Annotated in this window: 54 protein-coding genes and 1 tRNA gene (1 of these 55 only partly in view); 21 read left to right on the plus strand and 34 right to left on the minus strand. The window is 68.9% G+C overall.

Annotated elements, in window-relative coordinates; translation table 11 throughout:
• A partial coding sequence (locus FFS10_RS23185) for a hypothetical protein (RefSeq protein WP_212744128.1) occupies window positions 1-217 on the minus strand: 217 nt, incomplete at its 3' end.
• Here FFS10_RS23185 and FFS10_RS12595 point away from each other — a divergent pair.
• Complete coding sequence (locus FFS10_RS12595; protein WP_137894823.1) at window positions 216-1,364, plus strand: alpha-hydroxy acid oxidase; 1,149 nt, start codon at window positions 216-218, stop codon at window positions 1,362-1,364. The two genes, FFS10_RS23185 and FFS10_RS12595, sit on opposite strands and share 2 nt — an antisense overlap.
• Before the next feature lie 14 nt (window positions 1,365-1,378).
• On the opposite strand, the gene FFS10_RS12600 is transcribed toward FFS10_RS12595, so the two are convergent.
• A complete protein-coding gene (locus FFS10_RS12600) occupies window positions 1,379-1,975 on the minus strand; it encodes a putative pterin-binding protein (protein WP_137894824.1) in 597 nt (198 codons plus the stop codon).
• Between the two features lie 161 nt (window positions 1,976-2,136).
• Between FFS10_RS12600 and dinB the strand changes: the two genes are divergently transcribed.
• Complete coding sequence (dinB, locus tag FFS10_RS12605) at window positions 2,137-3,351, plus strand: DNA polymerase IV (protein ID WP_137894882.1); 1,215 nt, start codon at window positions 2,137-2,139, stop codon at window positions 3,349-3,351.
• 16 nt (window positions 3,352-3,367) lie between these two features.
• Here dinB and FFS10_RS12610 read toward each other — a convergent pair whose 3' ends face one another.
• Window positions 3,368-4,570 (minus strand): DUF4382 domain-containing protein, encoded by a 1,203-nt coding sequence (locus FFS10_RS12610; RefSeq protein WP_249931276.1) that lies wholly within the window; start codon window positions 4,568-4,570, stop codon window positions 3,368-3,370.
• A gap of 272 nt (window positions 4,571-4,842) precedes the next feature.
• On the opposite strand from FFS10_RS12610, the gene FFS10_RS12615 reads away from it, so the two are divergent.
• A complete protein-coding gene (locus FFS10_RS12615) occupies window positions 4,843-5,130 on the plus strand; it encodes a hypothetical protein (RefSeq protein WP_137894825.1) in 288 nt (95 codons plus the stop codon).
• A 12-nt stretch (window positions 5,131-5,142) separates the two neighbouring features.
• Here FFS10_RS12615 and queF read toward each other — a convergent pair whose 3' ends face one another.
• From queF to yaaA, 3 genes are read right to left on the minus strand one after another with little or no spacing between them, the layout of a single operon-like run.
• Window positions 5,143-5,988, minus strand: a complete 846-nt coding sequence (gene queF / locus FFS10_RS12620; RefSeq protein WP_137894826.1) for an NADPH-dependent 7-cyano-7-deazaguanine reductase QueF — start codon at window positions 5,986-5,988, stop codon at window positions 5,143-5,145.
• 28 nt (window positions 5,989-6,016) lie between these two features.
• Window positions 6,017-6,865: a 2OG-Fe(II) oxygenase gene (locus FFS10_RS12625; RefSeq protein WP_137894827.1), complete on the minus strand. Its 849-nt coding sequence runs from the start codon at window positions 6,863-6,865 to the stop codon at window positions 6,017-6,019.
• A gap of 20 nt (window positions 6,866-6,885) precedes the next feature.
• A complete protein-coding gene (yaaA, locus tag FFS10_RS12630; RefSeq protein ID WP_137894828.1) occupies window positions 6,886-7,662 on the minus strand; it encodes a peroxide stress protein YaaA in 777 nt (258 codons plus the stop codon).
• Between yaaA and FFS10_RS12635 the strand changes: the two genes are divergently transcribed.
• Window positions 7,661-8,383: a pseudouridine synthase gene (locus FFS10_RS12635; protein WP_137894829.1), complete on the plus strand. Its 723-nt coding sequence runs from the start codon at window positions 7,661-7,663 to the stop codon at window positions 8,381-8,383. The genes yaaA and FFS10_RS12635 overlap by 2 nt on opposite strands.
• Here FFS10_RS12635 and FFS10_RS12640 read toward each other — a convergent pair.
• The 3 genes from FFS10_RS12640 to FFS10_RS12650 form a co-directional block, all read right to left on the minus strand.
• Window positions 8,376-8,966 (minus strand): DUF3501 family protein, encoded by a 591-nt coding sequence (locus FFS10_RS12640; protein WP_137894830.1) that lies wholly within the window; start codon window positions 8,964-8,966, stop codon window positions 8,376-8,378. The genes FFS10_RS12635 and FFS10_RS12640 overlap by 8 nt on opposite strands.
• An 8-nt stretch (window positions 8,967-8,974) precedes the next feature.
• The gene (locus tag FFS10_RS12645) at window positions 8,975-10,324 is read right to left on the minus strand and encodes a (Fe-S)-binding protein (RefSeq protein WP_137894831.1); all 1,350 of its coding nucleotides are present in this window, start codon (window positions 10,322-10,324) and stop codon (window positions 8,975-8,977) included.
• Window positions 10,325-10,408: 84 nt separating this feature from the next.
• Complete coding sequence (locus FFS10_RS12650; RefSeq protein ID WP_137894832.1) at window positions 10,409-10,831, minus strand: rubrerythrin family protein; 423 nt, start codon at window positions 10,829-10,831, stop codon at window positions 10,409-10,411.
• A 264-nt stretch (window positions 10,832-11,095) separates the two neighbouring features.
• On the opposite strand from FFS10_RS12650, the gene FFS10_RS12655 reads away from it, so the two are divergent.
• The 3 genes from FFS10_RS12655 to FFS10_RS12665 all read left to right on the plus strand — a co-directional run bounded on the left by FFS10_RS12655 (window position 11,096) and on the right by FFS10_RS12665 (window position 13,943).
• The gene (locus FFS10_RS12655) at window positions 11,096-11,713 is read left to right on the plus strand and encodes a VOC family protein (RefSeq protein ID WP_137894833.1); all 618 of its coding nucleotides are present in this window, start codon (window positions 11,096-11,098) and stop codon (window positions 11,711-11,713) included.
• Window positions 11,714-12,003: 290 nt separating this feature from the next.
• Window positions 12,004-13,725 carry an FAD-dependent oxidoreductase gene (locus FFS10_RS12660; protein ID WP_137894834.1) on the plus strand — a complete coding sequence of 574 codons (1,722 nt, stop codon included), beginning with the start codon at window positions 12,004-12,006 and terminating at the stop codon, window positions 13,723-13,725.
• A gap of 20 nt (window positions 13,726-13,745) precedes the next feature.
• A complete protein-coding gene (locus FFS10_RS12665) occupies window positions 13,746-13,943 on the plus strand; it encodes a DUF2783 domain-containing protein (RefSeq protein WP_137894835.1) in 198 nt (65 codons plus the stop codon).
• A 388-nt stretch (window positions 13,944-14,331) separates the two neighbouring features.
• Here the strand turns inward: FFS10_RS12665 and FFS10_RS12670 are convergent, their stop codons facing one another.
• The 14 genes from FFS10_RS12670 to FFS10_RS12735 all read right to left on the minus strand — a co-directional run bounded on the left by FFS10_RS12670 (window position 14,332) and on the right by FFS10_RS12735 (window position 30,146).
• Window positions 14,332-14,859: a MarR family winged helix-turn-helix transcriptional regulator gene (locus FFS10_RS12670; protein ID WP_137894884.1), complete on the minus strand. Its 528-nt coding sequence runs from the start codon at window positions 14,857-14,859 to the stop codon at window positions 14,332-14,334.
• Window positions 14,860-14,904: 45 nt separating this feature from the next.
• Window positions 14,905-15,891: a Bug family tripartite tricarboxylate transporter substrate binding protein gene (locus FFS10_RS12675; RefSeq protein ID WP_249931277.1), complete on the minus strand. Its 987-nt coding sequence runs from the start codon at window positions 15,889-15,891 to the stop codon at window positions 14,905-14,907.
• 36 nt (window positions 15,892-15,927) lie between these two features.
• A complete protein-coding gene (locus tag FFS10_RS12680) occupies window positions 15,928-16,665 on the minus strand; it encodes an SDR family oxidoreductase (RefSeq protein WP_137894836.1) in 738 nt (245 codons plus the stop codon).
• Complete coding sequence (locus FFS10_RS12685; protein ID WP_137894837.1) at window positions 16,662-17,465, minus strand: cyclase family protein; 804 nt, start codon at window positions 17,463-17,465, stop codon at window positions 16,662-16,664. The genes FFS10_RS12680 and FFS10_RS12685 overlap by 4 nt, the downstream gene beginning before the upstream one ends.
• Before the next feature lies 1 nt (window position 17,466).
• Complete coding sequence (locus FFS10_RS12690) at window positions 17,467-18,720, minus strand: SDR family NAD(P)-dependent oxidoreductase (RefSeq protein WP_137894838.1); 1,254 nt, start codon at window positions 18,718-18,720, stop codon at window positions 17,467-17,469.
• The gene (locus FFS10_RS12695) at window positions 18,717-19,895 is read right to left on the minus strand and encodes a thiolase family protein (RefSeq protein WP_137894839.1); all 1,179 of its coding nucleotides are present in this window, start codon (window positions 19,893-19,895) and stop codon (window positions 18,717-18,719) included. Before FFS10_RS12695 ends, FFS10_RS12690 begins: the two co-directional genes overlap by 4 nt.
• A 15-nt stretch (window positions 19,896-19,910) precedes the next feature.
• Window positions 19,911-20,876, minus strand: coding sequence for a Bug family tripartite tricarboxylate transporter substrate binding protein (locus tag FFS10_RS12700; protein ID WP_137894840.1), 966 nt, complete (start codon window positions 20,874-20,876; stop codon window positions 19,911-19,913).
• A 40-nt stretch (window positions 20,877-20,916) separates the two neighbouring features.
• Window positions 20,917-22,530, minus strand: coding sequence for an ATP-dependent acyl-CoA ligase (locus FFS10_RS12705; protein WP_502702867.1), 1,614 nt, complete (start codon window positions 22,528-22,530; stop codon window positions 20,917-20,919).
• Between the two features lie 40 nt (window positions 22,531-22,570).
• A complete protein-coding gene (locus FFS10_RS12710; protein ID WP_137894841.1) occupies window positions 22,571-23,053 on the minus strand; it encodes an aromatic-ring-hydroxylating dioxygenase subunit beta in 483 nt (160 codons plus the stop codon).
• Window positions 23,050-24,381 carry an aromatic ring-hydroxylating dioxygenase subunit alpha gene (locus FFS10_RS12715; protein WP_137894842.1) on the minus strand — a complete coding sequence of 444 codons (1,332 nt, stop codon included), beginning with the start codon at window positions 24,379-24,381 and terminating at the stop codon, window positions 23,050-23,052. Before FFS10_RS12715 ends, FFS10_RS12710 begins: the two co-directional genes overlap by 4 nt.
• Window positions 24,382-24,387: 6 nt before the next feature.
• Window positions 24,388-25,350, minus strand: coding sequence for a Bug family tripartite tricarboxylate transporter substrate binding protein (locus FFS10_RS12720; RefSeq protein WP_137894843.1), 963 nt, complete (start codon window positions 25,348-25,350; stop codon window positions 24,388-24,390).
• Window positions 25,351-25,391: 41 nt separating this feature from the next.
• The gene (locus FFS10_RS12725) at window positions 25,392-26,369 is read right to left on the minus strand and encodes a PDR/VanB family oxidoreductase (RefSeq protein ID WP_137894844.1); all 978 of its coding nucleotides are present in this window, start codon (window positions 26,367-26,369) and stop codon (window positions 25,392-25,394) included.
• Window positions 26,370-26,379: 10 nt separating this feature from the next.
• A complete protein-coding gene (locus tag FFS10_RS12730; protein WP_171016156.1) occupies window positions 26,380-27,879 on the minus strand; it encodes an indolepyruvate oxidoreductase subunit beta family protein in 1,500 nt (499 codons plus the stop codon).
• Between the two features lie 95 nt (window positions 27,880-27,974).
• The gene (locus FFS10_RS12735; protein ID WP_137894845.1) at window positions 27,975-30,146 is read right to left on the minus strand and encodes a thiamine pyrophosphate-dependent enzyme; all 2,172 of its coding nucleotides are present in this window, start codon (window positions 30,144-30,146) and stop codon (window positions 27,975-27,977) included.
• A 164-nt stretch (window positions 30,147-30,310) separates the two neighbouring features.
• Between FFS10_RS12735 and FFS10_RS12740 the strand changes: the two genes are divergently transcribed.
• The 3 genes from FFS10_RS12740 to galU all read left to right on the plus strand — a co-directional run bounded on the left by FFS10_RS12740 (window position 30,311) and on the right by galU (window position 34,804).
• Complete coding sequence (locus FFS10_RS12740; protein WP_137894846.1) at window positions 30,311-30,760, plus strand: MarR family winged helix-turn-helix transcriptional regulator; 450 nt, start codon at window positions 30,311-30,313, stop codon at window positions 30,758-30,760.
• A 122-nt stretch (window positions 30,761-30,882) separates the two neighbouring features.
• Window positions 30,883-33,876: a valine--tRNA ligase gene (locus FFS10_RS12745; RefSeq protein WP_137894847.1), complete on the plus strand. Its 2,994-nt coding sequence runs from the start codon at window positions 30,883-30,885 to the stop codon at window positions 33,874-33,876.
• A gap of 40 nt (window positions 33,877-33,916) precedes the next feature.
• A complete protein-coding gene (galU, locus tag FFS10_RS12750) occupies window positions 33,917-34,804 on the plus strand; it encodes a UTP--glucose-1-phosphate uridylyltransferase GalU (protein ID WP_137894848.1) in 888 nt (295 codons plus the stop codon).
• A 28-nt stretch (window positions 34,805-34,832) separates the two neighbouring features.
• Here galU and FFS10_RS12755 read toward each other — a convergent pair whose 3' ends face one another.
• From FFS10_RS12755 to cysM, 3 genes are read right to left on the minus strand one after another with little or no spacing between them, the layout of a single operon-like run.
• Window positions 34,833-35,060: a sulfurtransferase TusA family protein gene (locus FFS10_RS12755; protein ID WP_137894849.1), complete on the minus strand. Its 228-nt coding sequence runs from the start codon at window positions 35,058-35,060 to the stop codon at window positions 34,833-34,835.
• A gap of 29 nt (window positions 35,061-35,089) precedes the next feature.
• Window positions 35,090-35,617 (minus strand): NUDIX hydrolase, encoded by a 528-nt coding sequence (locus FFS10_RS12760; RefSeq protein WP_137894850.1) that lies wholly within the window; start codon window positions 35,615-35,617, stop codon window positions 35,090-35,092.
• Window positions 35,618-35,625: 8 nt separating this feature from the next.
• On the minus strand, window positions 35,626-36,528 hold the full coding sequence (gene cysM / locus FFS10_RS12765) for a cysteine synthase CysM (protein ID WP_137894851.1): 903 nt from the start codon (window positions 36,526-36,528) through the stop codon (window positions 35,626-35,628).
• A gap of 42 nt (window positions 36,529-36,570) precedes the next feature.
• Between cysM and FFS10_RS12770 the strand changes: the two genes are divergently transcribed.
• A tRNA-Leu gene (locus FFS10_RS12770) sits at window positions 36,571-36,655 on the plus strand.
• Between the two features lie 119 nt (window positions 36,656-36,774).
• Window positions 36,775-37,800 carry a S1C family serine protease gene (locus tag FFS10_RS12775; RefSeq protein WP_249931278.1) on the plus strand — a complete coding sequence of 342 codons (1,026 nt, stop codon included), beginning with the start codon at window positions 36,775-36,777 and terminating at the stop codon, window positions 37,798-37,800.
• Window positions 37,801-37,828: 28 nt separating this feature from the next.
• Here the strand turns inward: FFS10_RS12775 and FFS10_RS12780 are convergent, their stop codons facing one another.
• Window positions 37,829-38,758, minus strand: coding sequence for an SDR family oxidoreductase (locus FFS10_RS12780; RefSeq protein ID WP_137894852.1), 930 nt, complete (start codon window positions 38,756-38,758; stop codon window positions 37,829-37,831).
• A gap of 47 nt (window positions 38,759-38,805) precedes the next feature.
• Here FFS10_RS12780 and FFS10_RS12785 point away from each other — a divergent pair, with 47 nt between their 5' ends.
• Window positions 38,806-39,867: a CDP-6-deoxy-delta-3,4-glucoseen reductase gene (locus tag FFS10_RS12785; RefSeq protein WP_137894853.1), complete on the plus strand. Its 1,062-nt coding sequence runs from the start codon at window positions 38,806-38,808 to the stop codon at window positions 39,865-39,867.
• 33 nt (window positions 39,868-39,900) lie between these two features.
• Here the strand turns inward: FFS10_RS12785 and FFS10_RS12790 are convergent, their stop codons facing one another.
• Window positions 39,901-40,911 carry a TRAP transporter substrate-binding protein gene (locus tag FFS10_RS12790; protein ID WP_137894854.1) on the minus strand — a complete coding sequence of 337 codons (1,011 nt, stop codon included), beginning with the start codon at window positions 40,909-40,911 and terminating at the stop codon, window positions 39,901-39,903.
• A 172-nt stretch (window positions 40,912-41,083) separates the two neighbouring features.
• On the opposite strand from FFS10_RS12790, the gene FFS10_RS12795 reads away from it, so the two are divergent.
• Together FFS10_RS12795 and FFS10_RS12800 are read left to right on the plus strand one after the other, a co-directional pair.
• Window positions 41,084-42,055 (plus strand): Bug family tripartite tricarboxylate transporter substrate binding protein, encoded by a 972-nt coding sequence (locus tag FFS10_RS12795; RefSeq protein WP_137894855.1) that lies wholly within the window; start codon window positions 41,084-41,086, stop codon window positions 42,053-42,055.
• 13 nt (window positions 42,056-42,068) lie between these two features.
• Complete coding sequence (locus tag FFS10_RS12800; protein WP_249931279.1) at window positions 42,069-42,827, plus strand: MgtC/SapB family protein; 759 nt, start codon at window positions 42,069-42,071, stop codon at window positions 42,825-42,827.
• Window positions 42,828-43,020: 193 nt separating this feature from the next.
• On the opposite strand, the gene FFS10_RS12805 is transcribed toward FFS10_RS12800, so the two are convergent.
• From FFS10_RS12805 to FFS10_RS12830, 6 genes are all read right to left on the minus strand, one after another.
• On the minus strand, window positions 43,021-43,737 hold the full coding sequence (locus tag FFS10_RS12805) for an ABC transporter ATP-binding protein (protein ID WP_137894856.1): 717 nt from the start codon (window positions 43,735-43,737) through the stop codon (window positions 43,021-43,023).
• Between the two features lies 1 nt (window position 43,738).
• A complete protein-coding gene (locus tag FFS10_RS12810) occupies window positions 43,739-44,509 on the minus strand; it encodes an ABC transporter ATP-binding protein (protein ID WP_137894857.1) in 771 nt (256 codons plus the stop codon).
• Between the two features lie 10 nt (window positions 44,510-44,519).
• Window positions 44,520-45,596, minus strand: a complete 1,077-nt coding sequence (locus tag FFS10_RS12815; protein ID WP_137894858.1) for an ABC transporter permease subunit — start codon at window positions 45,594-45,596, stop codon at window positions 44,520-44,522.
• Between the two features lie 18 nt (window positions 45,597-45,614).
• Window positions 45,615-46,544, minus strand: coding sequence for a branched-chain amino acid ABC transporter permease (locus FFS10_RS12820; protein WP_137894859.1), 930 nt, complete (start codon window positions 46,542-46,544; stop codon window positions 45,615-45,617).
• Window positions 46,545-46,778: 234 nt separating this feature from the next.
• A complete protein-coding gene (locus tag FFS10_RS12825) occupies window positions 46,779-48,095 on the minus strand; it encodes a replication-associated recombination protein A (RefSeq protein ID WP_137894860.1) in 1,317 nt (438 codons plus the stop codon).
• 44 nt (window positions 48,096-48,139) lie between these two features.
• Window positions 48,140-49,153: an AraC family transcriptional regulator gene (locus FFS10_RS12830; RefSeq protein WP_137894861.1), complete on the minus strand. Its 1,014-nt coding sequence runs from the start codon at window positions 49,151-49,153 to the stop codon at window positions 48,140-48,142.
• 278 nt (window positions 49,154-49,431) lie between these two features.
• Here FFS10_RS12830 and FFS10_RS23675 point away from each other — a divergent pair, with 278 nt between their 5' ends.
• The 6 genes from FFS10_RS23675 to FFS10_RS12855 form a co-directional block, all read left to right on the plus strand.
• Window positions 49,432-49,563, plus strand: coding sequence for a hypothetical protein (locus FFS10_RS23675; protein WP_283957661.1), 132 nt, complete (start codon window positions 49,432-49,434; stop codon window positions 49,561-49,563).
• Between the two features lie 11 nt (window positions 49,564-49,574).
• Complete coding sequence (locus FFS10_RS12835; protein WP_137894862.1) at window positions 49,575-50,417, plus strand: TauD/TfdA dioxygenase family protein; 843 nt, start codon at window positions 49,575-49,577, stop codon at window positions 50,415-50,417.
• A gap of 48 nt (window positions 50,418-50,465) precedes the next feature.
• Entirely contained in the window at window positions 50,466-51,527 is a 1,062-nt protein-coding gene (locus tag FFS10_RS12840; RefSeq protein ID WP_137894863.1) for a beta-keto acid cleavage family enzyme, read from the plus strand.
• A 30-nt stretch (window positions 51,528-51,557) separates the two neighbouring features.
• A complete protein-coding gene (locus FFS10_RS12845) occupies window positions 51,558-52,550 on the plus strand; it encodes a tripartite tricarboxylate transporter substrate binding protein (protein ID WP_137894864.1) in 993 nt (330 codons plus the stop codon).
• A 111-nt stretch (window positions 52,551-52,661) separates the two neighbouring features.
• On the plus strand, window positions 52,662-53,249 hold the full coding sequence (locus FFS10_RS12850; RefSeq protein ID WP_137894865.1) for a YiiX/YebB-like N1pC/P60 family cysteine hydrolase: 588 nt from the start codon (window positions 52,662-52,664) through the stop codon (window positions 53,247-53,249).
• A gap of 6 nt (window positions 53,250-53,255) precedes the next feature.
• Window positions 53,256-54,081: the 5' portion of an alpha/beta hydrolase gene (locus FFS10_RS12855; protein WP_137894866.1), read on the plus strand. The gene runs 20 nt beyond the window's last position; the window shows 826 of its 846 coding nt (coding positions 1-826); it begins with the start codon at window positions 53,256-53,258; the stop codon falls past the right edge of the window.

A 54,081-nucleotide genomic window follows, 5' to 3' on the forward strand; every position in this document is an offset into this window, starting at 1 on the left:
TCATGGCACACCACGATCGATCGGACTGGGCGCCGCTCGCATGGGTCTGGTTGGCCGAAGCGCGTATGCTCGCGACTAGACTGGCGACGTAGATCATTTCGTCTACACCCTCTGAAGCAGCGCCAGCCAAATAAATTTCAAAGCCCGACCGGCGGATTTCAATTGCCCGCCACCGGGCCCTGGGTAGGATGCGGCATCCGCAGGAGACAACCACCATGCCCGTCATCACCCACATCGAAGACCTGCGCCTGCTCGCGCAAAAGCGCGTGCCGCGCATGTTCTACGACTACGCCGACTCCGGCAGCTGGACCGAGAGCACCTATCGCGCCAACGAGGCCGACTTCCAGGGCATCAAGCTGCGCCAGCGCGTGGCCGTCAACATGGAGGGCCGCAGCACGCGCAGCACCATGATCGGCCAGGAGGTCGCCATGCCGGTGGCCATTGCGCCGGTGGGCCTGACCGGCATGCAGCATGCCGACGGCGAAATCCTCGCGGCGCGCGCGGCCAAGAAGTTCGGCATCCCGTTCACGCTCTCGACCATGAGCATCTGCTCGATCGAGGACGTGGCCAAGGCCACCGACCGCCACCCGTTCTGGTTCCAGCTCTACGTGATGCGCGACCGCGACTTCATCGAGCGCCTGATCGATAGAGCCAAGGCCGCCAACTGTTCGGCCCTGGTCATCACGCTGGACCTGCAGATCCTGGGCCAGCGTCACAAGGACCTCAAGAACGGCCTGTCTGCCCCCCCTAAGCTGACCCTGCCCAACATGCTCAACATCGCGGGCAAGCCGCGCTGGGCCCTGGGCATGCTGGGTACGCCGCGCCGGCAGTTCGGCAACATCGTGGGCCATGTGAAGGGCGTGGAGAACATGGGCTCGCTCTCGGCCTGGACCGCGCAGCAGTTCGACCCGCGCCTGAACTGGGGCGACGTGGAGTGGATCAAGAAGCGCTGGGGCGGCAAGATCATCCTCAAGGGCATACAGGACGTGGAGGACGCCAAGCTGGCGGTGGACAGCGGCGCCGACGCGCTGATCGTCAGCAACCACGGCGGGCGCCAGCTCGACGGCGCCGAGAGCAGCATCCGCGCCCTGCCGGCCATCGTCGCCGCGGTCGGGTCGCAGATCGAGGTGCACATGGACGGCGGCATACGCAGCGGCCAGGACGTGCTCAAGGCGCGCGCCCTCGGCGCCCGTGGCACCTACATCGGCCGTGCCATGGCCTACGGCCTGGGCGCCATGGGCGAGGCCGGCGTGAGCAAGGCGCTGGAGATCATCCAGCGCGAGCTCGACCTGACCATGGCCTTCTGCGGCCGCACCCAGATCGACCAGGTCGGCAAGGACATCCTGCTACCGGGCAGCTACTGAAGCGGGCCGGCCACCTACCCCGCCCTCTGCACGTCGAGGTGGTAGAGGCCCCAGGGGCACAGCGCGAAGCGTTCGTTGACCGGCTTGGCCGCCATCTCGGCAAAGCGGTCCGCCTCGTACACCGCCCACAGCGGGCCCAGGCTGCCCAGGGTCATGGCCCGCCCATCGAAATGCGTGGCCACGATGAAGCGGTACTTGCGCGCATCGGCCATGCTCATGCTGGCCACGTAGCCGTCCACGGCACGCAGCAGCAGCGTGCTGCGATCGGCCTGGGCCGCGCCGGCGGCCTGGAGCACGTCGGTCAGCAGCGGCCCCCGCAGCAAGTGGACCTTGGCGTCGTACTCCAGCGTGGGGCGGATGCTGACCGCAGGCAAGGCGGCCAGGGCGGCAAAATCGAACACATGCGCCCGGTCGAACCGGATCTTCTGCTTGGCCATCATCTGGTCCAGCGCCTCGTCGATCGGCCCGCGGTTGCCCCGGCCTATGGCACCGGTCACGGTCAGCAGTCCGGGACCGGTGCCGCGGGGGCCGCCGGGGGCGGCGCGCGCGGCGCCCGGCAGCGCGGCGCCGCCGGCAGCGGCGACGAGGAAATGGCGCTTGTGTTTGTTCATCACATCTCCCTGGGTACGGCCTGGGCGGTGGCCCTCAGCCGCCGCCCCATTGTGCCTGCAGGCGCGAGGCGGCGGGGCCCGCCTCTGCGCGCTATGCTTGCCGCGTGAGCACCTCGCCCCCGTCCGCCGACGGCGCCATTCGCCGCATCGCCCACCTCGACATGGACGCGTTCTACGCGTCGGTCGAGCTGCTGCGCTATCCACAGCTCAAGGGGCTGCCGGTGGTGATCGGCGGGGGCCGGCGCCGGGTAGACGACGCGCTGCTGGCACGCCACGCCGGGCTGCCGCTGGACCAGATCCCGGTGGCGGATTTCCCGCTGCTCAAGGACTACACGGGCCGCGGCGTCATCACCACCGCGACCTACGCGGCACGGCCCTTCGGCGTGGGCTCGGCCATGGGCCTGATGAAGGCGGCGCGGCTGTGCCCCCAGGCCATTCTGCTGCCGGTGGACTTCGACGAGTACCGCCGCTACTCGCGCCGCTTCAAGCAGGTCATCACCGAGATCGCGCCGCTGATGGAAGACCGCGGCGTGGACGAGGTCTACATCGACTTCACCAAGGTGCCGGGCGGCCAGCGCGAGGGCGGCCGGGTGCTGGCGCGCCTGATCCAGAAAAGCATCCACGAGGCCACCGGCCTGAGCTGCTCGATCGGCGTCGCGCCGAACAAGCTGCTGGCCAAGATGGCCAGCGAGTTCAACAAACCGAACGGCATCTCCATCGTCCTGCCCGAGGACCTGCAGACCCTGATCTGGCCCCTGCCCTGCCGCAAGATCAACGGCGTGGGCCCCAAGACCGATGCCAGGCTGCAGGCCCTGGGCATACAGACCATTGGCGAGCTGGCCGCGCGCGAGCGCGCCTGGCTGGTAGCCGAGTTCGGCCCCAGCTACGGCGCCTGGCTGCATGAGGCGGCCTGGGGGCGCGACGAGCGGCCGGTGGTGACCGAGAGCGAACCCGTGAGCATGAGCCGCGAGACCACCTTCGAGCGCGACCTGCACGCGGTGCATGACCGGGCCGAGCTCGGCGCGGTCTTCACCCAGCTGTGCGAGCAGGTCGCGGCCGACCTTCAGCGCAAGGGCTACGTGGGGCGGACCATAGGCATCAAGCTGCGCTACGACAACTTCCAGATCGTCACGCGCGACCAGACCATCTCCCAGTTCACGGCCGACGCCGCCACCCTGCGCCGCGTGGCGGGCCTGTGCCTCAAGCGCGTGGACCTGACGCGCCGGCTGCGCCTGCTCGGCGTGCGCGTGGGCTCGCTGGCCAAGGCCGCGGAGGTGGCCGCGCGGCCGCCCTCCGCAGAAAAAAAGGCCCCCGACCGAGTTCATCGGTCGGAGGCCCCCGCCCAGCAGGCGGCGCAAACGCGGGAACTCTTCTAGGCCGGCCCTGCCAGCCTCAGGGCGACGGGGACAGGACGAAGTCCTGCGCGATGTCGCCAGACAGCGCGATCACACCGGTGGTCTGTGTCAGGTAGCCCTGGGCCTTGGCCTCGAAGCTGTACTTTCCGGCCACAGCGCCGTCTGCCGCGAACGCCAGCGCCGCGCCACCGGCGTAGGGTGCCCTGATCGGCGCCGCGAGCGGCAGGCTCAGCGCGTAGCCCCCCGTGGCGCCCGTGATCTGCGAGGCCACCTGGATGGTCGGACCTCCCGTCAGCGCCTGGGTCGCACGCACCGTCGCACCGGCCACCGGCACGCTGCTGCCCGTGGTCACCGTGCCGCTCACGCTGGCCACGGCGGACGAGGCGGGGGCGATCGGCGCCGCCACCGGATTGAGCGCCGTGGTGCCCGTGGTCACAGGCACGCCCGTGACCGCGGCCGTCTCGCGCGCGGCTGCGGCCACGACCACCGAATAATTGCTGTTGGGCAGCACCACGAGACGGAACTTGCCGTCGGTCGTCCCAGGCGTGGTTCCGCGCACCCGCGTGCCGTCGGTCAGCTGAGCCGTCACGAGCGTGCCGCTGTTGGCGATGTTCGTGGCGACATAGCCCTCGATGGCCGTCAGGATCGGGATCACCGAGATCACCGGCTTGAGGTTGTATTTGCCCGGACTGCCCGTGGCCACCACCGACTTGCAGGCGTCGAAATCGAGCGCCACATCGGCGGTCTGGCCCGCGGGAACATTGAAATGCGCCTGCAGCTTCAGGCCGCTTTGCGTACCGCTGGGCGTGTCGAGCGCCACGGTGCTGCCCCCGGTGGGCTGCACGGCATTGGCCAGCGGCGCGCTGCCCGTGTTCTCGGACAGCACGAGGCGGATCTGCTGGTAGTCACCCGCGGGCAGATCGGTGTTGCCCAGTTCCTCCAGCACGCCATTGGTCAGATCGAGCAGATCGATACGGCGCGCCGGCGAAAGCACGATCTCGCTCCACCCCGCTTCGGCGTCGCCGGCGCTGCTGCTCTGGTGCACGCGGACCCTCTCGACCGTGACGTAGACATGGTCGTAGCCGCAGGACGGCGCATCGGTCAGCGCGACACGCAGGGTGCCCGTGCCCCCCGACCCGCCGCCGCCGCAGGCGGCCAGGGTGGCCGCGGTCAACCCAGCCGCGAGCCAGCGCCACGGCGCCATACCTACCAAGCCACGCATTCCGGTCTTTTCGTTCATACCGCCTCCATTTTTTGCATAAGGTGAAAGATGGGGCGATGCTAGGCGGGCGGCCCGGGCAGAAAGTTACTGGACGTAACTTCGTCTCCGGCAAAGCCGCATCGGGCCCTCATCGGTGCCAAGGGATGGACGGCCCGCTGCGCCGGCGATACGTTTTGTATCAATCCACGCAGTCCCTCGCATCTCGCTGGTTGCGCAGGACTTCAGCCCGGGGCCCGCGTTGACGGAAACTTACCCAAAGCTTACATTGAAGCCTCGTACCGGAGACCGCCATGACACCCCGTCTCACCCTGGCCGAGCTGCAACGCATCAAGCAATGGCATGTGGACCACCGAGCGCAGCACCCGCTCGAGTACCACCTCTGGGACGCGGTCCTGACCGTGTGGCTGCTGGGATGGACGGGCTGGCTGCCCGCCCTGGTGCTGGACGAGGCCTGGGCCCTGCCCCTGTGCCCGATAGCCATCCTGAGCCCGGCCCTCTACGTGGCCTGGCGCGCTCGTGCCCACATGATGCGGCGCGTTCGCTGCGACTGGCTGAGCGGCCCCGGCCAGGGCCGGTGAGCTGGCCCCGGGCTACTGGCGGGCGGTGCGCACCGGCAGCGGCATGGGTCCGGGGTGGCTGGTGCGAAAAGGGCTGATGTCCAGGCCGCCGCGGCGGGTGTAGCGCGCGTAGACCGTGAGCTGGGCCGGCTTGCAGCGCGTCCACAGGTCCATGAAGATGCGCTCCACGCATTGCTCGTGGAACTCGTTGTGGTTGCGGAAACTCACGATGTACTGCAGCAGGCCCGCCTGGTCGATCTGCGGGCCGCTGTAGCGGATCTGCACGCTGCCCCAGTCGGGCTGGCCGGTCACCAGGCAGTTGCTCTTGAGCAGGTTGCTGACCAGCACCTCGCTGACCGGCTGCTCGGCGAACGCCGCGCTCAGCAGCTCGGGCGCGGGCTGGTAGCGCGTGCACTCCACGTCCAGCCGGTCCAGGTTCAGGCCGTCGAGCTCGTGGATGGGCTCGCGGTCGAACAGCTCGGGCAGCACCAGGTTCACGCCGACCTGCGAGCGTACCGGCCCGCCCTGCCAGGCGGCGGCGCTGATGTCGGCGCGGATGCGCTGGCGGACCTCGTCGGCGCTCGCGAACCTGGTGTTGTTGAAGCTGTTGAGGTAGAGCTTGAACGACTTGCTCTCCACCAGATGGCTGCTCTCGCAGGGCACGGTGATGTGGGCCAGCGCCACCTGGGGCTTGCCGCGCGGGTTCAGCCAGCTGAGCTCGAAGGCGGTCCAGAGGTCGGCGCCGAAGAACAGCGGCGTGCCGCCGATGCCGATCTCGGCACGCTTGGGGGCACGGGGGATGGGGAACAGCAGGCCCGCGTCGTACTGGTCGACATAGGGCGAGGCCTTGCCAAGCTGGGAGTGTTCGGGCAGGTTCATGGGGACCTCATGAGGTTCGCGCTTGCGCTCAGACAAATTCGCGCTCGCGCAGCCACTTGGTGGCGATCCATTTCTCTCCGGCCAGCACCGGCGCGCCGCCGTGCAGGGTGCGCGTGGACGGGTGCGGCCGCTCGTAGCTGAAGAACACGGCGTTGCCGCGCCGCGGCGCGACCGCAAGCTGCAACTCGGGGAACACCGTGGCCCCGCCCTTGTCGGGCTCGCCCAGGTAGATCACCAGGGTGGCCACGCGCTGGCCGCCGCGGCGCAGAATGGTCGGCGTGCCGGGCTGCTGCGGGTCGAAGTAGTCGTGGTGCGGCTTGTACTCGGCGCCGGGCCGGTAGCACAGCACCTGCAGGCCCTCGCCGTTCTCCTGCGGCCAGCGCAGCAGCCGGGCGATGCGCGCCTCGATGCGCGCCACCAGCGGGCTCTCGGCGCGGGTGAAGAACATGCCTTCGCTGGTGCGGTCCTCGTTGACCTCCTCGCCGTCGCTGGCCATGGCCACCGTCAGCGAGCGGCTCAGGCGCGGCCGCGCCGCCGCGATCAGGGCCTCGCACTCGGCGTCGTCGAGCAGGCCGCCGAACACCACGATGCGCGGCTGCGCCAGGCTGGCCAGCACCGCCACGCGCCGGTCGCCCGCGTCCAGGCACAGCGGCTCGTCGTCGAGGTCGGGCTCGGGCACCGCCACGGCCGGCGGCAGGCCCTGGGCCTGGGCCCGGGCCTCCAGGTGGTCGCGCAAGCTGTCCTCCATGGCCTGCACGGCCACGTCCTCGTCCCAACCCGAGGCGCGCATGGATTGCAGCACCGCTTCGGCGCTGTGCCCGGCCTCGGCCTGCGCCACGATCCACTGGCGCAGCTCGGGGGTGATCTGTTGGGTCATGGCGGCCTCCTGCACCGGCCTCAGGCCGCCTGCCGGCGGCGAAACACCAGCCGGTCGGGCTCGGAGGCGGCCGTGTCGAAGGCATAGCCTTCCAGGTCGAAGCCCTCCAGCTTGCTGGGCGTGGTCACGCGGTGCTGGATGGCGTAGCGCGCCATCAGGCCGCGCGCGCGCTTGGCGTGGAAGCTGATGATCTTGTACTTCCCGCCCTTCCAGTCCTCGAACACGCATTCGATCACGCGTGCCCGCAGCCGCTTGCGGTCCACCGACTTGAAGTACTCCTGCGAAGCCAGGTTGACGACCACCGGCGAACGGTCCTCGGCCCGCCTGGCGTTGAGGTGCTCGGCGATCTGCGGGCCCCAGAAGCGGTAGAGGTCGGTACCCTTGTCGTTTGCCAGGCGGGTGCCCATCTCGAGCCGGTAGGGCTGCATCAAGTCGAGCGGCCGCAGCACGCCATAGAGGCCGCTGAGGATGCAGACATGGTCCTGCGCCCATTCGAGCTCGCGCGGCTTGAGGCTCCTGGCGTCCAGACCCTCGTAGACGTCGCCATTGAAGGCCAGCACGGCCTGCTTGGCGTTCTTCGCCGTGAATTTCGGGCTCCAGGCTTGGTAGCGCGCCACGTTGAGCGCCGCGAGCTTGTCACTCAGGCTCATGAGCTCGGCGACCTGCTGCGGCGAGTACTGCCTGAGCAGCTCAATGAGCTCGGCCGACTGGCGGGTGAACAGGGGCTGGCTGTGCGGCAGCTCGCCGGCGGGGGTGTCGTAATCGAGCGATTTGGCGGGGGACAATAGAAACAACATGCTGAACATCCTGTACCAGGACGATTATCTTGCAGCGGTGGACAAGCCGCCGGGCCTGCTGGTGCACCGCAGCGGCCTGGACGCGGGCGAGACCCGCTTTGCCCTGCAGCTGCTGCGCGACCAGCTCGGCCGGCCGGTCTGGCCGGTGCACCGGCTCGACAAGGGCACCAGCGGCGTGCTGCTGTTCGCGCTTGACGCCGAAACGGCGCGCCGGCTGGGGGCCGCCTTCGAGGCCGGTGCGGCACTGCGCAAGACCTACCGGGCCGTGGTGCGCGGCTGGCCGGCTGCCGAAGGCCTGATCGACCACCCGCTCAGGCGCCTGGCCGATGACGCGCGTGCCGGGCGCGAGGAGCTGCAGGAGGCCCGCACGCGCTACCGCCGCCTGGCCCGCCACGAGCTGCCGCTGGCGCAGGGCGCCTTCCCGGGCACGCGCTGCGCCCTGGTCGAGCTCGAACCACTGACGGGCCGGCGCCACCAGCTGCGCCGCCACCTCAAGCACATCGCCCACCCCCTGATAGGCGACGCCACGCACGGCAAGGGGGCGCTCAACCGCGCCGTGGCAGGGCTGCTGGGCCTGCAGCGCCTGTGGCTGCACGCGCTGCGGCTGGAGCTCGTCCATCCGCACAGCGGCGCGGCACTCACGATCACGGCCAAGCCCGGACCGGAATGGGCGCTCTGGGACCGCTACGGGGTCGGCGCGCCCGAGCCTCCGCTCAGCTGAGGTCGCCAGCCAGCGAGGCCAGCGCCTCGGCCGGGATGCTGACATGGGCCGGGTAATGCGAATGGTCGCAGCCAAGCTTGACGGCGGCGCCGGCCTTGACCGAGGCGCGCATGGCCGGACCGAGCTCGAAGCGCAGGAAATGCACGGCCGAGGTCTTTTCGGGGGTCGAGCGCTCCAAGTCCTCGTCGGCGATGGCGTAGACCCGCTCCTGGCCCTCGACCTCGACGAACATGCGGTGCTCCACGCCGACCAGGCGCGCGAGCTCGCGCTGGCGCTCGTTGACGTCGACATACTCGATCATCAGCGTGGCCTTCCAGTTGCCGCCGTTGGGCACCAGTGGGGCGTAGGCCTCGATCTCCTGGTCTATGCCCTCGTCCTCGAAGATCTTCTCCACGCGCAGCATCTCCTGGATCTGGTAGCGCATGGACAGCTCGCTCTCGAACTGCACCCTCATGTGCTCGCCCAGGTGCACGCTGCGCAGCTGGCGGTGGGCCATGACCTCGGGCTTGTGCTGCTTGCGCCACTTGCTGTAGGCCTCCAGGGTCATGAGGCTGTCGCGGGTGATTTTTCCGGTGATCTGCATGCTTGCCTTCATTTCAATCCATAGGCCTTGCGCACCAGGGTGAGCGGGTGGTTGAGCTCGGGCGCGCCCAGCTGGTTGACCTCGAAGCCCTGGGCGATGTGGTGGCCGCCCAGCGGGCAATCGGAGCTGATGTAGTCGGGCTTGGCGCCGTCCTTCATCTGGGCCATGGCCTTGAACACCGGCTTGCCGATCTTCATCGCGGTCTGGTGGTGTGCCTTCTTGACGCCGAAGGTGCCGGCGTGGCCCGAGCAGCGCTCGACGGTGTTCACCGTGGTGCCCGGGATCATCTTGAGCATCTCCTCGGTCTTCTTGCCTATGTTCTGCACCCGGCCGTGGCAGGGGATGTGGTAGCTCACCTGGCCCAGCGGCATGGCGAACTCGGTCTTGAGCAGGCCGTCCCGCTTGCGCGCCATGAAGTACTCGAAGGGGTCCCACATGGCCTCCTTGACCAGCTGCACCTCGGCGTCGTCGGGGTACATCAGCGGGATCTCCTGCTTGAACATCAGCGCGCAGCTGGGCACGGCGGCCAGAATCGCGTAGCCCTGCCGGGCGTACTTGACGAGCACCGGGACGTTGGCCTCCTTGCTGGCGCTCACCGAGGCCAGGTCGCCGAGCTCGAGCTTGGGCATGCCGCAGCATTTCTCCTTGCTCACCAGCTCGTAGGGAATGGCGTTGTGGTCCAGGATCTTGAGCAGGTCGTGGCCTATGCCGGGCTCGTTGTAGTTGATGAAGCAGGTGGAGAAGATCACCACCTTGCCCGGCGTGCGCTCGCCGTTGCGCACCTCGCCGGCAGCGGCCTTGGGCGCACTGCTGCGGAACTTGCGCGTGGCCAGGGCTGGCAGCCAGGCATTGCGGTCCACGCCCGCCAGGCTCTCGAGCACGCTGCGCATGGCCTTGGTCTTGTTGACCGCGTTGGCCACCTGCACCACGACCGGGATGCCGGCGAACTGGCCGTGCACGTCGGTGGAGGCCAGGAAGCGCTCGGCCGCCTTGACCTCGCCCTTCTCGAACTTGATGGCCTTGGCGCGCAGCATGGTGTGCGGGAAGTCCAGGTTCCAGGGGTGCGGCGGCACGTAGGGACACTTGGTCATGAAGCACAGGTCGCACAGGTAGCACTGGTCGACCACCTTCCAGTAGTCCTGCTTGGCCACGCCGTCGACCTCCATGGTCTGGCTCTCGTCGACCAGGTCGAACAGGGTGGGGAAGGCGCCGCACAGGCTGACGCAGCGGCGGCAGCCGTGGCAGATCTCGAAGATGCGCTCCAACTCCTTGAGACAGGAGGCTTCGTCATGAAACTCGGGGTTCTTCCAGTCGAGCGGATGCCGGGTGGGCGCTTCCAGGTTGCCTTCTCGCGACATGGCGTTTCTCCTCTGTCAACCGCGCATCGGACGGGCGCTGTGCATTGGGCGCTCGTTCGAGCGCCCAACACGCAGGGCCCGCCGTCAGTCGACGAGCTCGCCCAGCGCCTTGGTGTAGCGGTTGGCGTGCGAGCGCTCGGCCTTGGCCAGGGTCTCGAACCAGTCGGCGATCTCGTCGAAGCCTTCCTCGCGCGCGGTCTTGGCCATGCCAGGGTACATGTCGGTGTACTCGTGGGTCTCGCCCGCGATGGCCGAGGCCAGGTTCTGGCGGGTCGGGCCTATCGGCAGGCCGGTCGCGGGATCGCCCGACTGCTCGAGGAATTCCAGGTGGCCGTGGGCATGGCCGGTCTCGCCTTCTGCCGTGGAGCGGAACAGCGCCGCCACATCGTTCTGGCCTTCCACGTCGGCCTTGTTGGCGAAATAGAGATAGCGGCGATTGGCCTGCGATTCGCCGGCGAAGGCGTCTTTCAGGCACTGCTCGGTGCGCGAGCCTTTGAGTGCTGCCATGGGGTTCTCCTAGAAGGGTTGAACAAGCTGCCACTGAACCCCGGCCCCGGGCCGGGGGAATTTCAAGAGTAGCCACTACAGCATGGGCCGTCTAATTGGCTGCGTCAATCCAGTTCATTGCCCATGGCTATCGGACACACCAGGTCGGTAAGGCTTTTTTATGCAAGCACAAAAAGCATCGCCAGGCTTTGCTCGGAATCAATGATTACGTTATAGTAAACCAATTACGAATTAGTAAATCATCAAGCCTTTCAGGAGAAGTCCATGGCCATCGCCCGCCAAGACCTGCCCGCGCCAGCCCCCATCCGGCAACTGCACCACTACGCCTACCGCGCCAGGGACGCCGAGGAGACGCGCCATTTCTACGAGGACATCCTGGGCCTGCCGCTCTACCACATCATCCAGAGCGACCACGTGCCCAGCACCGGCGAGTACTGCCCCTACACGCATTTCTTCTTCCGCCTGCAGGACGGCTCCTTCATCGCCTTCTTCGACCTGGGCAACGACGAGGCCGCCCTGCCCTCGCCCAACACGCCCCTGTGGGTCAACCACATCTCGTTCCGCGTCGACTCGCTGCAGGCGCTCGAGGACATGAAGGCGCGGCTCGAGGCCCATGGCATCGAGGTGCTGGGCATCACCGACCACCATGTCTTCGACAGCATCTACTTCTTCGACCCCAATGGTGTGCGGCTGGAGCTGACCGCCCAGCGCGCCGACGAGTTCCAGATGCTGCAGGAAAGCCGGACCGCCCACGCGCGCCTGGCCGAATGGACGGCGCGCAAGCAACAATGGCGTCAGGAGCACGCCGCCGGCAAGGCCCCCGAGGTGCTGAAACCACAGCAAAATGACCGGCCAAAGTACGCGAAAAAAGCCCAGGAGTAGGGCCTGCTCACACTGTTTTTGCCAGATGCGTTGCGGATCAAAAAGGCCATGCGCAAGGCGCGAAACGCAGCCGGGGTCGGGCCCCGGCGATGTTTCGCAACGCGGCGCATGGCCTTTTTGGCCGCAACCCGAAGGGCACGTGGTTAAAAGCGCGCCACTCGTTGTTGCACTCCTAGCCCAGGCGGCCAGCCTGGGCGTCGTCGCGCGCCTAGATTGGCGCGCTTTTAACCACGTTCGCACTGGCAAAAACAGTGTGAGCAGGCCCTAAGCCACGCAGGAGACCGCCCATCATGCAGGAGACCCCCGCCGCCGCCCCGGCCTACGCCGCGGTGAGCTTCACCAACGGCTACGAATTCACCGCCGGATCGGGCTACCAGCTGCCCGAGTACCCCTTCTCCCCGCCGCCCGAGTTGAGCTCGGGCGAGCTGCGCCGCCACCCCATCGTGATCGTGGGCGCCGGCATCACCGGCCTGACCCTGGCCTGCTCGCTGGCGCGCCTGGGCCAGCCTGCCGTGCTGCTGGACGAGGACAACAGCGTGGGTGTCAAGGGCGCCTCCTCGCGCGGCATCTGCTACACGCAGAAATCGCTCGAGATCTTCGACAAGCTCGGCATCTACGAGCGCATCGCAAAGAAGGGCGTGCAGTGGAGCGTGGGCCGCACCTTCGCAGGACAGGACGAGGTCTACTCCTTCGACCTGCGCCAGCAGGACAGCTTCCACCTCTCGAGCCAGCCGCCGTTCATCAACATCCAGCAGTTCTACATCGAGGGCTACCTGGTCGAGCGCATCTACGAGCTCGGCGGGGTGGACCTGCGCTGGCAATCGCGCGTCACCGGCTTCGAGCAGAACGAGGCCTGCGCCACGCTGACTGTGGAGACCCCGGCCGGCAGCTACCGCCTCGAGGCCGAGCATGTGATCGACGCCAGCGGCTCGCACACGCCCTTCCACGCCTGGGCCGGCGCCACCATGCAGACCAAGCGCGGCGACGACCGCTGGTGCATCGCCGACGTGCGCTTCACCAAGCACCCGCCGGTGGAGCGCCACACCTGGATCGAGGCGCCGTTCAACGACGACCGCGCGGTCTGGCAGCACCTGATGGCCGACGATGTCTGGCGCATCGACTACCAGATGCCGCCCAATGCCGACCCGGCCTACGTGAGCCGCGAGGACGTGGTGCGCGAGCGCCTGCAGCGCCAGTTCGGCCCCGACTGCGAGATCGAGATCGTCTGGGTCGGCCCCTACGCCTACCGCAGCCAGTGCCTGGACGCCTTGCGCATCGGCCGCGTTTTCTTCATGGGCGACACGGCCAAGGTGGTCAGCCCCTTCGGCGCGCGCGGCGGCAACACCGGCGTGGCTGACGCCGACAACCTGGCCTGGAAGCTCGCCGCCGTGCTGCGCGGCCGCGCCGCCCCGGCCCTGCTGGACAGCTACAACGACGAGCGCCTGGAGGCCGCGCAGGAAAACGTCTGCGTGACCAACCGCACGGCGCGCTTCCTGCGCCCGGCCGACGGCATCGAGCGTAGGTTCCGCTGCGCTGCCATCGGTCTGGCCAGGCAGTTCCCGTTCGCGCGCCAGCTCATCAACACCGGCCGCATGGCGGTGGCCAACCGCTACACGCGCTCGCGCATCTGCGAGGCCACGGGCGGACAGTCGGTGCAGAACGTGGCCTTCGACTGGGCCGACGGTGGCAAGGGCCGGGTCAACGACCTGCTGCGCTGGGCCGACGGCGACCTGCTGCTGCTGGCCTTCAGCGACCTCGGCGGGGCAGCGCTGCAGCGCCTGCGCCAGCTCGCCGCCCACGCCCCGCTCAAAACCGTGCAGGTGCTGGGCACCGAGGACCGGCCCCAAGCGCGCGAGCATGTGCGCGACCCGCAGGGCCACCTGCAGGCGGCCTGCCATGTGTTCGGCCATGCCTGGGCCCTGGTGCGGCCCGACGGCTATCTGGCCGCCACCGGCGAGGCCGTGGACAGCGATCTGGTCGCGGCCGTGGAAAAGTCGCTCGGCCTGGCATGAGACGCGAGAAGGAAGACGCGATGAAAATCACCCCCCATTTCCAGGATGCCGACGGTTTCTACGAGCAGCTGCTCGACGCCCATGCAGGCCTGTCGCCGCAGGATTCCGAGCTGTTCAACGCCCGCCTGATCCTGCTGCTGGCCAACCAGGTCGGCGACGCCCGCGTGCTCAAGGAATGCATAGAGGCGGCGCGGCAGTTCGACACCGCGAGCGCCTGAGCCGGCACTCATACCGACTTGCGATCAGAAGTACAAGAAGAAGTCAGAAGTCCCTCGCTGCGTCGAGTAAGGCGGGGAGGGCGGGCGAACGGCTCCGTTCATGTCCCCCGACGAGGGCGTGCCGCCCTCGTCTCCTCCTTGACTTCACTGCGCCGTTCACCCGCCCTCCCCTTCGGGTCCACCACCGCTCCCGCGCCATCGCTTCGCACACCACGACGTCGGCTGGAGCGCTGCGGCGCGGTGTCGTGTGCAGTGAAGTCAAGGAGGAGGCGACGGCCAAAGGCCGGCGCCGGGGGACATGAACGGAACACGGCACCGCGTCGCAGCGCGATGAGGCTATCTCAATGAATGCAAGACCGTATGAGCCCGCGCGAGGCGGGGGTCGCGCTCAGGCCCCCTTGGCCTCGCCCATGGCGGGCGCGAGCTGCACGCGCAGCTCGCCCAGGTGCGCATGCAGGCGCTCGAGCGTGTCCTGGTCGAGGCCGCCGAACATCTGCTGCAGCCAGCGCGCATGCTGGCCCGCCATCACGAAAAAGGACGCACGCCCCCTGGCCGTGAGGCTGACGATCCAGGCGCGACGGTCGCTCGCGCTGCTGCGGCGCGCCACCAGGCCCTCGCGCTCGAGCTCCACGGTCAGGCCCGTGACGTTGCCGCCCGTCACCATGAGCTGGCGCGAAAGGTCGCGCATCCTCAGGCCTTCGGGATAGCGGTAGAGCTGGGCCAGGTAGTCGAAGCGCCCCAGCGAGATCGAAAACTCGGCGCGCAGGCGGCGGCGGATCTCGTCCTGGATCTCGGTCGTGCAGGCCAGCAGGCGCAGCCAGAGCTTGAGCGTGGCGTGGTCGCTGTCGCGCACGCGGGTCTCCAGGCCCAGGGCCTGGGCCTTGCGTGGAAGCTCGCGCGACGCTGTGTGATCCATGGCCTCGTCCTCCGGTCCGCGCTCTGCCAGCTCCATGTCGCCTCCTCAATCGACCCGAATCCGGCGCGCCCTGACCACCGGGCCAAACAGCGCCACCTCCTCCTGCACCAGGGCCTTGACCTCGGCCGGGCTCATGGCCACGGCGTCGGCCCCGACCTCGGCGAAGCGCGCCTTGATCGCCGGCTGGACCAGCAGGCGGTTGATCTCGCGGTTCATGCGGCTCACGTGCGCCGCGGGCATGGCGGCCGGCGCATAGACGGCGAAGGGCGCGTTGACGTAGACCTTGCCCGAACCCTCCTCCTCGAGCGTGGGCGCGCTGGGGTAGTTGGCCGTGCGCTGGCGGCTGGCCACGCCCAACAGCTTGAGCTTGCCTGCCTTGACGCTCTGGAACACCGTGCCCGGCGCGAACGCGAAGTCGATCTGGCCGGCCATCACGTCCTGGATCGCCGGGGCTGCGCCGCGGTAGGGAATGTGGGTGGCGAACAGGCCGGTGTTCTGCTTGAACAATTCACCCGCGATGTGGGGCGTGGTGCCGTTGCCGGCCGAGCCGTAGCTCAGCTTGCCCGGGTGGGCCCTGGCGTAGGCCACGAGCTCCTTCAGGCTGCCGGCCGGCAGGGTCGGTCGCGTGATCAGGAACAGCTGGGTGTTGGCCAGCAGCGCCACATGCTGCAGGTCCTTGGCGGGGTCAAAGGGCATGCGGTCGAACATCAGCGGGTTGACCGATTCGACGGTGGTCACGTTGACCATGAAGGTGTGCCCGTCGCCGCCGCTGCGCAGCAGCTCCATCGCCGCCAGGTTGCCGCTGGCGCCGCCGCGGTTGTCGATCACCACAGGCTGGCCCAGCGCCTCGCCGAGCTGCGGCGCCAGCATGCGCGCCATGACGTCGGCCAGGCCGCCGGGCGGGAAGGCCACCACCAGGCGCACCGGCTTGGCTGGCCAGGGCGCCGTCTGTGCCAGCGCCCCGGCCGCCGCCAGGCCCAGCGCGGCCAGCAGCAGGCAGCGGCGCATCGTTCGCAGGACAGAGGATTTCATGTTGCTTCCTTCCTAGGGGTTGAGAGGGCCGCGCATTCAGAGCGCGAGGCTGCCGACGCTGGTGCCGCCGCAGACGTAGAGCACCTGGCCGGTGACGAAGCTGTTGGCCGGGTCGGCGAAGAAGCCCACGGCGCGCGCCACGTCGGCCGACTCGCCGAGGCGGCGCACGGGCACGGACTGGGCCAGCTGGCGCTCCTTGTCGCTGCCCTGCTCGACCACGTCGTAGAACATGTCGGTGCGGATCGGGCCGGGCGCCACCACGTTGACCGTGATGCCCTCGGGCGCGAGCTCCAGCGCCCAGGTGCGCGCCATGCCCAGCATGCCGGCCTTGGTGGCCGAATAGCTGGTGCGCGTGGCCAGGCCCAGCGCCGCGCGCGAGGACAGCAGCACCACGCGGCCGAAGCGCTGCTGCCGCATGCGCGGCAGCGCGGCCTGCAGCAGCTGGATCGCGCAGCCCAGGTGCAGGTCGACCAAGGCGTCCAGATCGTCGAGCTTCACGTCCGGCAGCAGGGCCGCCCGGATCACGCCCGCGTTGTGCACCAGCGTGCTCACCTCGTGGCGCGCCACCATCTCGCGCACCGCCTCGCCGGTGGCGGCGCGGTCGCTCAGGTCGACTTCGATGCTGTGCAGCCTGGGGTGGTCGATCTCGGTGCGCCGGCGCGCGAGCGAGACCACCTCGTAGCCCTGGGCCAGCAACTGCTCGCAGATCACCTTGCCTATGCCTGCGCTGCCGCCGGTGACGGCCGCGACCTTGGGGGGATGCGCCGCGCTCATGCCGGAGCTCCGACCAGGGCCAGCACGCGCAGCGGGCTGCCGCTGCCCTGCTGGATCTTGAGCGGCGCGCTGAGGACGACCGCGCCGGTGGGCGGCAGCTGGTCCAGGTTGGTCAGGCATTGCAGGCCGTACTTGCCGGCGCCGTGCATCAGCGAATGGCAGGGATAGGGCGGGCGCAGGTGATAGCCCTGGCCGGCGTCCGTGCCTATGGCCTCCGAGCCGAAACCCAGCACATCGCGCTGCTCGACCAGGAAGCGCACGGCCTCGGTGCTGGGCCCGGGCGTGTGCTGGCCCGTGGCGTCGAAATTCTGGAAGGCCTCGGCGTCCCGCTGCCGGGACCAGCGGTGCGACCAGTCGGTGCGCATCAGCACCCAGGCGCCTGACGGTATGCGGCCATGGGCCTGCTCGAAAGCCGCTATGTCGGCCACCGTCATCAGGTAGTCGGGGTCGGCCTCGGCCTGCTTGGAGCAGTCGATCACGCAGGCCGGCGCGACGAAATGCTGCACCGGTATGGTGTCCACCGCGTTGTGGGGCAGGTCGCGGCCCGAGATCCAGTGGATGGGCGCGTCGAAATGGGTGCCGGTGTGCTCGCCGCAGGAGAAGTTGTTCCAGTACCAGCCGGGGCCGCGTTCGTCGTAGGCCGAGATCTGCTCGACACGAAACGGCTGGCACTGCCCCATCTCGGGCGGCAGGGCGATGGCGGGGAACTCGGGCGCTAGGGTCTGCGTGAGGTCGACCACGCGGACGCTGCCGCTGGCCAGCGCGGCCACCAGGCCGCTGAGGATGGTGTTGTCGCTCATTTCAAGAACCTCCTGCCGCGAGCTCGCGCTCGAGCACCTTGGGGTTGTCGCGCCAGCGGCTCAGCCATTCCTGGGCCACGTCGCCCGGGTAGACGTCTTCGATGCCGTCCTGCAGCGCGCGCACGATGCTCGACGCCAGTGCGGAAGGCGCGAGCTTAGGCGGCGGCAGGCTCTGGTTCCACTCGTCGTCCACCGGCCCGGGGAAGACGTTGAGCACGCGTATGCCGGCGGGCCGCATCTCGGCGCGCAGGCACTGGGCCAGCGACAGCGCCGCGGCCTTGGAGGCCGAGAAGGTGCCGTGCGGCGGAAAGTTGGCCAGCGCATAGACCGACAGCAGGTTGACCCAGGCCGTGGCATGGGCCACGCCGTCGGCCGCCCTGCCCCTGAGCGCCGGCCCGAAGGCCTGGGCCAGGCGCAGCAGGCCGAAGTAGTTGACCTCCATCTCGGCCTTGGCGACGTCGGTGCCGCGGCGCGCGGCGATGCCGAAGCCGCGGTGCAGCTCGGCCGTGTTGACCAGGATGTCGACCTTGCCGCCGATCTCGCCGGCGAGCTCGCCCACCGAGCGCTCGTCGCTCACATCCAGCGGCACCAGCGTGACCTGGGGCAGCGCCGCCAGCTCGGCCAGGCCCGGCAGCTTCTTCCAGGGCTCGGCGTGGCCGACCCAGACGATGTCGGCCCCGGCCTTGACCAGGGCACGCGCCACGGCCTGGCCCACGGCGGTCTTGCCGTCGGTGACCAGCGCCTTGCGGAACTTGGGGTCGCTGCCCATCTCGCGCAGCATCTTGTCGTCAGCCATATGGGGTGTCTCCTTCTCGGGAAATCCGATCAGCACCGCGCTGCCCGCGCGGTCCAGCCGCGCGCCCACGCGCACGCGCTGCGGCGCCGGGCCGACCTCGCTGTGCAGGTGCACCATCACGCTCGGTCCGGCGTCCAGCCGCACCATGCCCAGCCGCCAGGGCAGGCGCTCGCGGAAATAAAGGTCGTTGCTGTGGTCCAGCCGGGTTTCGGCCAGCAGCTCGCCGGCGCCCGACTGCGGCCGCCAGCGCAGCCACTCCGAGACGCAGCAGTGGCAGGCCTCGCGCGGGGGGTACTGCACGGCGCCGCAGTCCTCGCAGACCTGCAACTCGAAGCGGCCTTCCGCGGCCGCCGCCGTGAGGCCCAGGGCCACGCGGCCGCGCGCGCCGGGTGGCAGGTTGATCTGGGGCGTGCGCAGAACCGGGTTCTTGCGCGGGGGACGGGGCATGGGGATGCTCATTCCGGCCTCCCCAGGATCACGGCGCCGGTGCACAGGCAGCGGTCGTAGGTCACCATGCCGAAGCCGCCCACCAGGCCCAGCCGGGCCTCGGGCACGGCGCGCGCGCCGGCCTGATCGGTGAGCTGGCGCAGGGTTTCGGTCAAGCCGAGGAAGCCGCCGGCCGCGCCGGCCTGGCCGGCCGAGAGCTGGCCGCCGCTGGTGTTGTTGGGGAAATCGCCGTCGCGCGTCAGGCGGTGCGCACGCACGAAGGCCGGGCCCTCGCCCTTGTCGCAGAAACCCAGGTCCTCGAACTGCATCATCACGATCACGGGGTAGTCGTCGTAGGTCTGCACGAAGTCGATGTCGGCCGGCTGCACGCCGGCCATGGCGTAGAGCTCGTTGCGGTCCACCCGCCAGCCGCCGCGCAGCATCACCGGGTCGTCGGCGTAGGCGTTGTGGCGCTCGATGGCGCCGCGCAGCAGGGCGTGCGGCAGGGCCAGCGCGCGCGCGCGCGCCTCGCTCATCACCAGGAAGGCTTCGGCGCCCGCGCAGGGCATCACGCAGTCGAACAGATGGATAGGGGCCGAGATGGGCTTGGCCGCCAGGTAGTCGTCCAGCGACAAGGCCTTCTTGAACAGCGCGTTCGGGTTCTTCAGCGCGTTGCTGCGCTGGGCCACGGCGATGCGGCCGAAGTCCTCGCGCGTGGCGCCGCAGCGGCGCATGTAGTGGTCGGTGATGAAGGCGAACATCGAATTCGGGCCGCCCGCGCCGTAGGGGTAGGTGGCGTCGCGCGCGAAGTCGCTGAAGCTGCCCAGCGTCTGGCGGAAGGAGTCGACATGGTTGGTGTCGGCGCCGATGCAGGCCACGATGTCGGCGTCGCCCGCCTGCACCGCGCGCGCGGCGCGGCGCAGGGCCATCACGCCCGAGGCGCCGCCGGTGGGGAGATGGTCCAGCCAGCGCGGCGACAGCCCCAGGTGCTGGGTCACGCCCACGGCCGTGTCGGGCGCGAGCGAGAAGCTGCTGACCGTGAGGCCGTCGATCTGCGCCTTGGCCAGGCCCGACTGCTGCAGCAGCGCCTGCACCGCGCGGCCGATGAACCAGTGCGCGCCGCGCGTGCTGTAGCGCTCGTAGGGCACGGTGACGGGCACGGCCACGGCCACGCCGTCATAGCCTTTGCGTCCTTGAAGAGGGGCCATCGCCGGCGCTTCCGTTCACTCGACCCGGATGCCCGCGCTCTTGATGATGCGCGCGAACTTGACCTGGTCGTCCCTGATGGTCTGGGCGAACTGCTCGGGCGTGCCGGCCACCACCGTCATGCCCACGCCCGTCAACAGCTCGCGGGTTTCGCGCAGCTGCAGGATGCGCACCAGCTCCTGGTTGAGCTTGGCCAGGATGGCCCGGTCCACGCCGGCGGGGGTCACGAAGCCTATCCAGGTCACCAGGTCCACGCCCGGCGCGCCGGCCTCGGCCAGCGTCGGCACCTCGGGCAGCAGCGGGCTGCGCTGGCGGCTGGTGACCGCCAGCGGCCGCACCTTGCCAGCCTTGAGGTGGGGCATGGCCGGGCCGAGCGCGTCGAAGATCACCGGCACGGTGCCGCCGACCGCGTCGGTCATGGCCGGGGCGCCGCCCTTGTAGGGCACGGCCAGCAGGTCGGCACCGGTGCTGGCCTTGAAGACCTCGCCGGCCACCTGGGCCGGCAGCGCGCCATGGGCGTAGGCCAGCTGGCCGGCGCGCGTCTTGGCCAGGGCCAGCAGGTCCTTGACGCTGTGCGCCGGCACGGCGGGGTGCACCGCCAGCACCATGGGCATGGTGATGGCCAGGGTCACCGGCGCGAAGCTGCTCACCGGATCGTAGGGCAGCTTGGCATAGAGGGCCTGGTTCATCGCCAGCGTCGAATCGATGGCCACGAACAGGGTGTAGCCGTCGGGCGCGGCCTTGGCCGCGGCCTCGGCGCCGATCACGGTATTGCCGCCGGGACGGTTGTCCACCAGCACCGGCACCTTCCAGCTCTCGCCCAGGCGGGCGGCGACGGTGCGCGCCACCAGGTCGCTGCCGCCGCCCGGCGGAAACGGCACGATGATGCGTATGGCCCGACTCGGGTAGTTGTCCTGGGCCCAGGCTGTCAGGGACAGCAAGGCGGCCCACAGCAGCACGACGAGGGTTCGGATCGGGTTCATGCGGACATCTCCTGTACGGATAAGAAAAGGGTGAGCAGCCTCAGCGCGCCAGCTTGTAGCCGGCGGCTTCACGGTCCCAGGTGCGCTCGGTCACGCCGCGCTCGCGCAGCTTGAACTTCTGCACCTTGCCGTTCTCCGTGGCCGGCAGCTGGGCCAGGTATTCGACATAGCGCGGCACGGCGAAATAGGCCATGCGGGTTTCGCAAAAACGCATCAGCTCGGTCTCGTCCAGCTGGGCGCCCTCGCGCAGCACGATGGCGGCCATGGCCTCGTCCTCGGCCATCTCACTCTTGACCGGGAACACCGCCGCGACCTCGATCGCCGGATGGCTGAGCAGCACCTGCTCGACCTCGTAGGACGAGATGTTCTCGCCGCGCCGGCGGATCGCGTCCTTGAGCCGGTCCATGAAGCTGAAGTAGCCGTCCTGGTCGCACACCACCCGGTCGCCGGTGTGGAACCACAGGTTGCGCCAGGCCTCCACGGTCTTGTCGGCCATGCCGAAATAGCCGGAGGCAAAGGCGAAGGGCTCGCTGGCGCGCAGCAGCAGCTCGCCCGGCTGGCCGCGCGGGACTTCGTTGTCCTCCCCGTCGACCACGCGCGCCTCGAAGCCCGGGCGCAGCTTGCCCATGGTGCCCGGCCGCTGCTCGGGCAGTTCGGCGCCGATGACGAAGTTGGTCTCGGTCGAGCCGTAGCCGTCGAGCAGCTGCAAGCCGAAGCGCTCGCTGAATTCAGAGTGGAACTGCGGCGGCACGCCTGGGGCCAGGGCGATGCGCACGCGGTGCGCCCGGTCCTGCGGCGTGGCGGGCTTGGACAGCAGGATGGGCACCATGGCGCCGAGCACATAGGTGACCGTGGCCTGGTGCCGGGCCAGCGAGGCCCAGAACGCCGAGGCCGAGAAGCGCTTCTCGACCACCAGGGTCGAGCCGCTGAGCAGCGCCTGGAAGAAGGCGTTCATGGCGTTGGTGTGGAACAGCGGCAGCGTGGTCAGCAGCACCTCGCCTTCGCCCAGGCCCAGCAGCATGCCGCTGTGCGCGCCCCACCAGAAGAACTGCGCGTGCGGACAGCACACGCCCTTGGACAGGCCCGTGGTGCCCGAGGTGTAGAGAATGGCCAGCGTGTCGCCGGGGCGCACCGGCGCCGCAGGCGTGCAGGCCTCGGGCTGCGCCGTCGGGAAGGCCGTGCAGCGCGGGTCGGCGCCCGCGGCCGGCTCGGCGCCGACCAGCCAGATGGCCTCCAGCGGCAGGCGCCCCGCGTCCAGCCCCTCCAGGGCCTGCACCGCCTGAAGCCCCTCGCCCTCGGTCACCAGCAGGCGGGCGCCGGAGTTCGTCAGGATGTGGCGCAGCTGCGCCCCGCGCGACGCGGTGTTGATCGGCACGGTGACAGCGCCTATCCAGGCGCAGCCCAGGAAGATCTGCATGAACTCGGCCCGGTTGGAGCACAGCAGGGCGACGCGGTCGCCAGCACCCACCCCCGCCGCGCGCAGCGCCGCACCGTAGGCTTGCGCCTGTCGCAGGGCCTCGGCGTAGCTCCAGCGCACTTCGCCGGCGGCGAACAGCAGGCGGTCACCGAAGCGCCGGGCCTGCCGCTCCAGCATCAGAGGCAGGCTGCGATCCTGCGGGGCGAAGGCATCGGCAAGCGCGGTCAACATGTCCATGGGTAATCCTGACAGGGGGCGGTTTGGCGGGAACGAAGCCTCACATGAAGAGCTGGATGTTGCCGAAGGCCGCATCGCAGTTGACCAGGTCGACGCGCTTGAGCCGCATGCGCAAGCCGCCTTCCTGGCGCACCAGGGTATGGGTGGCCCAGCCCGCGTAAAGCGTCTGCTCGTCGCGCCGGGCTTCGAAGTAATGGAAGGCGGTGCGGCAGGTGTAGACGCCGCTCTCGTCGTCGCGCGTGCTCACCACGGGCTGCTGCAGCAGGTGGTGGCAGCGGCTGGTGGGCTGCTGCGAGTAGGTGCGCGCGCCGTGCAGGCGGGCGATGCGCACCTGCAGCAGCAGCTTGTCCTCGTAGAGCAGGGAGGCATGCAGCCTGGGGTCGGTCTGGCCATGGGCCAGCGGCATCCAGTAGCGGCCGTCGTCCGTGAACAGCGCCAGCCAGTCGTCGAAGCGCAGCTCGTCGAGCAGGCTGGCCTCGGCGACGATGAAGTCGATCAACTGCTGGTTCGTGGGCTGGCTCATGCCTTCGCTCCTTCGCTCATGCTGGCGGTCATGAAGCGGACCCAGGCGCGCATCTGGCTGCGCATCTGCCATTCGTTGGTGCCGTTGGTCACCACGTTGGCCTGGCCCCGCTCCGCGGGGTCGTACAGGCGGCCCACGTTGATCCACTGCGAGCCGCGCGAATGCAGGCCCTGCTGGGCGCGCTCGTACATTTCCAGGTCGTCGTGGCCGACCACCGAGGTGGGCGCGTTGACCAGGCGGTTGTACATGAGGGTGCGCTCCAGCAGCAGGTCGGGCGCGCCTACCAGCCGGAAGGTCCAGCTCTCGACCAGCGTCTTGTCCACCGCCAGCGGCTTGAAGATGCGCAAGGTCTGTATCGGCCCCTTGACCATGATGTTGGGAAAATACACCGTGTTGTGGCGTATGTCTTGCAGGATCCGGCGCGCCCTCTCCTCGCCATGGGCTGCGACCATGCTTTCCCAGTAGCCCGGGGCGGGCGAGTAGGCCGCATGGATGGAATCGCTGACGCCGGTGTGGCCATGCCCGTTGTCCCACACGCGTATGCCCATGTTCTCGAAGAACTCGTAGGGGCTGACGAAGGGCGCAAACAGCTCCACCGCCATGGGCTTGGGCGTGCCCTCGGGCGCCTGCTCCCAGACCTTGACCGCGGTGCCGGCCGAGGACTCGTGCGCCACCATGGGATGGCAGGTGTCGGTCTGGTTGTCCACCAGCATCTTCCAGTTGCAGTGGTGCATGTAGCGCATCACGCCGCCGGCCACCTCCAGCCGTCCCTCGGGCGAGCGGTCGACCATGTTGTCCAGCGTGGAGAGCGAGGCGCCGAAGAACGCCTCGAAACCCAGGCCCTCGGGGTTGAGACGGCAGAAGACGAAGTCGCGGTAGACCTGCACGGCGCCGACGCTCGCCATGCCACGGCTGGCTTCGCAGGACTCGAAGCCGGTGTTGTCGTAGCCCTTCTTCAGCGGAATGGACAGCAGCTTGCCGTCGGTGCGGAAGGTCCAGGCATGGTAGGGGCAGCGGAAGAACTTGCCGGTGTTGCCGCAGCCCTCGGGGGCGATTTGCACGCCCTTGTGCGGGCAGCGGTTGTACAGCACCTTGATGCTGCCGTCGGTGTGGCGCACCATCACCACGGGCTGGTCGCCCACCGTGGTGCCGAAGTGGTCGCCGGCCTTGGGCACCTGGCTGGCATGGCCCACGTAGACCCAGGTGTTGGCGAACAGGTGCGCCATCTCGAGGGCGAAGACTTCCTCGTCGATGTAGCAGTCCTTGTGCACCTCGGTGTCGCGCACCAGGGCCGCCACCGCCCTCGGATTGTTCTGGTACTTGGCCATGACGCCTCAATCGAGCTTGATGTTCGCGGTGCGGATCACGCGGCTCCAGCGCTCGCGCTCCTGTGCGGCATAGCGCGCCGATTCGGCCGGCGTGGTGGGCAGGGGCTCGATGCCCAGCACCTGCATGCGCGCCTTGATCTCGGTGCTGTTGAGCGCCTCGTTCAGCGTCCTGTTCAGCAGCGCCACCGTGGCCGGCTTGGCGCCGGCGGGCGCCACCAGCGCCTGCCAGGCATAGGCCTCGAAGCCGCTCAGGCCCTGCTCGATCAGCGTGGGCACCTCGCCCATGGTCTTGAGCCGCTGCGCGCTGGCCACGCCGATGGCGCGCACCTTGCCCGAGCTGATGAAGGCGCCGCCGCTGGAGGTGTCTACGAACATGAACGGCAATTGCCCGCCCACCAGGTCGGCGATCGCCGGGGCCGCGCCGCGGTAGGGCACATGGCTCAGCGTCAAGCCGGTCTGGGCGCGAAACAGCTCGGTGACCAGGTGGTGCGGGCTGCCCGCGCCGGGACTGCCATAGCTCATTCCCTTGGGGTCGCTCTTGGCCCAAGCCAGGAATTCCCCGAGGTTCCTCACCGGCGCACTCGGGTGCACGACCAGCACCAGCGGAAAGCGGGCGATCATGCCCACGGGCGTGAAGTCCTTGTCCGCGCTGTAGCTGAGCCGGCTGTAGAGGAAGGGATTGGCCGCCAGGATGGCCGAGTCGGCCGTGAACATCAGGTGCTCGGCGTCCCTGGCCTTGGCCACGTAGTCGGCCGCGATGTTGGCGCCCGCGCCGGGCTTGTTGCTCACGAAGACCGGCCGGTTCAGGCTGCGCCCCATGGCTTCGGCGAGCATGCGCGCCACGGCATCCGAGCCGCCGCCGGGCGCGTAGCCCACCACCCATTCGATGGGCTTGCCGTCGCCCGGCGAGGCCATGACCACCAGCGGAAACATGGCCAGCGCGATGCACATCAAGAGTCTCAAGATCATGGCGGTTCTCCCGGGTGAGGAAAAGAGGAAGGGGGACGAGCTCAGAGGTCCAGCACCAGGCGCCGTCCCTTGGCGCGCGAGATGCAGATCTGGATCAGCTTGCCGGCGGCCTTCTCTCCGGCGCTCAGCACGTAATCGCGGTGGTCGACCTCGCCTTCGATCACAGGCACGGCGCAGACCCCGCATTCGCCGCGCTTGCAGTCGAACAGCGGGTCGCAGCCCTGGTCGATCAGGCAGTCCAGAATGGTCTGGTCGGCGGGCACGGTGCAGCTCTTGCCGCTCTGGGCCAGCACCAGCTCGAAGGCATGGTCGCCCGCCTGTGCCGGCGGGGCGGAGAACAGCTCGAAGTGCACGCGCTCGCTGGGCCAGCCGCGCGCCTGGGCCTGCCCCAGCACGGCGTCGAGCATGGGCTTCGGGCCGCAGACGTAGAGCCTGTCGCTGGCGCCGCAACCCTCGATGAGGGCTGCTACGTCGAGCGGCGCGCCCGCTTCCGTGTCGGCGTGCACGGCCAGTCCGTCGCCAAGCAGCCCCTGCAGCTCGGGCAGGAAGGCCATGAGCTCACGGCTGTGCCCGGCGTAGACCATGGTCACGGGCCGGCCCTGGGCCCGGCATTGCGCGGCCATGCCGATCAGGGGCGTGACGCCTATGCCGCCCGCCACCAGCACGGTGCGGCCCGGGTGCTGACCGAGAGGGAAGTCGTTCCGGGGCGGCTCTATGGTGAGCGAATCGCCCGCCTGCAGCGCATGCATGAAGCGCGAGCCGCCCCGGCCCTCGTCCTCGCGGCGCACGGCGATCCGGTACTGCGCGGGCGCGCCGGCAGCAGCGGGGTCGCCGCCCAGGTCGATCAGTGAGTAGTGGCGCCAGTCGCTCGCCCCATCGGCAAGGGCCACCTGCACCCGCACATGGGCGCCTGCACTGAAGCCCGGCAAGGCGCTGCCGTCGCGGGCGCTCAGCGTGAGGCAGCGGATCAGCGGGTTGATCGTCTGAACCTGGGCGACTTGAACCTGGATCGTTTCCATGGGACCTCCTTCAGACCAGGGCGTGTCGAACCAGCAGCGTTTGCAGCTGCTTGCCGTGCTCGTCGGCCAGCGCCGCATCGCGCAACTCGCGCAGCAGGGCGGGCGCCAGGCTGGCGCCGGCCCGCTGCACCGCGGCCATCAGGGACTGGTAGTTTTTCAGGCCCCTCGCATGGGTGTCGCTGTAGCCCTTGACCAGGCGCTGGCATTGCGCCACCTCTACGGCCAGCGCAGGGTTGTGCTGCGCGGCCTGCGTGATCTGCGCCAGCCACTGCTCGATGCGCGCGTTCTCGATCTGGTAGCGCAGGGTGGCGCGCCGCATGCCGCGCAGGCGCGCCAGGCCCCACAGCAGCAGGTAGCCGCGCAGCGAGCTGGTGGTCACGACCCGGCCCTGCTGCGTCAGGCGCGCCACCAGGCGATGCAGCGCATGCGGCCGGGCGAGCCAGCGGCCCAGGGCGACCGGCAGGGTTTCGCAGATCTCCTCGATGCGCGGGTGCATGAACTCGTTGATCGCGAGCTGCTGGCCAGGCTGCAGCCGGACCTCGCCGCGCACCCGCTCGAAGCGGGTCCCCCGGGTCTTGAGGTCGGCCACGCGTATGGTGTCCTCGTAGCTCATCCACAGCGCCAGGTGCCGCGCGGTCTCGCGCAGCAGCGCGCCGCTGCCGTCGCCCGGCAAGGCATGGACCCGGGCCAGGCGGTCCAGGTAGAGCCCGGCATAGGCGGGATCCTGGTAGTCGATCAGGCGGCGAATGCCCTCGGTGATCAGCGGCTGCGCAGGGTCGGGGAAGGCGCTGCGCGCGCGCTCCAGCAGGGCCGCCACCTCGGGGTCGCGCGGCTGCGGCGGCGGCTGCGCTGACTGCACCGCAACGGGGGGCGCGGCCGCTTCGTCGGCCTGCGCATGGCCCAGGCCAAAGGCCTTCAGGCTGGGCTTCACGCCCACGCCGCCGCGCTCTATCGTGGCCTCGAACTGGGCGCGGCTGAACGGCAGCACGCCGGTGGCCGCGAGTGCGCCGAACAGCACGGCGCTGATCACGCTGCCCGACTGCTCGGCCGCCTGGGCCATGTCGAAGCGCACGAAGCGCTTGGCGGCCTTGCTGGCATGGGCGATCAGTTCGTCGCCGTCGACGCGGCCGTCGCCCATGGCGGTCTTCTCGGCGATCGAGTAGACGCGATGGGTCGAGGCCACCAGCGTGGTGCGGTCCTGGGTGACCAGGCCGCGCTGCACCGCGCGCCCGGCCTCCATGAGCTCGGAGGCGAGCACCACGTCCACGTCGCCCGGCAGGGGCATCAGCGCCAGCACCGGCTGGCCGCCGTCTCTGCGGGCCTGGGCCTCGGGGAAGAGCTCGACGTAGTAGATGGTGGCGCCGGTGCGCTGGGCCACGCCGGGCACCGAGGTGGTCTGTGCGATGTAGCCGTTGTGCTCGCCCAGATCGACGATCCAGTCGGCCAGCACGCCGCCGCCCTCCCCGCCCATGGCGAGGATCGCGATCTTGATGGGTTGTGGTGAGTTCATGATCAGGCCTGCGCAGGGCCGCCCCAAGGCAGGCCTGGGCCCCCTCGGGGGGCAGCGATACACGTAGTGATGAGCGTGGGGGCTGTCATATTTCCTCAAAAGGCGTAGCGCGCGAGCCGGCGCTGGTCGCGCGCCTGCAGCCAGCCGATCACGGCGCGGCCCAGGCGCTCGCGCAGGCGGTCCCAGCGCGTGGGGTTGCTCACGATCTGCGCGCGGTAGAACGAGGGGCAGAGCACAGCCGCGTGCGAGACCTCGCCGCACAGGCCGCAGCCCACGCAGCTGTCCAGCACGGTCGCCACCGGGTCGGTGCGCAAGGGGTCGGGATTGGGCTTGACCGACAGCGAGGGGCAGCCCGACAGGCGTATGCAGGAGTGGTCGCCGGTGCAGGTGTCCGGGTCGACGCCGAAACGCTCGCGCACCACCCGCTGGCCGCTGGCCACCGCGGCACGCTGCCTGGGCTTTTCGCGGCGCTGCTTGTTGAGCATGCACTCGCTCTGGGCCACCAGCACCTTGGGCCCCTTCTCGGTCGTGGTCAGGGCCTCGCGCAGCGTGGCCATCATGGTCTTGAGGTCGTAGGTGCGCCGCACGGTCTTGACCCAGTTCACGCCCACGCCGCGCACGGCCTGCTCGATCGCATGGTTGGTGCTGCGCGTGGGGTTGAGTGCCTTGGACGAGAGGATGTCCTGGCCGCCGGTGGCCGAGGTGTAGCTGTTGTCGACCACGATGGTCAGGTTGTCGCTGCGGTTGAACACCGCGTTGGCGATGCCGCTGGTCAGGCCGTTGTGCCAGAAGCCGCCGTCGCCCATGACCGAGATCGCGCGCTTGGCGGCGGGCACGTTGAGCGCCGCGGCGCCGGCCGCGCCCAGGCCATAGCCCATGGTGGTGTTGCCCAGGTTGAACGGCGGCAGAATGGAGAACAGGTGGCAGCCGATGTCGGCGCTCACATGGTGCTCGCCGAGCTCGCGCTCGACCAGCTTCATCGCGGTGAAGATCGGCCGCTCGGGGCAGCCGGTGCAAAAGCCCGGCGGGCGGGCGTGCACGCTGGCTTCGATAGCGCTCTTGGGTGCGGCCACGATGGGGATGAGCTTGCGCTCGCGCGAAGCCGCCTCGGGCTGCGAGGCCGGCTGCAGCCGGCCATGCGCGGCGAGAAAGGCGCGCAAGCCCTGCAGCACCGCCGCCGTGGTGTACTCGCCGGCCACGGGCAGGACATCCTTGCCATGCAGCGCGGTGGCCGAGCCGGCCTGGCGCAGGATGGCCGCGACGTTCTGCTCGACGAAATTGGGCTGCCCCTCCTCGACCACCAGCAGCGCACGCTTGGCCTGGCAAAAGCGCAGCAGCTCGGCGTCGACCAGCGGGTAGGCCACGTTCATCACGTACAGCGGCAGCTGGGTGTTGCCGTAGGCGTCGGCCAGGCCGAGCTGCTGCAGCGCGCGGATCAGGGTGTTGTAGCAGCCGCCCTGCACCGCGATACCCAGATCGTCGATGCCGCCGGCGCCGGCCGGGAAGAACTCGTTGAGCCCGCGCTCCTCGATGAAGCTCAGGGCCGCGGGCCAGCGCTCTTTGATCTTCTCCTGCTCGTGCACGAAGCTCGCGGGCGGCAGCACGATGCGGCTCACGTCGCGCTGCGGCTGCTCCATGGCCTGCTGTATGGTGTAGCTGGGCCGGCGGTTGTCGGACGCGACGAACTCGCCGTGCACATGGCAGGCGCGGATGCGCAGCTGCAGCATCACGGGCGTGCGGCTGGCTTCGGACAGCTCGAAGCCGTCCTTCACGGCCTGCACGATGCTGGGCAGGTTGGGCCGCGGATCGAGCAGCCAGATCTGCGACTTCATGGCGAAGGCATGGCTGCGCTCCTGCATGATCGAGGAGCCCTCGCCGTAGTCCTCGCCCACGATCACCAGCGCGCCGCCGGTGACGCCGCCCGAGGCCAGGTTGGCCAGCGCGTCGGAGGCCACGTTGGTGCCCACCGTCGCCTTGAAGGTGACGGCGCCGCGCAGCGGGTAGTTGACCGAGGCCGCCAGCGTGGCAGCCGCCGTGGCTTCGCTGGCGCTGTTCTCGAAGCGTATGCCATGCTCGCTCAGGATGTCCTGCGCGTCGGCCAGCACGTCCATCAGGTGCGAGATCGGCGCGCCCTGGTAGCCCGCGACGTAGTTCACGCCCGACTCGAGCAGGGCCTTGGTCACGGCCAGGATGCCCTCGCCGCGGAACACCTCGCCCGCGCCCAGGCGCAGTTTCTTGACCTCTTCGACGAACGAGCGTTCAGCCATGGACTTCCTTTGAGCGACTTCGGTTATCGGGCATATATATGATTTTGGATGGATTCTAGGATCGCATCGTTTAAAAGTAAATCAATCCAAAATCATCGTTTTCCCTGACCAAGCAACGGACATGCCAGCCATGCGCCCGCAGGCCCACCGCTATGATTGGCCACATGCCCCGCACCGAGAAACTGCCCTTCGTCGACGACTATCTGGCCGCCCTGCTGGCACAGGCCAGCCTGCTGATCTCCACCGAGTTCCACAGAGTGGTGCAGGCCAACGGCTTCTCGGTGTCGGAGTGGCGCATCCTGGCCACCCTGACCGGCAGCGAGGGCATGAGCATCGGCGGCCTGGCCCAGGTGTCCGTCACCAAGCAGCCCACCGTCACGCGGCTGCTCGACCGCATGGAGCTCAAGGGCTATGTCGAGCGCGTGCCCCATGAAACGGACCGGCGCATCACCTTGGTGCGCATCACGCCCAAAGGCCAGAAGATCGTGGCCAGCCTGATCGAGCAGGCCAAGCAGCACGAGCATCGCGTGCTGGAGCCGTTCGGCCTCAAGCGCGCCGACGAGCTCAAGACCACCTTGCGGCGCATCATCGAGCTGCACCGGCCTTGGCCCTGAGGCGGGAGCCGCCCCCGGGGCGGCCACCCGCCCCAAGTAAAATCGGCGCATCCCGCAACCTGCTTGCAACGGCATCCCCCGGGGATGCCGTTTTTCATTCCGTTTTCCGTTTTGGGTTTCCCATGTCCGACACCGTCCAGCAACCCGGCCTCGCGTCCCTGTCCAAGTCCTTCGAACCCGCCGCCCTCGAAGCCCACTGGGGCCCCGAGTGGGAAAGGCGCGGCTACGGCGTGGCGGGCTTCCGCGGCAGCCAGGCGCCCCAGGCCGGCGCACCGGCGTTCGCCATCCAGCTGCCGCCGCCCAACGTGACCGGCACCCTGCACATGGGCCACGCCTTCAACCAGACCATCATGGACAGCCTCACGCGCTACCACCGCATGATGGGCTTCAACACGGCCTGGATCCCCGGCACCGACCACGCCGGCATCGCCACCCAGATCGTGGTCGAGCGCCAGCTCCAGGCCCAGGGCATCAGCCGCCACGACATGGGGCCGACCCCGGCCGAGGCGCGCAAGAACTTCGTCGCCAAGGTCTGGGAGTGGAAGGAGCAGTCGGGCAACACCATCACCACCCAGATGCGCCGCATGGGCGACAGCGTGGACTGGAGCCGCGAGTACTTCACCATGGACGACAAGCTGTCCAAGGTGGTGGCGGAGACCTTCGTGCAGCTCTACCAGCAGGGCCTGATCTACCGCGGCAAGCGCCTGGTCAACTGGGACCCGGTACTGAAAACCGCCGTGTCCGACCTCGAGGTGGAAAGCGAGGAGGAGGAAGGCTTCCTCTGGCACATCGCCTACCCGCTGGTCAACGGCCAGGGCCACCTGACGGTGGCGACCACCCGCCCCGAGACCATGCTGGGCGACGTGGCGGTGATGGTGCATCCCGAGGACGAGCGCTACAAACACCTGATCGGCCAGTACGTGAAGCTGCCGCTGTGCGGGCGCGAGATCCCGGTGATCGCCGACGCCTACGTGGACAAGGCCTTCGGCACCGGCGTGGTCAAGGTCACGCCGGCGCACGACGTGAACGACTACGCCGTGGGCCAGCGCCACCAGCTGCCCATCATCGGCGTGCTGACCCTGGACGCGGCCGTCAACGACAACGCGCCCGAGAAATACCGCGGCCTGGACCGCTTCGTGGCGCGCAAGGCGGTGGTGGCCGACCTCGAGGCCGTGGGCCTGATGGTCGAGGTCAAAAAGCACAAGCTCATGGTGCCGCGCTGCGCGCGCACCGGCCAGGTGGTCGAGCCCATGCTGACCGACCAGTGGTTCGTCGCCATGAACAAGGCCCCCACGCTCCCCGCTGCGCGTGGTTCGCTGCCCCCCGGGGGGGCCGGCGCCGGGGACCAGGTCAGCGACACCCGCTCCATCGCGCAGAAGGCCATCGACGCCGTGGCCTCGGGCCAGGTCAGCTTCGTGCCCGAGAACTGGGTCAACACCTACAACCAGTGGATGAACAACATCCAGGACTGGTGCATCTCGCGCCAGCTCTGGTGGGGCCACCAGATCCCTGCCTGGTACGACGAGCAGGGCCAGGTCTACGTGGCGCGCAACGAGGCCGAGGCCCAGGCGCAAGCGGACAAGGTGTCGCCGGGCAAGCAGCTCACGCGCGACCCCGACGTGCTCGACACCTGGTACTCCTCGGCGCTGGTTCCCTTCTCCACACTAGGCTGGCCCGAGGCCCTGGAAGACGGCTCGGCGACCAAGGACTACGACCTCTACCTGCCCTCCAGCGTGCTGGTCACCGGCTACGACATCATCTTCTTCTGGGTCGCCCGGATGATCATGATGACCACCCACTTCACGGGCCGCGTGCCGTTCCGCCATGTCTACATCCACGGCCTGGTGCGCGACGCCCAGGGCAAGAAGATGAGCAAGTCCGAGGGCAACGTGCTGGACCCGGTGGACCTGATCGACGGCATCGCGCTCGCGCCCCTGCTCGACAAGCGCACCACCGGCCTGCGCAAGCCCGAGACCGCGCCCCAGGTGCGCAAGGCCACCGAGAAGGAATTCCCCGAAGGCATCCCGGCCTACGGCGCCGACGCCCTGCGCTTCACCTTCGCCGCCCTGGCCAGCCTGGGCCGCAGCATCAACTTCGACAGCAAGCGCAGCGAGGGCTACCGCAACTTCTGCAACAAGCTCTGGAACGCCACGCGCTTCGTGCTGATGAACTGCGAGGGCCAGGACTGCGGCCTGGCCGAACACGGCGCCGAGGAATGCGGGTCCTCGGACAGCGGCGCTGACCGCGCCGCTGGGGGCGGCTACCTCGACTTCTCGCCGGCCGACCGCTGGATCGTCTCGCAGCTGCAGCGCGTGGAGGCCGAGGTGGCCAAGGGCTTCGCCGAGTACCGCCTGGACAACGTGGCAAACGCGATCTACGACTTCGTCTGGAACGAGTTCTGCGACTGGTACCTCGAGATCGCCAAGGTGCAGATCAACACCGGCGACGCCGCGCAGCAGCGCGCCACCCGCCGCACCCTGATCCGCACGCTCGAGACCATACTGCGCCTGGCCCACCCCGTCATCCCCTTCATCACCGAGGAGCTCTGGCAGAAGGTCGCACCCGTCGCGGGGCGCAGCGGCGAATCGGTCAGCATCGCTGCCTACCCGGTCAGCCAGGACCAGCGCATAGACCCCGCGGCCGAGGCCCATGTGGCCAAGCTCAAGACCCTGGTCGACGCCTGCCGCAACCTGCGCGGCGAGATGAACGTCTCGCCCGCCACGCGGCTGCCGATGTACGTGCTGGGCGACCAGGCCTTCATGCAGGCCGCCGCGCCGGTGCTGCAGGCCCTGGCCAAGCTCAGCGAGGTCAAGGTCTTCGCCGACGAGGCCAGCTGGGCCGCGGCGGCGCAAGCCGCGCCTGTGGCCGTGGTCGGCGAGGCGCGCCTGTGCCTGTTCATCGCGATCGACGTCGCAGCCGAGAAAGCGCGCCTGTCCAAGGAGGCCGCGCGCCTGCAGACAGAGATCACCAAGGCCGAGGGCAAGCTGGCCAACCAGGCTTTCGTGGCCAAGGCGCCGCCGGCCGTGATCGCGCAGGAACGAAAGCGCGTGGACGACTTCACCGCGACCCTGACCACGGTGCAGGTCCAGCTCACGCGCCTCGAGCAGATCACCTGAAAACAATCCATCGCAGGCACCACAGAGGAGGAAACCTTTCATGAACGCCCAGCCCCCGATCCGCAAGGCCGTCTTCCCCGTCGCCGGGCTAGGCACGCGCTTCCTGCCGGCAACCAAGGCCGCGCCCAAGGAGATGCTGCCGGTGGTCGACAAGCCGCTGATCCAGTACGCGGTCGAGGAGGCCTACGCCGCCGGCATACGCCACATGATCTTCGTCACCGGGCGCAGCAAGCGCGCCATCGAGGACCATTTCGACACCGCCTACGAGCTGGAAAGCGAGCTCGAGGCCGCGCACAAGGACGAGCTGCTGGCGCTAGTGCGCTCGGTGCAGCCCGACGACATGGTCTGTGCCTACGTGCGCCAGCCGCGTTCGCTGGGCCTGGGCCATGCCGTGCTCTGCGCCGAGCCCCTGGTCGGGCGCGAGCCCTTTGCCGTGCTGCTGGCCGACGACCTCATGGTCGGCCCCCGCGGCGGCCAGCCGGTGCTGGCCCAGATGGCCGCCGCGTTCCGCCAGCAGGGGCGCTCGGTGCTGGCGGTGCAGGAAGTGCCGGCCGACCAGGTGCGCCGCTACGGCATCTGCGCCGGCGAACCGGCCGGCCGCCAGCTGATGCGCCTGGAAAAGATCGTCGAGAAGCCCGCGCCCGAGCAGGCGCCCTCGCGTATGGCCGTGGCCGGCCGCTACATCCTCACGCCGGGGGTGTTCGACGAGATCCGCAACCAGCCCACGGGCGTGGGCGGCGAGATCCAGCTCACCGACGCGATCGCGCGCCTGATGGGCCACGAGGCGGTGTATGCCTTCCAGTACGAGGGCAAGCGCTACGACTGCGGCAGCAAGGAAGGCTTCCTGGAAGCCACGGTGGAGCTGGCCCTGCAGCACCCCCAGGTCGGCGCGAGCTTTCGCGACTACCTGAAGACGCTCGCGCTCTGAATGTCACCGACGAGGGGCGTTCCGCCCCTCAGCGGCGGCGCAGGATGTGGATGAACTCGGCGCCCACGGTCTGCTGCTCGAGCAGCTCGTTGCCGGTCTGCTTGGCAAAGGCCTGGAAGTCGCGCAGCGAGCCCGCGTCCGTGGCCAGCACGCGCAGCAGCTGGCCGCTCGTCATCTCGGCCAGGGCCTTCTTGGCCTTGAGGATGGGCAGCGGGCAGTTCAGGCCGCGCGCATCGAGTTCCTTGTCGACGTTCATCAGAAAATTCCCAATTCCTTGGGCCACGCTCAGGCGCGCGGCCACTCCATGTACTGCGGCTCGTGGCCGCGCCTGCGCAGCCAGTCGGCCAGCGCATGGCCGGTGCCCGAAGGCCAGCATTTGACGGCCTCGGGCGCGTAAAGCCGGTATTCCACCAGTTCGGGCGAGAGGCGGATCTCGCCCGAAGCCCGCGCATGGTAGGCGATGATGACCTGGTTCATGCGCTGGAAATCGTAGACGCCGATCAGCTCGAGCGCATGCACCTCGAGGTTGGTCTCTTCCTTGACCTCGCGAGCGATGCCGTCCTCGGGCGTCTCGCCGGCCTCCATGAAGCCGGTGATCAGCGCGAACATGCGCCCGGACCAGGCGGCGTTGCGCGCCAGCAGCACCCGCCCCTCGTACTCCACGACCGCGGCCAGCACCGGCGTCGGGTTGTTCCAGTGCGTGTAGCCGCAGGCCGGGCAGCGCAGGCGTTCGCGCTCGCCGCCGTCCTCCAGCTGGGTGACCCAGGCCAGCGGCGCCGTGCAGCTCGGGCAGAACCGGAATTCGTGCGACATAGTGGCGCTCAGGCCGGGAACACGCCGGTCGACAGATAGCGGTCGCCGCGGTCGCAGACCACGAAGACGATGGTGGCGTTCTCCAAGGTCTTGGCCAGCTGCTGCGCGACCCAGAGGGCGCCCGCGGCCGAGATGCCGGCGAAGATGCCCTCCTCGCGCGCGAGCTGGCGGCAGGTCTCCTCGGCGTCGTCCTGGCTCACCAGCACCAGCTCGTCCACCGCGCGCGCGTCGTAGATCCTGGGCATGTACTCGGCCGGCCACTTGCGTATGCCGGGGATGCGCGAGCCCTCGCTGGGCTGGGCGCCGACGATACGGATCGCCGGGTTGCGCTCCTTCAGGAAGCGCGAGACCCCGGTGATGGTGCCGGTGGTGCCCATGGCGCTGACGAAATGCGTGATGCTCCCGCCGGTCTGCTCCCAGATCTCGGGGCCGGTGGTCTCGTAGTGCACGCGCGGGTTGTCGGGATTGGCGAACTGGTCGAGCACGCGGCCCTTGCCCTGCTTGGCCATGTTCTCGGCCAGGTCGCGCGCGTACTCCATGCCGCCGCTCTTGGGCGTGAGGATGAGCTCGGCGCCGAAGGCCTTCATGGTCTGGGCGCGCTCGACCGAGAGGTCCTCGGGCATGATCAGCACCATGCGGTAACCCTTGATCGCCGCCGCCATGGCCAGCGCGATGCCGGTGTTGCCCGAGGTCGCCTCGATCAGCGTGTCGCCGGGCTTGATCTCGCCGCGCTCCTGGGCGCGCTGGATCATGGACAGCGCGGGCCGGTCCTTGACCGAGCCGGCCGGGTTGTTGCCTTCGAGCTTGCCCAGGATCACGTTGCCGCGCGCGGCATTGTCGGCCGCGCCCATGCGCTGCAGGGCCACCAGCGGCGTCTTTCCAATCGCGTCTTCAATCGTCGGATAGTTCATAGGCAGCACTGTGCCATAATTTCCGATTACTCCTTCCTCCCTGCCCGGGTGGTGAAATTGGTAGACGCAGGGGACTCAAAATCCCCCGCCGCAAGGCGTGCCGGTTCGATTCCGGCCCCGGGCACCAGACGCAAACCCGCTTCACGCGGGTTTTTTCTTGCCCGCCTTGTACCCATGCTGTTGCATCGGGATTGATTTAGGCGCATTCTGTGGCTGTGGCTCATTGCGCCACGTGGGGAGATCGCCATGCGCCCACTGCACTGCTTCCGGATGCTGCTCGCAGCGGCATGGATGGGGCTTATGCCGGCCCTGGCGGCCAGCCCTCCGCAGCAGCAGGAGCCGCAAAGCGTGATCAATGCCCTGAGCCGGGCCAATGCCGCCGTGGTCGGCGTACAGGTCATGGCCGCCGAGGACGCGCCCTCCATCGAAACCCTGGGCCGACAGCGTACCGGCTCCGGCGTGGTGATCGGCCCGGACGGCCTGATCCTGACCATAGGCTACCTGATGCTCGAGGCCGAGACCATAGAGATCGTCACCCAGGAACAGAAGACCCTGCCGGCGCGCGCCGTGGCCTACGACCTGGCCACCGGCTTCGGCCTGCTGCGCCCGCTGCTGCCGCTGCGCGGCATCCGCCCCGTGCCGCTGGGCAGCCTGCACAGCGTGAAGCCGGGCGAGCTGCTGATGACCGCCACCGGAGGTGACGAGGGCGACGTGACCATGACGCGGCTGATCGGCAAGCGCGCTTTTTCCGGCTACTGGGAATACCACATCGACCAGGCCCTGTTCACCAGCCCGCCGATCGACAACCACAGCGGCGCCTCGCTGTTCAACGACCGCGGCGAGCTGCTGGGCATAGGCAGCCTGCTGCTGCTGGACGCGACCGGCGAGAACCGGCGCCTGCCCGGCAACATGTTCGTGCCGGTGGACCTGCTCAAGCCCATCCTGGCCGAGCTGCAGCAGACCGGCAGCAGCCACCTCAGCCACCGGCCCTGGCTGGGCCTGAGTTCCAGCGAGCAGAGCGGCCGCGTCCAGGTGCTGCGCGTCAGCCAGGGCAGCCCGGCCCAGCAGGCAGGCCTCAAGACCGGCGACGTGGTGCTGGCGGTCGACGGCGTCACCGTGGCCACGCTGGAGACCTTCTACAAGAAGCTCTGGGACCGCCCGGACCCCGCCGGCGAGGTCACGCTGACGGTGCTGCAGGGCGCCGAGATCCGCACCCTGGTGCTCAAGGCCGTGGATCGCATGAACAGCCTGAGCAAGGCGCCCGGCATCTGAGGCCCAGCCCGCCACCCGGCACGCGCGCTCAGCCCCCGGCCAGCAATCCGCTGGCCACCGTGGGGTAATGCAGGGACACGCGCAGCGCCTGCTTCAGGCGCCGGTTGTCCATGCGGCGCGACTCGCTCATGAAGCTCAGCAGCACCAGGGGCAGCGCGTCCTGGGCCGTGCTGCGCGGCAGGCGCGGCGGACGCGGCAGGCTGTACAGGTCGGCCGCCAGGTCGAAATAGTCGCCCATCAGCAGCTGGCTGTCGTCGTTCACGTTGTAGACGCGTTGCGGCTGGCCGCGCCAGAGCGCGGCGATACAGGCGCGCGCCAGGTCGTCGGCGTGGATGTGGTTGGTGTAGACGTCGTCGGCCGCCTCGAGCACCGGCGTGCCCTTGAGCAGGCGCTCGCGCGGCGTGCCGCCTTCGCGATCGGCGGCGTAGATGCCGGGAATGCGCAGGATGCTGGCGCGCACGCCGCCGCGCCCCAGATGGCGCACCAGGCGCTCGGCGTCGACCCGGCGCTGGGCGCGCGGCGTGCGCGGCGCCACCTGGCGCGTCTCGTCGACCCAGGCGCCGCCGCAGTCGCCATAGACCCCGCTGGTCGAGCCGTAGACCAGGGCCCGCGGCGGCGTGCGCCGGCGCAGCGTGCGCGCCAGCGCCAGCGTGCGCGGATCGCGCCACCAGCCGCCCGGCTGCTCGCCCGGTGGCGGGGCCAGGTGCAGCACCCGCGTGGCCAGGCCGGCCAGGCGGGCCAGGCTGGCGGGCCGGTCGAGGTCGCCGCGCAGCGGCGTGAGGCCCTGGGCGCGCAGCGCCGGCAGGCGCTCGGGCGAGGAGCTGAGGGCGATCAGGCGCACGCGCGGCAGCAGCTGGCGCGCCACGCGCAGGCCCACGTCGCCGCAGCCGACGATCAGCACGCGCTCACGGCGAAAGCGCGCAGGCAGAGCGCCTAGAGGGCTTTGGTTTGAAGGCAAAATCGGGGATTGGCATCAGACAGCGATCCCCCGAGGATAACCAAAACATGAGCTTCAACATCAGCGTACAGCCCAGCGGCCGCAGCTTCACCACCGACCCCGACGAGGCCATCCTGGCCGCCGGCATACGCCAGGGCATAGGCCTGCCCTATGGCTGCAAGGACGGCGCCTGCGGCTCCTGCAAGTGCAAGAAGCTCGAGGGCAGCGTGGTGCATGGCCCGCACCAGAGCAAGGCCCTGTCGGCCGACGAGGAGGCCCAGGGCTATGTGCTGACCTGCTGCGCCGTGCCGACCAGCGACGTGGTGCTGGAGTCGCGCCAGGTCACCGACGAGAGCGCCTACCCGATCAAGAAGATGCCGGCCCGCGTCGCGGCGCTGGAGAAGAAGTCGGGCGACGTGATGCTGCTGCGGCTGCAGCTGCCGGCCAACGACGTGCTGCGCTACCACGCCGGCCAGTACATCGAGTTCATCCTGCGCGACGGCGCGCGCCGCAGCTACAGCATGGCCAACGCGCCTCACCTGCTGATGCAGCTGCCCGCCGGCGGCACCACGCCCGCGCCCTTCGTGGAGCTGCACATACGCCACATGCCCGGCGGCAAGTTCACCGACCATGTGTTCGGCGCCATGAAGGAAAAGGACATCCTGCGCGTCGAGGGGCCCTACGGCGGCTTCTACCTGCGCGAGGAGTCCGACAAGCCCATCGTCCTGCTGGCCTCGGGCACCGGCTTCGCGCCGATCAAGGCCATCATCGAGCACCTGCAGCAGCAGGGCAGCGCCCGACCCGCCTGGCTCTACTGGGGCGGCCGCCGCCCCGGCGACCTGTACATGGACGACTGGGTCCAGGCCAAGCTCGCCGAGATGCCCAACCTGCGCTACGTGCCGGTGGTCTCGGACGCGCTGCCGGAGGACGGCTGGCAGGGCCGCACCGGTTTCGTTCACCAGGCGGTGCTGCAGGACTTCCCCGACCTCTCGGGCCACCAGGTCTACGCCTGCGGCGCCCCCATCGTGGTCGACTCGGCCCACGCCGACTACGTGGCCCAGGCCGGCCTGCCGGCCGAGGAGTTCTACGCCGACGCCTTCACCTCGGAAGCAGACAAGCACGGCGCATAGCGCCGCACCCATGGCGCAGACCGCCCATCAGCCTCAGGACCCCGGGTTCAGCACCGCGTCGACCAGCTGCGCGCCGGCTTTCTGGCGCACGCTGTCGACCACCCCCTGGGTGGCGCGCCTCAGGTCGGCGCGGAAGGAGGGGCGCACCGGCTCGAGCACCATGCCGCGGTTCGCCAGCTCGACGATGGCGCCTATGTCCTCGGCCGCCGCCGCGATGCGCTGGGCATAGACCGCCTTGGCCGCGGCCTCGCGCACGATCTTCTGCTGTTCGGGCCGCAGGGCATCGAACTGCTTGCGGTTGGCCAGCAGCAGGATGAAGTCGAAGAAATGCGAGGTGTTGGCCAGGTATTTCTGGACCTTGTCCAGGTTGCGCTGCCTTATCACCGAGAACGGGTTCTCCTGGGCCTCCACGGCCCCGCTCTCCAGCGCGCCGTAGAGCTCCTTGACGTCGATCGCCACCGGCTGCGCGCCCAGCGCGCGGAAGGTCGCCATGTGGATCTCGTCGGGCTGCAGGCGCAGCTTCAGCCCCTGCAGGTCGGCCAGCGAACGGATAGGCCGCGGGCCGCTGGTCAGCTGGCGCGGCCCCAGTTCCATGAAGCCCAGCAGCACCAGCCCCTTGGCGGCAAGCTTGTCGGCCAGCAGGTGGCCGACCTTGCCGTCCACCACGCGGAAGGCCGCCTGGCGGTCGGCAAAGGCGAAGGGAATGCTCAGCGCGCTGAGCTCCGGGATGCCGGCCGACAGGTAGGCCGGGGGAATCCAGGTCATGAAGATGGCGCCGCCGCGCACCTGGTCGACGTTGTCCTTGGCGCTGCCCAGCTTCATCGCCGGGTACAACTCGAGCTGCAGCGCCCCGCCGCCCGCCTTCTCCACATCCTGCTTGAACTGCGCCATCGCCACGCTGCTGGAATGGTCGACCGGGAAATTGCCCGCCACGCGCAGCGGCTCGGCCTGGGCCGCGCCGCAGAACATCCCCCATGCCAGCGCCCAGCCCGACAGACGCCCCAGAACGCCCAGCCCGGGCCGCCGGAAACTGCACCCCTTCATCACGTCTCCTCCCGCTCGTGACAGAGCTTTAATTTTGTAAACAAAACTGACGCCGACAAATTAAACACCAACAATGACATATAGGCAAACAAGTTCGACGGAACGCCCCGATCAGGCCTGCCCTGCGCGTCCGTTGCGCGGCTGTCCAGGGTTTGCGCACACAATAGGCGCCATGAAACGCAGAACCCTTATCGCCTCCGCCGCTGCGGCCTCGGCCGCCCTCGCCTGCCCCCTGGTCGCCGCGCAGGCGCGGACCATACGCCTGATCGTGCCTTATGCCGCCGGCGGGCCGATCGACGTGACCGCGCGTGCACTGGCCGAGCGGGTCAGGGACACGCTGGGCACGGTGGTGATCGAGAACCGCCCCGGCGCGGGCGGCAACATCGGCGCCGACGCGGTCGCCAAGGCCGCGCCCGATGGGCTGACCATAGGCATCGCGGCCGTGGCCACGCACGCCATCAACCCCTGGCTGTTCGGCCGCATGCCCTACGACGCGGCGCGCGATTTCGCGCCCATCACGCAGATGCTGCGCGTGCCCAACGTGCTGGTGATGAACGCCGAGACCGCGCAGCGCCTGAAGATCCAGACCCTGGCCGACCTGATCGCCTACGCCAAGACCCACCCGGCGCAGCTCAATTACGGCTCGGGCGGCAACGGCAGCGCCGGCCACCTGGCCGGCGAGATGTTCAAGCGCGACGCCGGCATCTTCGCGCTGCACATCCCCTACAACGGCGGCAACCCGGCCCAGCTGGCCCTGCTGTCGGGCCAGGTCGACTTCAACTTCGACAACCTGGCCACCGCCGCGCCCAACATCCGAAGCGGCAAGCTCAAGGCCCTGGCCGTGACCACGGCACAGCGCAGCCCGGCCCTGCCCGAGGTGCCGGCCGTGGCCGAGACGCTCAAGGGCTTCGCCATCGACACCTGGTGGGGCCTGGTCGCGCCGGCCGCCACGCCCAAGGAGACGCTGGCGCGGCTGAACCAGGCCTTCGTCGCCGCCCTGCAGGCGCCCGAGACCCGCACCCGCTTCGCCGCCCTGCTGGCCGAGCCGGTGCCGACCACGCCCGAGCAGTTCGGCGCCTTCATGAAGAGCGAGCTCGCCAAGTACGAGAAGCTGGTCAAGGCCAGCGGGGCCCGCGTGGACTGAATCGGACGCCGCCATGGACGCCGCAATGAACCCGCTGTCACTCCCCGCGCTCATGGCCTACTGGTCGAACAGCGAGCTCGGCACCAATCTTGTGGTGTTCTTCAACGTGCTGGGGGCCTTGCTGCTGGGGCTGCTGGTCGGCTACGAGCGCTTCTACCACGGACGCGCAGCCGGTATGCGCACCTACGGACTGGTCTGCATGACCTCGTCGGCGCTCACCGTGGCGGCCGGCTATCCGGACTTCTGGTTCGGCGGCAGCGCCGCGGTGTCGGCGGCCGACCCGACCCGCGTGATCCAGGGCATCGTGACCGGCGTAGGCTTCCTGGGGGCCGGCATCATCATGAGGGTGGGGCTCAGCATCAGCGGCCTGACCACGGCCGCCTCGATCTGGGCAGCCTCGGGCATAGGCGTGCTGGTGGGGCTGGGCTTCTACTTCGCGGCCATCCTCGTGGCCTTGCTGTCGGCCGGCTGCATGACGGGCGTGTCGCGGCTGGAGCGGCTGCTGCCCTCACGCCATGCCGTCTCGGTCACCGTGAAATTCATGCCCGGCTTCGTGCCCGATCTCGGACGGCTGCGGCAGATGGCCCTGGGGCGCGGCTACGAGGTCGCCTCCGGCTCGTTCTCCATCCGCTACGCGGACGGCCAGCCGGAGTGGTGCTTCATCGCCGTCGCCCTGGGCCGCAACCGCGGCGCCTCGCTCACCGAGCTGAGCCAGGAGCTGAGCGTCCTCGAGGGGGTGCAGACCTACCAGCTCGAGCACGCGCGGAACTGAAGTCGCCCCCACGCTCGGCACTGCGTGTCCTCGCTGGGCTCGCGCAGCGTCCGTGCGCGAAGCTGTACAGCGTAGCGAGCCCATGCTGGGCCTGCGCTATGCACGTTCCGAGGCATCACGCTTCGGCCCGGCCCCGAGGGGGCCCAGACCGGCTTGGGGCGGCCCGGCGCCGGCCTGATCGCCCCCACGCTCTTCACTCGCCGAGGTAGGCGGCGCGCACCTTGGGGTCGCTCAGCATCTCCTTGCCCGCGCCGTTCATGGTGATCAGGCCCGAGTCCATGACGTAGCCGCGGTCGGCGATGGCCAGCGCGCGGCTGGCGTTCTGCTCGACCAGCAGGATGGTCACGCCCTGGGCGTAGACGTCTTTCACGACCTCGAAGATCTTGTCCACCATGATCGGCGACAGGCCCATCGAGGGTTCGTCCAGCAGCAGCACCTTGGGCCGGCTCATCAGCGCGCGGCCCATGGCCAGCATCTGCTGCTCGCCGCCCGACATCGTGCCTGCCAGCTGGTCCTTGCGCTCGCGCAGGCGCGGGAAGATGGTGAACACCTTCTCGATGTCGCTGGCGATGCCGGCCCGGTCCGAGCGGATGTAGGCGCCCATCTGCAGGTTCTCGGTAATGGTCATGCGCGTGAACACGCCGCGGCCTTCCGGCACCATGGCCAGGCCCTGCTTGACCAAGTCCCAGGGGCCCTGGCCCTTGATGCTTTTGCCCAGGTACTCGATGTCGCCCTCATGGATCGCCAGCGTGCCGGTGATGGCCTTCATGGTGGTGGTCTTGCCGGCGCCGTTGGAGCCGATCAGCGAGACCAGCTCGCCCTCGCGCACCTCGAAATCGACGCCCTTGACGGCCTGGATGCCGCCGTAGGCGACCTTCAGGCCCTTGACTTTCAGGAGTGTGTCTGCCATCTCAATGTCCTCCCGTGCCCAGGTAGGCCTCGATCACTTTTTCGTTCTTCTGCACGTCCGCCGGCGTGCCCTCGGCGATCTGCTTGCCGTAGTCGAGCACGGTGACGCGGTCGCACAGGCCCATCACCAGCTTGACGTCGTGCTCGATCAGCAAAATGGTGCGGTTGTCCTTGCGGATCTGGTCGATCAGCTGGCGCAGCAACACCTTCTCGGTGGCGTTCATGCCGGCGGCCGGCTCGTCCAGTGCGATCAGCTGCGGGTCGGTGGCCAGGGCGCGCGCGATCTCCAGGCGGCGCTGGTCGCCGTAGCTCAGGGTACGCGCCTTGTAGTCGGCGTACTTGCCTATGCCCACGTAGTCGAGCAGCTCGCGCGCGCGCTGGGCGATCGCGGCCTCCTCGGCCTTGAAGCCGGAAGTGCGGAAGATCGCGCCCAGCAGGCCCGAGCCGGTGCGGATGTGGCGCCCCACCATCACGTTCTCCAGTGCCGTCATCTCGGCGAACAGGCGGATGTTCTGGAAGGTGCGCGCGATGCCGGCCTTGGCCACCTCGTGCACGGCCGTGGGCTGGTAGGGTTTGCCGGCCAGCTCGAAGCTGCCGCTGTCGGGCGTGTACAGGCCGGTGATCACGTTGAAGAACGTGGTCTTGCCCGCGCCGTTGGGGCCGATCAGGCCATAGACCTGGCCGCGCTCGATGCTGATGCCCACGTCGCTCAGGGCCTGCAGGCCGCCGAAGCGCTTGGAGATGCCGGCCACTTTCAATACGGTGTCTGCCATGGTGCTCTCCTTACTTGACGGCGCGCAGGGCCTTGCCGTGCTCGGGCGAGGGCCACAGGCCGCGCGGTCGCATCAGCATCACGACGATCATGGCCAGCGCGATCAGCAGCTGGCGCAGGATGGCGGCGTCGAGCCGGCCGTCGGTCATGGCCTGCAGCGGGCCAGCCACGTAGCGCAGCACCTCGGGCAGGGCCGCCAGCAGCACGGCGCCCAGGATCACGCCCGGCAGGTGGCCGATGCCGCCCAGCACCACCATGGCGACGATCATCACCGACTCCATCAGGCTGAACGACTCGGGCGAGACGAAGCCCTGGAAGGCGCCGAACATCGAGCCCGAGACGCCGCCGAAGGTGGCGCCCATGCCGAAGGCCAGCAGCTTCATGTTGCGGGTGTTGATGCCCATGGCCTTGGCCGCGATCTCGTCCTCGCGGATCGCCATCCAGGCGCGGCCGATGCGCGAGACCTCCAGGCGGTGGCAGATCAGCACGCTGAGCAGCACCAGGGCCAGGAACAGGTAGTAGTAGAGCGTGACCGAGGCCAGCTCAAAGCCGCCCACGCTCAGCGGCTTGCCGAGGTTGAAGCCGAAGAACTTGATCGAGTCGATCTGGTTCAGGCCCTTGGGGCCGTTGGTGATGTTGACCGGGTGGTCCAGGTTGTTCAGGAACACGCGGATGATCTCGCCGAAGCCCAGCGTCACGATGGCCAGGTAGTCGCCGCGCAGCTTCAGCGTGGGCGCGCCCAGCAACACGCCGAAGAAACCGGCCAGGCCCGCGCCGAGCGGGATCACGATCCACAGCGGCGTGTGCAGGCCGTTGGGGAAGATGGCTGCGAAGGCGGCGAAGGTGTCCGACAGGTGCGGCGAGGCCATCAGTCCGAACATGTAGGCGCCGACGGCGAAGAAGGCGACGTAGCCCAGGTCCAGCAGGCCGGCGTAGCCGACCACGATGTTCAGGCCAAGGGCCAGCATCACATAGAGCAGGGCCACGTCGGCGATGCGCACCCAGGCGTTGCCGAAGCCCTGCAGCAGCAGCGGCAGGATCAGCAGGCCGGCGGCGGCCAGCAGCACGAAGGTCTTGTTCTGTTTCATGGTGTTCTCCCGCCGGCCTCAGGCACGGTCCGCCACGCGCTCGCCGAGCAGACCCGAGGGCCGCAGCGTGAGCACGATGATCAGCACGATGAAGGCGAAGATGTCGGCGTAGTGGCTGCCCAGCACGCCGCCCGTGAGCGCGCCGATGTAGCCCGAGCCGATCGACTCGATCAGCCCCAGCAGGATGCCGCCGACCACCGCGCCGGCCAGGTTGCCGATGCCGCCGAACACCGCGGCGGTGAAGGCCTTGAGGCCGGGCAGGAAGCCCATGGTGTGCTGCACCGTGCCGTAGTTGGACGCATACATGATGCCGGCGATGGTGGCCAGGATGGCGCCGATGATGAAGGTGGCCGAGATCACCATGTCGGGCTTGACGCCCATCAGGCCGGCCACGCGCGGGTTCTCGGCCGTGGCGCGCATGGCGCGCCCCAGCTTGGTGTAGTTGACCAGCCACATCAGCACCGCCAGCGAGACCGCGGTCATGCCCAGGATCATGATCTGGGTCGGCGTGATCACCGCGCCGGCGATGTCGAACGGCGTGCTCGGCAGCAGCGTGGGATAGGGCTTGTAGTTGGGCTTCCAGACGATCATGGCCAGCGTCTGCAGCAGGATGCTCATGCCGATGGCGGTGATCAGCGGCGCCAGCTTGGGGCTGTTGCGCAGCGGCCGGTAGGCCACCTTCTCGATCACGAAATTGAGCGCCGCCGCCACCGCGCAGGCGATGACCATGGCCAGGATCAGGATGACCCAGCCCGGCGCTCCCGGCATGGCCCCCTGCATCAGGCCGATGATGCTCCAGCTGGTCAGCGCGCCGACCATCAGGACTTCTCCGTGGGCAAAATTGATGAGGTTGATGATGCCGTACACCATCGTGTAGCCCAGCGCGACGAGGGCGTACATGCTGCCCAGGACCAGACCGTTGATGATCTGCTGTAGCAAGACTTCCATAACCTTGGTTCTCCGTGTTTGTGACCGGCTCGTGCCTGTTTCGCGCCATCGGTCGATGGCTGTAGCGATCCAGGCCTTGTGAGCTGAACAGCTACCTAGCAAAAAACCCGCCAGGGCACACACTTGGGCGGGTTTGAGCAGGCGATTGTAGCCAAGGGTCGGCCGCCTGAAAGCCAAGGAATGACAGGGGTTTACCCTGGAAACCGGACCTGCATCAGCGGGCTTGGGACTACATTAGGATTTCTGATTGTTCAGCCGCTTGAGTTCCTCGAGCTTATCGGCTATGCGGATTTCCAGGCCGCGCGGCACGGGCCGGTAGAAGCCCGGCGCGGCCATGCCCTCGGGCAGGTAGCGCTCGCCTGCGGCGAAACCACCTTCTTCGTCGTGCGCGTAGCGGTAGCCCTTGCCGTAATCGAGCTCCTTCATCAGTTTCGTCGGCGCATTGCGCAGGTGCATGGGCACCGGACGGGTGCCATCCTTCTTGACGAAGGCCTTGGCCTCGTTGAAGGCCTTGTAGACGGCGTTGGACTTGGGCGCCACGGCCAGGTAGACCACGCACTCGGCCAACGCCAGCTCGCCCTCGGGCGAGCCCAGGCGCTCGTAGACCTCGGCCGCATCCAGCGCCAGGCGCAGGGCGCGCGGGTCGGCCAGGCCGATGTCCTCGCTGGCCATGCGGATCAGGCGCCGCGCCATGTAGCGCGGATCGGCCCCGCCGTCGAGCATGCGCACGAACCAGTAGAGCGAGGCGTCGGGGTCGGAGCCGCGCACCGACTTGTGCAGGGCGCTGATGGTGTCGTAGAACTGCTCGCCGCCCTTGTCGTAGCGGCGCATGCGCTCGCCCAGCACCCTGAGCAGCCAGACGTCGGTGACCGGGTCCATGCGCTCGCGCGCCGCCGCCACGGCCAGGGTCTCCAGCGTGTTGAGCAGGCGCCGCGCGTCGCCGTCGGCGTAGGCGATCAGCCGCGCCAGCGCCGCCTCCTCCAGCGCCGGCAGCGCGCCTATGGCCTGGGCGCGCGCCACGATCTGGCGCAGGTCGTCCTCCGACAGCGGCTGCAGCACGTAGACGGCAGCGCGCGACAGCAGGGCCGAGTTGACCTCGAACGAGGGGTTCTCGGTGGTCGCGCCAATGAAGGTGAACAGGCCGCTTTCCACATGCGGCAGGAAGGCGTCCTGCTGGCTCTTGTTGAAACGGTGCACCTCGTCGACGAAGACGATGGTGCGCTGCGCGTGCAGGCCGCTGCGCGCCGCCTCGGCGCGCTCCACCGCCTCGCGGATGTCCTTGACGCCGCCCAGCACCGCGCTGATGGCGATGAACTGGGCGTCGAAGGCGTCGGCCATCAGGCGCGCGATGGTGGTCTTGCCCGTGCCGGGCGGCCCCCAGAGGATGCAGCTGTGCGGTCGGCCCGACTCGAAGGCGATGCGCAGCGCCATGCCCTCGCCCAGCAGGTGCTGCTGGCCTATGACCTCGCTCAAGCGTCGCGGGCGCAGGCGCTCGGCCAGGGGCTGGTGCAGCGAGTCAGGGACGGCGGAGTCTTGACGGGAGGCATTCATGGCCCCCCGATTGTCCCTCGGACTGCCCCTCGCACGATTGCCCCTCAGCCTGCGCGACGCTCCAGGGCCTCGCGCCGCCAGCGCGTGGGCGACACGCCGAACTGGGCGCTGAACCAGCGCGAGAACGCGCTCACCTCGGAAAAGCCCAGCAAGCCCGCCACCTGAGAGACCGAGCACGATGGCTTGCCCAGGTGTCGCAGCGCCAGTTCGGCGCGCACCTCGTTGACCAGGGACGAGTAGCTCTCGCCGGCCTGCTCCAGATGGCGCTGCAGCGAGCGCGCGCTCAGGCCCAGGTTCTGGCCCACCAGTTCGACCGCATGGCGTCCGCTGGGCAGCAGGGCGTGGAGCGTACGCCGCACGTCGTCCGCAATCGCGTCCTGCCGCGGGCGCGGCTGCATGTCGAGGTAGTCCCTGGCATAGGCTGCCAGGCGTACATCGGCCAGGGGGTTCGGCCGGTCCATGTCCTGGCGCGAGAGCACGATGCCATCGAGCTCGCTGTTGAATTCCAGCCTTGGCCCGAACACGCGCCGGTGCAGTTGGACGCTGGCCGGCGCCGGATGGGAGAAATGCACGCTGCGCGGCATCCACTGTGCGCCCAGGACCACCCGGAACAGACAGAGCGCAGCGCCCACCGCGAGCTCTACGACCTGCCGGCCCGGATCGGGCCGGCCCGTGACCAGCATCACGCGCGCCACGCAGACGTCGGCAATGTCGGCCACATCCACCGCCACCGAGTCGCTCAGCAAATGGCGGTAATGCGCCAGGTCCGACAGCACGTGGCGCAGGCTGGGCTGGTGCTGCAGCAGCAGGCTGACCGCGCCAAAGTCCGACAGCCGCCAGGACTCGGCCACCAGCAGCCCCGGCGAGTGAAAGTCCGAGGATTTCGCCGCGACCTCCAGCACCTCGGCCAGGCGAACCTCGGGGATGCGCAGGTCCGGCGTGTAGAGGCAGGTGCGGTCCAGTCCGACATGGCGGACCATCTGCACCGGGTCGATGCCGGCCGCCCGGGCGATCTCGGAAAACTTGGTCAGGGACGCGCTGCGAACCAGGGTGGTCATATGCTTGCCGAGAGAGTCGGGCCTTCGATCAACGATGCAGCGCGACCCGGGTCAACGCCGTCTCCACATCCCATTTTCCTGCGCCTCGGCGCCTGCTGGCGCCAGTCGGTCCCGGGGCCGCCCTGGGCCGCCCTCGATGACGGTCTTTGCGGCCGCTGTCGCAAGCCGTCAACTCCTGGCACGCCGGGTCAAGCAAGGGCCGAAGCGGTGCCACAGAATGCCTCCGACACGGCCCTAGCCGGATGGCTGCAGGGAAATGATAACCACAGGAGACGAGCTTGGCCAACGCCATTCGCTTTCACCACACGGGCGGCCCGCAGGAGCCGACCTGGGAACCGCTCGCCGCGGCGCGGGCCCATCGGGACCTGGAGGCTCGCAAGACCACAGCTTCCTCCATTTTCATGATCTGAAGGAGACCCCCATGCGAGTCGAACAACTGACCTGTTCCATAGGTGCCGAACTTTCCGGCGTCCATCTGGGCGACGCTGCGCGCGACGACGCGCTGTTCGCGGAAATCAAGGCGCTGCTGCTCAAGCACAAGGTGCTGTTCCTGCGCGACCAGGACATCAGCCGCGCCGAGCATGCGGCCTTCGCGCGTCGCTTCGGCGAGCTCGAGGACCACCCGGTGGCCGGCAGCGACCCCGAGCACCCGGGCCTGGTGCGGATCTACCGCAGCGACAAGCGCGAGAACTACGAGAACAACTACCACACCGATGGCCTGTGGCGCGAGACCCCGTCCATGGGTTGCGTGCTGCGCTCCATCGAGTGCCCGCCGGTGGGCGGCGACACCATCTGGGTCAACATGGCCCTGGCCTACAAGAACCTGCCCGAGGACATCAAGACCCGCATCGCCGGCCTGCGCGCCAAGAGCGGCATCGAGCATTCCTTCGGGGCCGTCATGAGCCCCGAGAACCGCGCCAAGCTGGCGGCCCAGTACCCGATGGTCGAGCACCCGGTGGTGCGCACCCATCCGGAAACGGGCGAGAAGCTGCTCTACGTCTGCAGCTTCACGACGCACTTCGTCAACTTCCACACGCCGGAGAACGTGCGCTACGGACAGGACAAGACCCCAGGCGCCAGCCACCTGCTGAACTACCTGATCAGCCAGGCGGCCATTCCCGAGTACCAGGTGCGCTTTCGCTGGCGCCCCAACAGCGTGGCGATCTGGGACAACCGCAGCACCCAGCACTACGCCGTGATGGATTACTGGCCCGCCCCGCGCAAGATGGAGCGCGCCGCCATCGTCGGCGACAGGCCCTATTGAGCCCTGCCGCCTCCCCTCCCCCCGAACACTTTCCACGAGGACTCCATCATGCATTTCCTTGACGACTCCCTCCTGCCCGAGAACCAGCAGAAACTGGTGATCCAGGTCGCCCCGTACGGTCCGCAATACCTGCCCGGCGACGCCGACGACATCGCCGTGACCATGGACGAGCAGGTCCAGCTGGCCATGGACTGCTACAACGCCGGCGCCACGGTGCTGCACGTGCACGTGCGCGAAGCCAACGGCAAGGGCTCCAAGCGCCTGTCCATGTTCGACGAGCTGCTGGCCCGCCTGCGCGACGCCGTGCCCAAGATGATCCTGCAGGTCGGTGGCTCGATCTCGTTCGCGCCGGAGTCGGATGGCGCGGCAGCCAAGTGGCTCAACGACGACACGCGCCACATGCTGGCCGAGCTCAACCCCAGGCCCGATCAGGTGACGATCGCCGTCAACACCAATCAGATGAACGTGATGGAGCTCAAGACCCCGGAGGACCTGGCCGGCACCTCCCGGGCCAACCCGGTGCTGTACGAGGCCTTCCGCGAGATGTACATCCCCTCTGGCCCCGGCTTCGTGGAGGAGCACCTCGAGCGCCTGCAGGCCGCGAAGATCCAGCCGCACTTCATGCTGGGCGACGTGGGGCAGCTGGAGACCGTGGAGCGCATGATCCGCCGTGGCAAGTACACCGGCCCGCTGATCCTCAACTGGGTGGGCATTGCCGGCGGCATGGACGGCCCGAATCCGCGCAACATGATGGAGTTCGTCAACCGTGTGCCCGACGGCGCCGTGCTGACCATCGAAAGCCTGGATCGCCACGTGCTGCCGCTCAACACCATGGCCATCGCCATGGGCCTGCATGTGCGCGTGGGCATCGAGGACACGCTGTGGGGCCGCAAGGGCGAGCGCATCTCCTCGGTCAAGCAGGTCGAGCAGGTGGTACGCGTCTCGCGCGAGCTCTACCGCGAGGTGGCCACGGCCGACGAGGCCCGCGCCATCTACCGCATCGGCGAGCACTACGACAGCGTGGAAGAGACGCTGGCCAGGAACGGCTTCCCGCCCGCGCGCCAGCCGGGCCAGCGCGGCTTCACCTTGCACGCCGTGCAAGCGGCCTGAACGCAGCCTACAAGTTACAGGAGACACACCATGAAACGCCTTTGGCATGTTTCGCGCCGTGGCATGAGCGGCTTGCTGGCATCGGCCGCCCTGTCGCTGCTTTCACCGTCCGCCATGGCCCAGGAATGGCCGAGCAAGCCGGTCCGCATCGTCGTGGGAGGCCCGGCCGGCGGCACGGCCGACGCCCTGGCCCGGCTGCTGGCCGAAGGGCTGGGACCGGCGCTGGGAAAGCCGGTGATCGTCGAAGCCAAGCCCGGCGCTGCCGGGGCCATCGCCGTCAACGACCTGCTGTCCTCGCCCCATGACGGGCACACCCTGCTGCTGATCCAGGGCGGCATCGTTTCCGAAACCCCGCTGGCGATCAAGACCGCCTACGAGCCCTTCAAGGACCTCAAGCCGCTGGCCCAGGTCACGCGCCAGGGCCTGGTGCTGGTGGGGAACACGAGTTTCCCGGCGAAGAACCTCCGCGAGCTGATCGCGCATGTCAAGGCCAATCCGGGCAAGGTGAGCTACGCCTCCTACGCCGCCGGCATGCGCGGCCACACCACCGGGCTGCAGTTCAACAAGCTCGCCGGCCTGGACATGACCCACGTCGGCTACAAAGGCTCGCCCCCGGCCCTGCAGGACGTGATGGGCGGCCACGTGCCGCTGATGGTCGACGGCACGGCGACCTCGCTGCCCCTGATCAAGGCCGGCAAGATCAAGGCCTACGCCGTCAATTTCCCGACCCGCATCTCGGACCTGCCCGATGTGCCTACCTTCGCCGAGCTGGGTTTTCCCGAGATCAGCGAGGTCGGCTGGATGGGCCTGTGGTCCACGCCGGACCTGCCTGCCGCGGTGCAGGCGAGAATCCGCCAGGCCACGCTGCAGCAATTGCAACAGCCCAAGGTGCAGGAGCGGATCAAGGCCATGGGTATGGAGGTTGGCCAGGCGCTCAGCAGCGAGGAACTCGCCAGGGACCTGCGCGGCGCCCACGCAAGGCAAGGCGAGCTGCTGCGTTCGATCAACTTCAAGCCGGAATGATGGGGGGCGGGCCGGTGGCGGCGCGCCGCGGCGCCCCGGCGAACGCCGTACGGCTTGCATGCCCCGCTTCGCAAAGCTAGGATGCACATCACCTGACAGGGAGGGGCGAACATGGCGGCGCACATCGAAAGCAAGGACGTCAAGACCCTGCCCGTCCTCCCCTACCCCGAGGTCCGCGCCCAGCTGAAGTCCGGCGACCTGTTCTTCGCCTCGGGCGATTACCTGTTGTCCAAGGCCATACAGAAGGTCACCGGCAGTCCCTGGAGCCATGTGGGCATCGTGTTTCGCCTAGCCACCATCGATCGCGTGCTGCTGCTGGAAAGCGTCGAGGATTCGGGCGTGCGCTTCGCCCCCTTGTCGAAATACCTGCACGACTACGAAGACGGCCGGCCCTACAAGGGCCGGGCCGTGCTGGCGCGCTGCAAGGACGTGACCGCGGCCACGGTCACCGGCCTGTCCACCTTTGGCATCGACGAACTGACCCAGCCCTACGACAAGGACGAGGTGGCCAAGATCCTGGCGCGCATCACGCTCGGCCTGGGCCGCAAGGAACGGGACCGCGAGTACATCTGCTCCGAACTGGTCTACGAGTGCTTTTCGCGCGCGGGCAAGGAGTTTGCCTACAACCCCAAAGGCTTTGTCAGCCCCGAGGATGTCTGGGTCGACGACAAGCTGTCGCTGGTGGGGCGGATTCTCTAGCGCTGCATGAACATCCTGCTGAAATGGCTGACCGCAGGCGGCGCGGCCTATGCGGCGCTGCTGGGCCTGGTATTCCTGCTGCAGGCGCACCTGCTCTACTTTCCCGGGGTGGGCCGGCAGGTGCAGCAAACGCCCAAGGACCTGGGGCTCGACTACGAGACCCTGTGGCTGACCACGGAAGACGGGGTGCGCATCGAGGCCTGGTACGTGCCCGCACCGGGCGCGCGCGGGGTGGCGCTGCTGGCCCACGGCAACGCCGGCAACCTCTCGCACCGGGTCGGCTATGCACCCCTGTTCCACCGGCTCGGCTACGCGCTGCTGCTGTTCGAATACCGCGGTTACGGCCGCAGCGAGGGCCAACCGAGTGAGGCGGGCACCTACGCCGACGCCCGTGCCGCCTGGCACCACCTGGTCGCGCAGCGCGGCGTGGCGCCCGAGCGCATCGTGCTGGTGGGCGAGTCGCTGGGCGGCGCGGTGGTCGCGCGGCTCGCCGCGGCCGAGCGGCCCGGGGCCCTGGTGCTGGCCTCGAGCTTCGTCTCGGTGCCCGAGCTAGCGGCGGAACTCTATCCCTGGCTGCCGGCGCGCTGGCTGGCGCGCTACCACTACGACACCCTGGAAGCGGTGAGTCGCTTGGCCTGCCCGGTGTTCATCGCCCACAGCCGCCAGGACGAGATCGTGCCGTTTCGCCACGGCCAGCGGCTGTTCGCGGCCGCCAGCGAACCGAAGGTATTCCTGGAGATGGCGGGCGGCCACAACGAGGGCCTTCTGTTCACGCACGAGGCCTGGGGCCAGACCCTGGGGCACTTCCTCGAGCAGCATCTACCCAGGGATG

The organism is Ramlibacter sp. 2FC, from assembly GCF_005503345.1.
GTDB lineage: Bacteria > Pseudomonadota > Gammaproteobacteria > Burkholderiales > Burkholderiaceae_C > SCMQ01.

What these genes read in the sequence shown, in the direction of transcription:
- FFS10_RS12680 (WP_137894836.1), bottom strand. Translation starts at nt 16,665, where the DNA reads ATGAGCGCGGCGCATCCCCCCAAGGTCGCGGCCGTCACCGGCGGCAGC.
- FFS10_RS12720 (WP_137894843.1), bottom strand. Translation starts at nt 25,350, where the DNA reads ATGATCTTGAGACTCTTGATGTGCATCGCGCTGGCCATGTTTCCGCTG.
- yaaA (WP_137894828.1), bottom strand. Translation starts at nt 7,662, where the DNA reads ATGTTGTTTCTATTGTCCCCCGCCAAATCGCTCGATTACGACACCCCC.
- cysM (WP_137894851.1), bottom strand. Translation starts at nt 36,528, where the DNA reads ATGAACTATCCGACGATTGAAGACGCGATTGGAAAGACGCCGCTGGTG.
- FFS10_RS12625 (WP_137894827.1), bottom strand. Translation starts at nt 6,865, where the DNA reads ATGACCCAACAGATCACCCCCGAGCTGCGCCAGTGGATCGTGGCGCAG.
- dinB (WP_137894882.1), top strand. Translation starts at nt 2,137, where the DNA reads ATGGACGCGTTCTACGCGTCGGTCGAGCTGCTGCGCTATCCACAGCTC.
- FFS10_RS12615 (WP_137894825.1), top strand. Translation starts at nt 4,843, where the DNA reads ATGACACCCCGTCTCACCCTGGCCGAGCTGCAACGCATCAAGCAATGG.
- FFS10_RS12715 (WP_137894842.1), bottom strand. Translation starts at nt 24,381, where the DNA reads ATGGCCAAGTACCAGAACAATCCGAGGGCGGTGGCGGCCCTGGTGCGC.
- FFS10_RS12710 (WP_137894841.1), bottom strand. Translation starts at nt 23,053, where the DNA reads ATGAGCCAGCCCACGAACCAGCAGTTGATCGACTTCATCGTCGCCGAG.
- FFS10_RS12730 (WP_171016156.1), bottom strand. Translation starts at nt 27,879, where the DNA reads ATGAACTCACCACAACCCATCAAGATCGCGATCCTCGCCATGGGCGGG.
- FFS10_RS12805 (WP_137894856.1), bottom strand. Translation starts at nt 43,737, where the DNA reads ATGGCAGACACACTCCTGAAAGTCAAGGGCCTGAAGGTCGCCTACGGC.
- FFS10_RS12660 (WP_137894834.1), top strand. Translation starts at nt 12,004, where the DNA reads ATGCAGGAGACCCCCGCCGCCGCCCCGGCCTACGCCGCGGTGAGCTTC.
- FFS10_RS12845 (WP_137894864.1), top strand. Translation starts at nt 51,558, where the DNA reads ATGAAACGCCTTTGGCATGTTTCGCGCCGTGGCATGAGCGGCTTGCTG.
- FFS10_RS12775 (WP_249931278.1), top strand. Translation starts at nt 36,775, where the DNA reads ATGCGCCCACTGCACTGCTTCCGGATGCTGCTCGCAGCGGCATGGATG.
- FFS10_RS12600 (WP_137894824.1), bottom strand. Translation starts at nt 1,975, where the DNA reads ATGAACAAACACAAGCGCCATTTCCTCGTCGCCGCTGCCGGCGGCGCC.
- FFS10_RS12670 (WP_137894884.1), bottom strand. Translation starts at nt 14,859, where the DNA reads ATGGATCACACAGCGTCGCGCGAGCTTCCACGCAAGGCCCAGGCCCTG.
- FFS10_RS12800 (WP_249931279.1), top strand. Translation starts at nt 42,069, where the DNA reads ATGGACGCCGCAATGAACCCGCTGTCACTCCCCGCGCTCATGGCCTAC.
- FFS10_RS12745 (WP_137894847.1), top strand. Translation starts at nt 30,883, where the DNA reads ATGTCCGACACCGTCCAGCAACCCGGCCTCGCGTCCCTGTCCAAGTCC.
- FFS10_RS12850 (WP_137894865.1), top strand. Translation starts at nt 52,662, where the DNA reads ATGGCGGCGCACATCGAAAGCAAGGACGTCAAGACCCTGCCCGTCCTC.
- FFS10_RS12650 (WP_137894832.1), bottom strand. Translation starts at nt 10,831, where the DNA reads ATGGCAGCACTCAAAGGCTCGCGCACCGAGCAGTGCCTGAAAGACGCC.
- FFS10_RS12740 (WP_137894846.1), top strand. Translation starts at nt 30,311, where the DNA reads ATGCCCCGCACCGAGAAACTGCCCTTCGTCGACGACTATCTGGCCGCC.
- queF (WP_137894826.1), bottom strand. Translation starts at nt 5,988, where the DNA reads ATGAACCTGCCCGAACACTCCCAGCTTGGCAAGGCCTCGCCCTATGTC.
- FFS10_RS12820 (WP_137894859.1), bottom strand. Translation starts at nt 46,544, where the DNA reads ATGGAAGTCTTGCTACAGCAGATCATCAACGGTCTGGTCCTGGGCAGC.
- FFS10_RS12835 (WP_137894862.1), top strand. Translation starts at nt 49,575, where the DNA reads ATGCGAGTCGAACAACTGACCTGTTCCATAGGTGCCGAACTTTCCGGC.
- FFS10_RS12790 (WP_137894854.1), bottom strand. Translation starts at nt 40,911, where the DNA reads ATGAAGGGGTGCAGTTTCCGGCGGCCCGGGCTGGGCGTTCTGGGGCGT.
- FFS10_RS12675 (WP_249931277.1), bottom strand. Translation starts at nt 15,891, where the DNA reads ATGAAATCCTCTGTCCTGCGAACGATGCGCCGCTGCCTGCTGCTGGCC.
- FFS10_RS12760 (WP_137894850.1), bottom strand. Translation starts at nt 35,617, where the DNA reads ATGTCGCACGAATTCCGGTTCTGCCCGAGCTGCACGGCGCCGCTGGCC.
- FFS10_RS12755 (WP_137894849.1), bottom strand. Translation starts at nt 35,060, where the DNA reads ATGAACGTCGACAAGGAACTCGATGCGCGCGGCCTGAACTGCCCGCTG.
- FFS10_RS12735 (WP_137894845.1), bottom strand. Translation starts at nt 30,146, where the DNA reads ATGGCTGAACGCTCGTTCGTCGAAGAGGTCAAGAAACTGCGCCTGGGC.
- FFS10_RS12700 (WP_137894840.1), bottom strand. Translation starts at nt 20,876, where the DNA reads ATGAACCCGATCCGAACCCTCGTCGTGCTGCTGTGGGCCGCCTTGCTG.
- FFS10_RS12830 (WP_137894861.1), bottom strand. Translation starts at nt 49,153, where the DNA reads ATGACCACCCTGGTTCGCAGCGCGTCCCTGACCAAGTTTTCCGAGATC.
- galU (WP_137894848.1), top strand. Translation starts at nt 33,917, where the DNA reads ATGAACGCCCAGCCCCCGATCCGCAAGGCCGTCTTCCCCGTCGCCGGG.
- FFS10_RS12705 (WP_502702867.1), bottom strand. Translation starts at nt 22,530, where the DNA reads ATGGACATGTTGACCGCGCTTGCCGATGCCTTCGCCCCGCAGGATCGC.
- FFS10_RS12595 (WP_137894823.1), top strand. Translation starts at nt 216, where the DNA reads ATGCCCGTCATCACCCACATCGAAGACCTGCGCCTGCTCGCGCAAAAG.
- FFS10_RS12825 (WP_137894860.1), bottom strand. Translation starts at nt 48,095, where the DNA reads ATGAATGCCTCCCGTCAAGACTCCGCCGTCCCTGACTCGCTGCACCAG.
- FFS10_RS12725 (WP_137894844.1), bottom strand. Translation starts at nt 26,369, where the DNA reads ATGGAAACGATCCAGGTTCAAGTCGCCCAGGTTCAGACGATCAACCCG.
- FFS10_RS12795 (WP_137894855.1), top strand. Translation starts at nt 41,084, where the DNA reads ATGAAACGCAGAACCCTTATCGCCTCCGCCGCTGCGGCCTCGGCCGCC.
- FFS10_RS12685 (WP_137894837.1), bottom strand. Translation starts at nt 17,465, where the DNA reads ATGAGCGACAACACCATCCTCAGCGGCCTGGTGGCCGCGCTGGCCAGC.
- FFS10_RS12690 (WP_137894838.1), bottom strand. Translation starts at nt 18,720, where the DNA reads ATGAGCATCCCCATGCCCCGTCCCCCGCGCAAGAACCCGGTTCTGCGC.
- FFS10_RS12665 (WP_137894835.1), top strand. Translation starts at nt 13,746, where the DNA reads ATGAAAATCACCCCCCATTTCCAGGATGCCGACGGTTTCTACGAGCAG.
- FFS10_RS12785 (WP_137894853.1), top strand. Translation starts at nt 38,806, where the DNA reads ATGAGCTTCAACATCAGCGTACAGCCCAGCGGCCGCAGCTTCACCACC.
- FFS10_RS12610 (WP_249931276.1), bottom strand. Translation starts at nt 4,570, where the DNA reads ATGAACGAAAAGACCGGAATGCGTGGCTTGGTAGGTATGGCGCCGTGG.
- FFS10_RS12810 (WP_137894857.1), bottom strand. Translation starts at nt 44,509, where the DNA reads ATGGCAGACACCGTATTGAAAGTGGCCGGCATCTCCAAGCGCTTCGGC.
- FFS10_RS12645 (WP_137894831.1), bottom strand. Translation starts at nt 10,324, where the DNA reads ATGTCGCGAGAAGGCAACCTGGAAGCGCCCACCCGGCATCCGCTCGAC.
- FFS10_RS12635 (WP_137894829.1), top strand. Translation starts at nt 7,661, where the DNA reads ATGCTGAACATCCTGTACCAGGACGATTATCTTGCAGCGGTGGACAAG.
- FFS10_RS12655 (WP_137894833.1), top strand. Translation starts at nt 11,096, where the DNA reads ATGGCCATCGCCCGCCAAGACCTGCCCGCGCCAGCCCCCATCCGGCAA.
- FFS10_RS12695 (WP_137894839.1), bottom strand. Translation starts at nt 19,895, where the DNA reads ATGGCCCCTCTTCAAGGACGCAAAGGCTATGACGGCGTGGCCGTGGCC.
- FFS10_RS12640 (WP_137894830.1), bottom strand. Translation starts at nt 8,966, where the DNA reads ATGCAGATCACCGGAAAAATCACCCGCGACAGCCTCATGACCCTGGAG.
- FFS10_RS12840 (WP_137894863.1), top strand. Translation starts at nt 50,466, where the DNA reads ATGCATTTCCTTGACGACTCCCTCCTGCCCGAGAACCAGCAGAAACTG.
- FFS10_RS12815 (WP_137894858.1), bottom strand. Translation starts at nt 45,596, where the DNA reads ATGAAACAGAACAAGACCTTCGTGCTGCTGGCCGCCGCCGGCCTGCTG.